At 39.2% G+C, this 57,671-nt stretch carries 53 protein-coding genes and 1 tRNA gene (1 of these 54 only partly in view); 35 read left to right on the top strand and 19 right to left on the bottom strand.

The window, feature by feature from the left end:
- From fdxA to F887_RS05625, 4 genes are all read right to left on the bottom strand, one after another.
- Positions 1 to 103, bottom strand: partial view of a ferredoxin FdxA gene (gene fdxA, locus F887_RS05610; protein WP_005145598.1) — the start only. The gene continues 227 nt to the left of window position 1, outside the view; the window shows 103 of its 330 coding nt (coding positions 1-103); the start codon lies at positions 101 to 103; the stop codon falls past the left edge of the window.
- A 159-nt stretch (positions 104 to 262) separates the two neighbouring features.
- Positions 263 to 439 (bottom strand): hypothetical protein, encoded by a 177-nt coding sequence (locus F887_RS18675; protein WP_005295661.1) that lies wholly within the window; start codon positions 437 to 439, stop codon positions 263 to 265.
- A 133-nt stretch (positions 440 to 572) separates the two neighbouring features.
- Positions 573 to 3,230, bottom strand: a complete 2,658-nt coding sequence (gene mutS, locus F887_RS05620; RefSeq protein ID WP_005295659.1) for a DNA mismatch repair protein MutS — start codon at positions 3,228 to 3,230, stop codon at positions 573 to 575.
- Between the two features lie 477 nt (positions 3,231 to 3,707).
- The gene (locus F887_RS05625; RefSeq protein WP_005295658.1) at positions 3,708 to 4,853 is read right to left on the bottom strand and encodes an acetyltransferase domain-containing protein; all 1,146 of its coding nucleotides are present in this window, start codon (positions 4,851 to 4,853) and stop codon (positions 3,708 to 3,710) included.
- 354 nt (positions 4,854 to 5,207) lie between these two features.
- Here F887_RS05625 and F887_RS05630 point away from each other — a divergent pair, with 354 nt between their 5' ends.
- From F887_RS05630 to F887_RS05675, 10 genes are all read left to right on the top strand, one after another.
- Entirely contained in the window at positions 5,208 to 5,435 is a 228-nt protein-coding gene (locus F887_RS05630; protein ID WP_005295657.1) for a hypothetical protein, read from the top strand.
- A 19-nt stretch (positions 5,436 to 5,454) separates the two neighbouring features.
- The gene (locus F887_RS05635; protein ID WP_005295655.1) at positions 5,455 to 7,332 is read left to right on the top strand and encodes a potassium transporter Kup; all 1,878 of its coding nucleotides are present in this window, start codon (positions 5,455 to 5,457) and stop codon (positions 7,330 to 7,332) included.
- 415 nt (positions 7,333 to 7,747) lie between these two features.
- Entirely contained in the window at positions 7,748 to 9,274 is a 1,527-nt protein-coding gene (locus tag F887_RS05640; RefSeq protein ID WP_005295653.1) for a TerC family protein, read from the top strand.
- Positions 9,275 to 9,480: 206 nt separating this feature from the next.
- On the top strand, positions 9,481 to 10,425 hold the full coding sequence (locus F887_RS05645; protein ID WP_005295652.1) for a DUF4424 family protein: 945 nt from the start codon (positions 9,481 to 9,483) through the stop codon (positions 10,423 to 10,425).
- Between the two features lie 108 nt (positions 10,426 to 10,533).
- Complete coding sequence (mumR, locus tag F887_RS05650) at positions 10,534 to 11,445, top strand: LysR family transcriptional regulator MumR (protein ID WP_005295650.1); 912 nt, start codon at positions 10,534 to 10,536, stop codon at positions 11,443 to 11,445.
- A 338-nt stretch (positions 11,446 to 11,783) separates the two neighbouring features.
- Positions 11,784 to 13,037, top strand: a complete 1,254-nt coding sequence (locus F887_RS05655) for an NRAMP family divalent metal transporter (protein ID WP_155757585.1) — start codon at positions 11,784 to 11,786, stop codon at positions 13,035 to 13,037.
- 34 nt (positions 13,038 to 13,071) lie between these two features.
- On the top strand, positions 13,072 to 13,836 hold the full coding sequence (locus F887_RS05660; RefSeq protein ID WP_005295647.1) for a LamB/YcsF family protein: 765 nt from the start codon (positions 13,072 to 13,074) through the stop codon (positions 13,834 to 13,836).
- Positions 13,837 to 13,838: 2 nt separating this feature from the next.
- The gene (locus F887_RS05665; protein ID WP_155757584.1) at positions 13,839 to 14,654 is read left to right on the top strand and encodes a putative hydro-lyase; all 816 of its coding nucleotides are present in this window, start codon (positions 13,839 to 13,841) and stop codon (positions 14,652 to 14,654) included.
- A gap of 32 nt (positions 14,655 to 14,686) precedes the next feature.
- Positions 14,687 to 16,270 carry a 5-oxoprolinase subunit B/C family protein gene (locus F887_RS05670; RefSeq protein ID WP_005295645.1) on the top strand — a complete coding sequence of 528 codons (1,584 nt, stop codon included), beginning with the start codon at positions 14,687 to 14,689 and terminating at the stop codon, positions 16,268 to 16,270.
- On the top strand, positions 16,270 to 17,991 hold the full coding sequence (locus F887_RS05675) for an acetyl/propionyl/methylcrotonyl-CoA carboxylase subunit alpha (protein WP_032863159.1): 1,722 nt from the start codon (positions 16,270 to 16,272) through the stop codon (positions 17,989 to 17,991). Before F887_RS05670 ends, F887_RS05675 begins: the two co-directional genes overlap by 1 nt.
- A gap of 97 nt (positions 17,992 to 18,088) precedes the next feature.
- On the opposite strand, the gene pgaD is transcribed toward F887_RS05675, so the two are convergent.
- Genes pgaD through pgaA form a run of 4 tightly spaced genes read right to left on the bottom strand, consistent with a single transcriptional unit; the run spans position 18,089 to position 24,079 of the window.
- Positions 18,089 to 18,562 (bottom strand): poly-beta-1,6-N-acetyl-D-glucosamine biosynthesis protein PgaD, encoded by a 474-nt coding sequence (gene pgaD, locus F887_RS05680; RefSeq protein ID WP_005295643.1) that lies wholly within the window; start codon positions 18,560 to 18,562, stop codon positions 18,089 to 18,091.
- Positions 18,559 to 19,803, bottom strand: coding sequence for a poly-beta-1,6-N-acetyl-D-glucosamine synthase (pgaC, locus tag F887_RS05685; RefSeq protein ID WP_005295641.1), 1,245 nt, complete (start codon positions 19,801 to 19,803; stop codon positions 18,559 to 18,561). The genes pgaD and pgaC overlap by 4 nt, the downstream gene beginning before the upstream one ends.
- Complete coding sequence (gene pgaB, locus F887_RS05690) at positions 19,800 to 21,614, bottom strand: poly-beta-1,6-N-acetyl-D-glucosamine N-deacetylase PgaB (protein ID WP_005295640.1); 1,815 nt, start codon at positions 21,612 to 21,614, stop codon at positions 19,800 to 19,802. Before pgaB ends, pgaC begins: the two co-directional genes overlap by 4 nt.
- Entirely contained in the window at positions 21,614 to 24,079 is a 2,466-nt protein-coding gene (pgaA, locus tag F887_RS05695; protein WP_005295637.1) for a poly-beta-1,6 N-acetyl-D-glucosamine export porin PgaA, read from the bottom strand. Before pgaA ends, pgaB begins: the two co-directional genes overlap by 1 nt.
- Before the next feature lie 1,549 nt (positions 24,080 to 25,628).
- Between pgaA and F887_RS05705 the strand changes: the two genes are divergently transcribed.
- The 3 genes from F887_RS05705 (at position 25,629) to F887_RS05715 (ending at position 30,106) form a co-directional block, all read left to right on the top strand.
- Positions 25,629 to 26,645 (top strand): AraC family transcriptional regulator, encoded by a 1,017-nt coding sequence (locus F887_RS05705; RefSeq protein ID WP_005295633.1) that lies wholly within the window; start codon positions 25,629 to 25,631, stop codon positions 26,643 to 26,645.
- Positions 26,646 to 27,157: 512 nt separating this feature from the next.
- Positions 27,158 to 29,500: a TonB-dependent hemoglobin/transferrin/lactoferrin family receptor gene (locus tag F887_RS05710; RefSeq protein WP_005295628.1), complete on the top strand. Its 2,343-nt coding sequence runs from the start codon at positions 27,158 to 27,160 to the stop codon at positions 29,498 to 29,500.
- 321 nt (positions 29,501 to 29,821) lie between these two features.
- Complete coding sequence (locus F887_RS05715; protein ID WP_005295625.1) at positions 29,822 to 30,106, top strand: hypothetical protein; 285 nt, start codon at positions 29,822 to 29,824, stop codon at positions 30,104 to 30,106.
- A 23-nt stretch (positions 30,107 to 30,129) separates the two neighbouring features.
- Here the strand turns inward: F887_RS05715 and F887_RS05720 are convergent, their stop codons facing one another.
- Positions 30,130 to 31,071 carry a LysR family transcriptional regulator gene (locus F887_RS05720; RefSeq protein WP_005295622.1) on the bottom strand — a complete coding sequence of 314 codons (942 nt, stop codon included), beginning with the start codon at positions 31,069 to 31,071 and terminating at the stop codon, positions 30,130 to 30,132.
- Between the two features lie 118 nt (positions 31,072 to 31,189).
- On the opposite strand from F887_RS05720, the gene F887_RS05725 reads away from it, so the two are divergent.
- From F887_RS05725 to F887_RS05740, 4 genes are all read left to right on the top strand, one after another.
- Positions 31,190 to 32,170 carry an MBL fold metallo-hydrolase gene (locus F887_RS05725; RefSeq protein WP_005295619.1) on the top strand — a complete coding sequence of 327 codons (981 nt, stop codon included), beginning with the start codon at positions 31,190 to 31,192 and terminating at the stop codon, positions 32,168 to 32,170.
- 137 nt (positions 32,171 to 32,307) lie between these two features.
- A complete protein-coding gene (locus F887_RS05730; protein WP_005295617.1) occupies positions 32,308 to 33,273 on the top strand; it encodes a LysR family transcriptional regulator in 966 nt (321 codons plus the stop codon).
- A 198-nt stretch (positions 33,274 to 33,471) separates the two neighbouring features.
- Positions 33,472 to 33,807 carry a hypothetical protein gene (locus F887_RS05735; RefSeq protein ID WP_005295613.1) on the top strand — a complete coding sequence of 112 codons (336 nt, stop codon included), beginning with the start codon at positions 33,472 to 33,474 and terminating at the stop codon, positions 33,805 to 33,807.
- A gap of 252 nt (positions 33,808 to 34,059) precedes the next feature.
- Positions 34,060 to 34,287, top strand: coding sequence for a hypothetical protein (locus tag F887_RS05740; protein WP_005145697.1), 228 nt, complete (start codon positions 34,060 to 34,062; stop codon positions 34,285 to 34,287).
- A 188-nt stretch (positions 34,288 to 34,475) separates the two neighbouring features.
- Here F887_RS05740 and F887_RS05745 read toward each other — a convergent pair whose 3' ends face one another.
- Positions 34,476 to 34,706 (bottom strand): hypothetical protein, encoded by a 231-nt coding sequence (locus F887_RS05745; protein WP_005295610.1) that lies wholly within the window; start codon positions 34,704 to 34,706, stop codon positions 34,476 to 34,478.
- Between the two features lie 279 nt (positions 34,707 to 34,985).
- Here F887_RS05745 and F887_RS05750 point away from each other — a divergent pair, with 279 nt between their 5' ends.
- The 4 genes from F887_RS05750 to F887_RS05765 all read left to right on the top strand — a co-directional run bounded on the left by F887_RS05750 (position 34,986) and on the right by F887_RS05765 (position 39,060).
- Positions 34,986 to 35,597 (top strand): LexA family protein, encoded by a 612-nt coding sequence (locus F887_RS05750; RefSeq protein ID WP_005295607.1) that lies wholly within the window; start codon positions 34,986 to 34,988, stop codon positions 35,595 to 35,597.
- 4 nt (positions 35,598 to 35,601) lie between these two features.
- The gene (locus F887_RS05755; RefSeq protein WP_005295605.1) at positions 35,602 to 36,900 is read left to right on the top strand and encodes a Y-family DNA polymerase; all 1,299 of its coding nucleotides are present in this window, start codon (positions 35,602 to 35,604) and stop codon (positions 36,898 to 36,900) included.
- Positions 36,901 to 37,077: 177 nt separating this feature from the next.
- On the top strand, positions 37,078 to 37,986 hold the full coding sequence (locus F887_RS05760; RefSeq protein WP_005295603.1) for an AraC family transcriptional regulator: 909 nt from the start codon (positions 37,078 to 37,080) through the stop codon (positions 37,984 to 37,986).
- A 153-nt stretch (positions 37,987 to 38,139) separates the two neighbouring features.
- Complete coding sequence (locus F887_RS05765; RefSeq protein ID WP_005295600.1) at positions 38,140 to 39,060, top strand: alpha/beta hydrolase; 921 nt, start codon at positions 38,140 to 38,142, stop codon at positions 39,058 to 39,060.
- A 68-nt stretch (positions 39,061 to 39,128) separates the two neighbouring features.
- Here the strand turns inward: F887_RS05765 and F887_RS05770 are convergent, their stop codons facing one another.
- Positions 39,129 to 40,034, bottom strand: a complete 906-nt coding sequence (locus F887_RS05770) for a LysR family transcriptional regulator (RefSeq protein WP_005295597.1) — start codon at positions 40,032 to 40,034, stop codon at positions 39,129 to 39,131.
- A gap of 99 nt (positions 40,035 to 40,133) precedes the next feature.
- On the opposite strand from F887_RS05770, the gene F887_RS05775 reads away from it, so the two are divergent.
- Positions 40,134 to 40,730: an NAD(P)H-dependent oxidoreductase gene (locus tag F887_RS05775; protein WP_005295595.1), complete on the top strand. Its 597-nt coding sequence runs from the start codon at positions 40,134 to 40,136 to the stop codon at positions 40,728 to 40,730.
- A gap of 118 nt (positions 40,731 to 40,848) precedes the next feature.
- Here the strand turns inward: F887_RS05775 and F887_RS05780 are convergent, their stop codons facing one another.
- Positions 40,849 to 41,949, bottom strand: a complete 1,101-nt coding sequence (locus F887_RS05780; RefSeq protein WP_005295592.1) for an MBL fold metallo-hydrolase — start codon at positions 41,947 to 41,949, stop codon at positions 40,849 to 40,851.
- A gap of 282 nt (positions 41,950 to 42,231) precedes the next feature.
- On the opposite strand from F887_RS05780, the gene F887_RS05785 reads away from it, so the two are divergent.
- From F887_RS05785 to F887_RS05810, 6 genes are all read left to right on the top strand, one after another.
- Positions 42,232 to 42,879 (top strand): hypothetical protein, encoded by a 648-nt coding sequence (locus F887_RS05785; RefSeq protein WP_005295590.1) that lies wholly within the window; start codon positions 42,232 to 42,234, stop codon positions 42,877 to 42,879.
- A 16-nt stretch (positions 42,880 to 42,895) separates the two neighbouring features.
- Positions 42,896 to 43,861, top strand: coding sequence for a 2-hydroxyacid dehydrogenase (locus F887_RS05790; protein ID WP_005295587.1), 966 nt, complete (start codon positions 42,896 to 42,898; stop codon positions 43,859 to 43,861).
- 110 nt (positions 43,862 to 43,971) lie between these two features.
- The gene (locus F887_RS05795; protein WP_171067405.1) at positions 43,972 to 44,559 is read left to right on the top strand and encodes a 1-acyl-sn-glycerol-3-phosphate acyltransferase; all 588 of its coding nucleotides are present in this window, start codon (positions 43,972 to 43,974) and stop codon (positions 44,557 to 44,559) included.
- A gap of 156 nt (positions 44,560 to 44,715) precedes the next feature.
- On the top strand, positions 44,716 to 46,128 hold the full coding sequence (locus F887_RS05800) for a M48 family metalloprotease (protein ID WP_416201967.1): 1,413 nt from the start codon (positions 44,716 to 44,718) through the stop codon (positions 46,126 to 46,128).
- 30 nt (positions 46,129 to 46,158) lie between these two features.
- Positions 46,159 to 46,524, top strand: coding sequence for a GFA family protein (locus tag F887_RS05805; RefSeq protein ID WP_005295576.1), 366 nt, complete (start codon positions 46,159 to 46,161; stop codon positions 46,522 to 46,524).
- A gap of 40 nt (positions 46,525 to 46,564) precedes the next feature.
- Positions 46,565 to 46,924: a hypothetical protein gene (locus F887_RS05810; RefSeq protein WP_005295574.1), complete on the top strand. Its 360-nt coding sequence runs from the start codon at positions 46,565 to 46,567 to the stop codon at positions 46,922 to 46,924.
- Positions 46,925 to 47,001: 77 nt separating this feature from the next.
- Here the strand turns inward: F887_RS05810 and F887_RS05815 are convergent, their stop codons facing one another.
- Together F887_RS05815 and rpsU are read right to left on the bottom strand one after the other, a co-directional pair.
- Complete coding sequence (locus tag F887_RS05815) at positions 47,002 to 47,448, bottom strand: GatB/YqeY domain-containing protein (protein WP_005295570.1); 447 nt, start codon at positions 47,446 to 47,448, stop codon at positions 47,002 to 47,004.
- Between the two features lie 29 nt (positions 47,449 to 47,477).
- Positions 47,478 to 47,693, bottom strand: coding sequence for a 30S ribosomal protein S21 (gene rpsU / locus F887_RS05820; RefSeq protein WP_004652785.1), 216 nt, complete (start codon positions 47,691 to 47,693; stop codon positions 47,478 to 47,480).
- Between the two features lie 145 nt (positions 47,694 to 47,838).
- Here rpsU and tsaD point away from each other — a divergent pair, with 145 nt between their 5' ends.
- From tsaD to F887_RS05835, 3 genes are all read left to right on the top strand, one after another.
- Positions 47,839 to 48,846: a tRNA (adenosine(37)-N6)-threonylcarbamoyltransferase complex transferase subunit TsaD gene (tsaD, locus tag F887_RS05825; protein ID WP_005295568.1), complete on the top strand. Its 1,008-nt coding sequence runs from the start codon at positions 47,839 to 47,841 to the stop codon at positions 48,844 to 48,846.
- Positions 48,847 to 49,037: 191 nt separating this feature from the next.
- Positions 49,038 to 49,538 (top strand): hypothetical protein, encoded by a 501-nt coding sequence (locus F887_RS05830; RefSeq protein WP_005295565.1) that lies wholly within the window; start codon positions 49,038 to 49,040, stop codon positions 49,536 to 49,538.
- A 124-nt stretch (positions 49,539 to 49,662) separates the two neighbouring features.
- Positions 49,663 to 49,986, top strand: coding sequence for a hypothetical protein (locus F887_RS05835; RefSeq protein WP_005295563.1), 324 nt, complete (start codon positions 49,663 to 49,665; stop codon positions 49,984 to 49,986).
- 8 nt (positions 49,987 to 49,994) lie between these two features.
- Here the strand turns inward: F887_RS05835 and F887_RS05840 are convergent, their stop codons facing one another.
- From F887_RS05840 to F887_RS05850, 3 genes are all read right to left on the bottom strand, one after another.
- A complete protein-coding gene (locus tag F887_RS05840; protein WP_005295560.1) occupies positions 49,995 to 50,921 on the bottom strand; it encodes a DMT family transporter in 927 nt (308 codons plus the stop codon).
- Positions 50,918 to 51,496, bottom strand: coding sequence for a TetR/AcrR family transcriptional regulator (locus F887_RS05845; RefSeq protein WP_005295558.1), 579 nt, complete (start codon positions 51,494 to 51,496; stop codon positions 50,918 to 50,920). The genes F887_RS05840 and F887_RS05845 overlap by 4 nt, the downstream gene beginning before the upstream one ends.
- 146 nt (positions 51,497 to 51,642) lie before the next feature.
- Entirely contained in the window at positions 51,643 to 52,185 is a 543-nt protein-coding gene (locus F887_RS05850; RefSeq protein ID WP_005295555.1) for an HPP family protein, read from the bottom strand.
- 91 nt (positions 52,186 to 52,276) lie between these two features.
- Between F887_RS05850 and F887_RS05855 the strand changes: the two genes are divergently transcribed.
- Positions 52,277 to 52,837, top strand: coding sequence for a TetR/AcrR family transcriptional regulator (locus F887_RS05855; protein WP_005295553.1), 561 nt, complete (start codon positions 52,277 to 52,279; stop codon positions 52,835 to 52,837).
- Positions 52,838 to 52,903: 66 nt separating this feature from the next.
- Here the strand turns inward: F887_RS05855 and F887_RS05860 are convergent, their stop codons facing one another.
- Complete coding sequence (locus tag F887_RS05860; RefSeq protein ID WP_005295550.1) at positions 52,904 to 54,004, bottom strand: DUF6670 family protein; 1,101 nt, start codon at positions 54,002 to 54,004, stop codon at positions 52,904 to 52,906.
- Between the two features lie 99 nt (positions 54,005 to 54,103).
- The gene (locus F887_RS05865) at positions 54,104 to 54,994 is read right to left on the bottom strand and encodes an ATP-binding protein (RefSeq protein ID WP_005295547.1); all 891 of its coding nucleotides are present in this window, start codon (positions 54,992 to 54,994) and stop codon (positions 54,104 to 54,106) included.
- Positions 54,995 to 55,168: 174 nt separating this feature from the next.
- On the opposite strand from F887_RS05865, the gene F887_RS05870 reads away from it, so the two are divergent.
- The 3 genes from F887_RS05870 to F887_RS05880 all read left to right on the top strand — a co-directional run bounded on the left by F887_RS05870 (position 55,169) and on the right by F887_RS05880 (position 57,666).
- Complete coding sequence (locus F887_RS05870; RefSeq protein ID WP_005295545.1) at positions 55,169 to 56,677, top strand: DUF3336 domain-containing protein; 1,509 nt, start codon at positions 55,169 to 55,171, stop codon at positions 56,675 to 56,677.
- Positions 56,652 to 57,491, top strand: a complete 840-nt coding sequence (locus F887_RS05875; RefSeq protein ID WP_005295543.1) for a protein kinase domain-containing protein — start codon at positions 56,652 to 56,654, stop codon at positions 57,489 to 57,491. The genes F887_RS05870 and F887_RS05875 overlap by 26 nt, the downstream gene beginning before the upstream one ends.
- A 90-nt stretch (positions 57,492 to 57,581) precedes the next feature.
- Positions 57,582 to 57,666, top strand: a tRNA-Leu gene (locus tag F887_RS05880).
- Positions 57,667 to 57,671 lie beyond the last annotated feature (5 nt).

Below are 57,671 nucleotides of genomic sequence, written 5' to 3'. Positions count from 1 at the left end.
TTACAAGGAAGTTAGGACCTTCGTAGAAGCAGTCAACAGGACAAACTTCAACACAATCTTGATATTTACATTTAATACAATTTTCAGTGACAACGAAGGTCATGGCGGCAGCTACCTAAAAAATATGGTTTTCATCTTCAATGGTGTATTTTAGGCAAAAAAGACCGACATAAACAATTCCTTTTATTGATATTTATTATTCGTATCAATGAAATGGACTTATTTATATGACTTTTGTTGATAATAACTCTCAAAAACAGACTTAATGATTCGATTTATGTCTCTTTTTTAACCCGCCACCATCTTGCTTATTGACCGTTGCCCAAGCAATCCGCTCAGCTTCATCTTGAGAGTGACCTTGCTCTAATTCACTTTCTTCAATATGTTTTGCTTGTCTTTTCTGTTTTGCTGTATAAGCAGATTTATCGCCACGTGACATGATTATGTCCTCTATATATGCTTTTAATACAGGATTAGCATGCTCGGTAGGGGCAGTTAGTGAGTAATTGTTCGTTTTAAGACTGGCTATGTAAATAAGCTCTATCATGAGTGATAGAGCTTATTGAAGGATATCAGCTTTCAAGCGTTTGACTTGTCTTGAATAAAGCCTTTAATTGATAGAGTTGCTCCAGGGCTTGACGTGGTGTCAGGTCATCGACATCAATATTTTGTAACAACTCTAATGCTGGAGATTTTGCTTCAACCTCAATCACTTTCTCAATGATTTGTGTTTCGATCTCGTGCTCAACAGCACTAAACAAATCATTTTGCACGCTACTTTGCAAATGTTGATGCTGTTGCTTTTCCAGAATCTTCAGACGTTTTTGCGCTTCTTTAATCACATTGGCTGGAATACCCGCCAACTTCGCCACTTGTAAGCCATGACTTTGACTCGCGGGACCATGTTGAACTTTATGTAGCAAAATTAGATTGCCATTCAGTTCTTGCGCGGTGACATGATAGTTATCAATACCTGCTTCGCTACCCAGTTCTGTCAATTCAAAATAATGTGTTGCAAATAGACACAGACATTTTACGCGTTTGGTTAAATCAACCACACAAGCCCAAGCCAAAGAAAGACCATCATAAGTACTGGTGCCACGACCAACCTCATCCATCAACACTAATGACTGACTGGTTGCATGATGCAAAATTTGTGAAGTTTCAGTCATCTCGACCATAAAGGTTGATTTACCAGTCGATAAATCATCGGCAGAACCAATTCGGGTAAAGATACGGTCAATCGAACCCAGTTTTGCCGATTTAGCAGGTACGAAACTACCGCAATAGGCAAGTAGGCTAATCAACGCGGTTTGACGCATAAAGGTCGATTTACCACCCATGTTTGGCCCTGTGATGATTGCCATACGATGTTGTGTATCTAAAAAGGTATCATTTGGTGTAAATGGAGCTTTGTTTAAAGCTTCAACCACAGGATGTCGACCTGCCTGAATTTTGATACTGGTTTCAGGCGTATACTCAGGTCTAGCCCAATTATTCAGACGAGCTTGATGTGCGAAGTTTGCGAGCACATCAATATATGCAATTGCAGCGCTCATCATTTGCAAATGTGCGATGTTTTGACGTAATTCATCTAACAACGATTCAAACAACAGCTTTTCGCGGGCGAGGGCACGGGATTCACTGGAAAGAACTTTATCTTCAAAGCCTTTGAGTTCTGGCGTGATATATCGCTCAGCATTTTTGAGGGTTTGACGACGAATATAGTCAGCCGGTGCTTGTTCTGCCTGCGCACGAGTGAGTTCGATATAATAACCACTGACACGGTTGTAGCCGATTTTTAGGGTATTGATACCAGTACGTTCACGTTCTTTAATTTCTAAATCTATTAAGAATTGTCCTGCATGATCACGGATTTTCCGTAGCTCATCCAGTTCATCATCATAACCTTCTGCAATTACATTGCCATCACGTAATAATACAGGTGGACTTTCAACAATTGCTGCTATCAAATGCTGGTGCAAGCTTTTAAAGTCACCCAGTTCTTCATCTAATTGGGTTAACAGCTTGGATTGCTGTGTTTTTAAAACAGGTTCGAGTGCGTGACGCAAGAATGGAATCTGTGCACAGGCTTGACGCAGTTGGACCAAATCACGTGGCCGCGCACTACCTAAAGCAACCCGACTCAGCACACGTTCAATATCACCAATTTCTTTGAGTACTAGGCGTAATGGTGACTCATGATAGCCTTTTAATAATTGCTCAGTTGCATCGAGACGCGCATCTAAAACAGCAGTATCACGAATTGGCTGCATTAATGTACGGCTCAGTAAGCGTCCGCCCATTGCTGTTTGGCAATCATTAATCAATTGGAATAACGAGGTACCATGATCAAACAAGGGTTCAATAATCTCTAAATTGCGACGTGTGATTGGATCCAGTGCAATAAAATCGGTACTTTGTTCAATCTGAATGGAACGAATATGGGGTAATGCTGTTTTTTGGGTTTCTTTGGCATAGTGAATCAACGCTGCCGCCGCTGCTTTGGCGAGCGGGACAGGGTCTAATCCAAATCCTGATAAGGTTGATACAGCAAATTGATCACATAAAGTTTTTTGCGCATTGTTTAAATTAAAATCAACATTTGGACGCTTGGTAATTGGACAATCTAAATTTTTCTTAATTTGTTCAATAATATTCTTATCAATAAGATCTTCGTCAATCAGGATTTCGCTTGGCATTAAACGTGCCAACTCAATAGCAAGTTGTTCTGGTTTATAGTCTTGCTGTTGAACTTTAAAAATACCTGCACTCAAGTCGAGTAAAGCAAAACCAATTTGATTTTGTTGAATACAAAGTGCAACTAGATTTGACGATTGATAGCTACCGAGCAGTGCATCATCGGTTAACGTTCCTGGGGTTAGGATACGGACAACTTTACGCTCAACAGGACCTTTGCCTGTGACTTCACCCACTTGCTCACAGATCGCAACAGTACGTCCAGCTTTGACTAAACGTGCGAGATATCCTTCAGCTGCATGATAAGGTACACCAGCCATTGGAATCGGTTGGCCGCTGGCTTTGCCACGATGCGTGAGCGTAATGCCTAAAAGTTTGGCTGCTAAGTGAGCATCTTCAAAGAAAAGTTCATAAAAATCGCCCATACGATAGAACAGCAATGCATGTTGATAGTCTGTTTTGACTTTGAGATATTGCTGCATCATCGGCGTATGAGATGAAAGATCAGCCATGATTTCAGCGCTATTCATGTATGTTAAATCCTTAAATTTAAATAATAAATAAGTTTAATTCTAAAGTTCGGCTGTCTCACTAATGTAAACAGCCAATGCACAACTTCGACTTGAATGAAGTATACCTTTCTGTGTGCTTCTTTTCTGTCAAAATTGAGTCAACAGTGTATGAGAAATTGAATGATTTACTCAGTATGATCATCTTAACAAATTGAGAAAGATTCACAAAAAGGAATCCATGACGTATGAAGAAATAAACAACAAAAAGAAATTTGCTCAGTCAGCTTTTATAATAGAAAAGTTTTAGCGGATGAAAAATGGCTATGGATAGTCAGTGATGTAACACATGAATCTGAGGCTCTTAAGGTGGAGGAGTTCCAAACAGGACATATTCATTAATGTAAAAATTGCATTTTATTTTTTAATATTTCAGAAGCTTGGAAGTGCTTAGTTGTTCTAACCACTTCCAATCACATATTTTAAAAAGAGCGAAAATTAGAAATACTTAAGCAGAGTGATATGCTTATTTCTATGTTTAAATTCAGAAAATTTAACAATAACAGGATACAGTAATACACTGAGGACAATAGCAATCGCCCAAAGCGTTGAAACGCTTTCTACACCGTAATATTCGCCGTAATTTTTACCAAAAATATTGACAGCAATAAGGTATAAAACTTTTAAAACATATAAGTGGACGATATAAAAAAACATCGGCACAGAACCAAATACAATTAAAGGTTTAACCCAATGCTTACTTTCAACTTTTTGCAACAAAACTAATAGAATCAGTCCAACACCTACATTGAAAAGCGTGAATAGAAGTGAGGGTGGGTATTTAGTAAGATTCATAAAACTCATTGCAGTCTCAGTAAATGAAGGCATCACAATCCAAGCTTGATCGCCATAAAAATTCAAATACCGTAAAAGAACAAAGGTTGCGATGCTCGCTAGACCAAAGCTGAGTAAGATCTGGTTCTTCTGACGCATTGTTTTGGATTGATGAAATACTGTAGTACCAATGCAGTATCCTAATGTAATGATACCGATCCAGGGCAAAACAGGATAAGAAGTCCTAAAACGAATGACATCTCCAAATACAATCCAGCCTCTTTCATGGAGAATTAACCACAAGTTATGCAGAATTGGAACATTTTCAAATGAAAGATGATCGAGTAAGTTGTGCCCAAAAATGATCAGCAAGCTAATGAACCAAAGCAATTTTTTTGGTAACCCAATGAGAGCTGCTAGAGCGAGCATGCTAATACCAATTGCCCAGATGACTTGTAAATAAACAACGTCAGGTGGGAAGGTCCCGGTCCATGCAAAGTTAATGACAATTAGCTCGAGGAAAATTAAGAATAATCCCCGCTTTAAAAGGAATTCTCTTGTCATCGCTAGATTATTCTTTGCTTGATAAAGATAAGCGGATAGCCCTGTTAAAAGTACAAAAACAGGTGCACATAAGTGTGCCAATATTCGACTGAAGAAAAGAGATTCTTCAGTATCTGGGACAAGCATTGGATCAGGAACTTGATGATGAAGGTAAAAAGTTTCTCTAACGTGATCGACCATCATGATTAAGATAACCAAACCTCTAAGAGCATCAATTGCTTGTAAGCGTTGAGAAGATATAGACATAAATTAAATAAGAAATTAATGATATGTTATAATGTATCATATTGGGGTTTAAAATAATTTAACAAACAATAATTAGTTACGAGGGAGAAGAGGAGGTCGATATCGTTGAGGCGTTTTATATGGATGAGTTATAGCAAAAGTCATAGACTCATGTTTACGAGATTCCAAAGTGCTTATAGCGGCTAGCTTGGACTTTAAATTTTTTGTTTAACGTTGAGTAAGACCTAGCAATAAAAATAAGAATGTTAAACCCTATGGTTAGGTTCACTAGCATAAAAATTTACGCAAATTTTACGCGGCCAATTTTTTAAGTTTATTAAAATACACTATGCAATCGTTCTTGTGGGTAGGTTAATGGGTTTCTTTAATACGTCTAATCAAAGTAATCATTTTCATAACATGCTTCTTAATAAAAAAGACATATTGAATGGTTATAGCGTAGAAATGCTGGCTGAAAAGTACGTAGATGCGCCGAAAGAAATACAGCAGATTATTGTTCAGATTCTTAAAGAGAGAGGGTATTCTTCACAAGAAATAGAGCATATGCTTAAACAAGCGAATGAAAAAAGTTTTGTCCTATAAACGCTAAAGAAAACTAAATATGCAGAGTACTACAAAAAAAGCAGCATTGCCTGCCACAGCTTTGGCAGCCCTCGGGGTAGTGTTTGGAGATATTGGAACAAGCCCTCTATATGCATTAAAAGAATCCTTCCATGCCGCCCATGGTTTAGGCATTCAACCTGGGAATGTCTTAGGTATTTTGTCTATTATTTTTTGGTGTTTAATGCTGATTATAAGTATTAAATACATCGCTATCGTTATGCGTGCTGATAACAATGGCGAAGGCGGGATCATGGCATTATTAGCATTGAACCTACGTAAAGCGAAATTATCAGACACAAAAAAGATCTATCTCATCGCGATTGGTTTTATCGGGGCATCTTTATTTTTTGGAGATGGGATCATCACCCCGGCAATATCCGTTCTTTCTGCGGTTGAAGGCTTATCCATTGCGACCAATGTGCTTGACCCCTTTATTGTGCCGATCGCGATTGTGATCGTAACCACGCTATTCATCATGCAAAAACATGGTACAGCCTTTGTGGGTAAATTCTTTGGACCCATCACCTTAGTCTGGTTTTTGTCACTTGGGATTTTAGGCATTGCCAGTGTAATACAGACTCCTGTTGTCCTAGGCATGGTAAGTCCACATTGGGCAATACAGTTTATTTTGACTCATCCTGTACAGTCTTTCTTTATTATGGGTGCGGTGGTGTTAACGGTCACTGGTGGAGAAGCCCTCTATGCGGATATGGGACACTTTGGTCCACGTCCAATTCGTTTTGGATGGTTCAGTGTCGTGTTGCCTTGCTTGGTTTTAAACTATGCAGGCCAAGGTGCATTATTACTGCGTAACCCAACAGCGATTGAAAACCCATTCTATTTATTGGTGCCAAGTTGGGCGTTATACCCGATGATTATCTTGGCGACGATGGCGGCGGTGATTGCTTCACAAGCGGTTATTTCTGGAGTGTTCTCATTGGCACGCCAAGCCATTCAATTGGGTTATTTACCACGATTAGGGATTAAGCATACTTCTGATTCCGAAGAAGGGCAGATTTATGTGCCTTTTTTAAACTGGTTATTGTTGATTGCAATTTTAATTCTGATTTTAATTTTTCAAACCAGCTCAAACCTTGCCAGTGCCTATGGTCTAGCTGTGACATTGACCATGCTGTGCGATACGATTTTGGTCGCCGTCTTTATTTATTATGCTTGGAAATGGAGCCTACCAAAGGTATTTCTCCTTATTATTCCATTCTTCATTCTCGAGTCAGTTTTAGTTGCTGCTGCATCTTTGAAAATATTCGCAGGCGGTTGGGTGCCATTATTAATTGGTGCTGTTGCAATGATCATTCTAATGACTTGGAAGCGAGGTCGTGAACTTACTTTTGCCAAGCTTGAACATGACACCTTATCGCTCGATTTATTTTTAAGAAGTATTGGTGATAATGTGCATCGTGTACCCGGTGATGCAGTATTCCTCACAGGTACGCCGAATGTGGTCCCACATGCCATGTTGCACAATATCAAGCATAATAAAGTGCTACATGAGCGAAATATTCTGGTGACTGTGGTGATTGAGGATGTCCCGTTCGTTGCACAAGAGGAACGCATTGGTGTTGAAACTTTAGATAATCATTTTTATCGGATCAAAATTTTCTATGGCTTTAAAGACGAGCCGAATGTACCACGAGCATTGGCTCAAGCTTATGAGCAGCTAGAGTTTGAATATGATTTGATGCAGATTAGTTTCTTTATCTCGCGCGAACGTATCATGCATAGCGTGGGGGATGGGATGGCGCCTTGGCGAGAGCATCTATTTATTTCAATGCAACGTAATACCAGCCCTGTCAGCGATTTCTACCAAATTCCTACCAATCGAGTGGTGGAGTTGGGTAGTCAGATTGAAATTTAAAAAAATTACATGCTAAGTTTTATCTGAAGTGGCGGTAAAAGCCTCCACTTCAGATTTGTTGTAGAAACATTGGATCATAAGTCCTGTATCGAGGCTGTTTAATTTTTTAATAAATGACCTGAACTGGTTTGTTAAAGACCCATTATTGTTTTTTTAGTTGCGTTTAATGTGTAACAAATTATTCAAAAATTAATTAAATTACAAACTTAAAATCTATATATCATATTGATATTTAATTTATTTTTATTATTTTGTTCAACTTGTATATGATTCTTAAAAAATTAAACCCAAATCTTAAAGATTAGGCATAATCGGAGCAACTATTGTAAAAAAGGTCTATATACATGGATCCCTCGTCGGGTAAAAAACTAAAGTACAATTTCATAACTCCTTGTTTTTGTAAAAGGAGTAAATAATGGAATTTTTATTAGATCCAGGGATTTGGGTAGGTTTGCTTACTCTGATCGTTTTAGAGATTGTTTTAGGAATTGATAATCTCGTCTTTATTGCCATTTTGGCAGACAAACTTCCTCCTTCACAACGTGATAAAGCCAGAGTCATTGGTTTATCTCTCGCATTGATTATGCGCTTGGGCTTGTTGTTCGCTATTTCTTGGTTAGTGACATTAACGAAGCCGCTTATTTTCATCTTTGACTGGTCTTTTTCTGGTCGTGATCTCATTCTTTTATTTGGTGGTTTATTTTTACTGTATAAAGCCGTCAGTGAATTGCATGAGCGGATGGAAGGCAAAGCTGAAGTCAAAATTACCACCAATGTTGTGTATGCAAGCTTTACTGCAGTCGTAGCACAAATTGTGGTGCTGGATGCAGTCTTCTCATTAGACTCGGTGATTACTGCCATTGGTATGGTGGATAATATCTACGTCATGATGGTGGCGATGGTGGTGGCCATGCTGGTGATGCTGCTTGCTTCTAAACCATTAACTGAGTTTGTCAATCGCCATCCAACCGTCATTATTCTTTGCTTAAGCTTCTTACTGTTAATTGGTATTAGTTTGATCGCAGAAGGTTTTGGTTTCCATATTCCTAAAGGTTATATCTATTCGGGTATTGGTGTCGCGATTGTGATTGAAGCGTTCAATCAATTCACGCAGCGAAATAGATCCAAACATGAGTCGAAAATCCCGTTACGTAATCGAACTGCGGATACGATTTTAAAACTGATGGGGGGTAAGACAGAAACCACTGCGACCAATCCGCTGCAACATTTGGAAGCGCAAGATACCTTTGATGATCAAGAACGTTACATGATTGGTGGCGTATTAATGCTGGCAGAACGATCTGTGGCATCAATTATGACACCACGCAGTCAAATTTCTTGGATTAACATTGATGAAACGCCAGAGAAAATACGAGAGCAGGTTTTATCCGTACCCCATAGTTTATTTCCCGTATGTCGAGGTAGCTTAGATAAGGTTCTAAGTGTCGTTCGTGCCAAGGAAATTTTGGATGTACTGGATGATGAAACGCAATTAAAATCTTTGATCAAAGCACAGCGCCCGATTTTTATTTTCGAAAAAATGAAAGTGATTGATGTGATCAATACACTGCGCACATCGAAAGGCTCATTGGTGTTAGTCAATGATGAGTTTGGAAATGTACAGGGTGTAATTTCGCCTTTAGATGTTTTTGAAGCGATTGCTGGTGAATTCCCAGATGCAGATGAACAGCTCGAATTGATTCAAGTGGATGAAAGCACTTGGAAAGCTTCAGGTACTTTAGATTTGTATCAACTTGAGTTACAGCTGGGCGTTGATTTAGTCGATGAAGAGACGGGTTATATTACGGTGTCTGGACTTATTCTGGATAAGAGTAATGGTTTAGTGCAGGTTGGCTCAATGCTGGATTATCAAGACTTACAGTTTGAAGTGGTCGAGATGGAGAGCAATCGCATTAAAACCGTCATGATTCGCTTAAAGTAAATCATCTTGCTCAAAGCAGAGTTCATAATTTGATAAAGTTGTGGACTTGAATGCCAAGAAGCTGAGCCAAAGGAGTAGTTTGTAATCGACAAGCTGCTCCTTTTTAAATGCGGAATAAATAAAAAAAAGTGAACATCTGAGGCCTTGAACAGCTATGATTGCTGATAAATCCTGATAATCACAGTTATAAATTGGACGCTTAAAAAATGAAGAATATCCTCTTGGCATTTTCTTTTTTGATTCAAATACCGAGCTATAGTCTAGCCAATGATTCAACGGGTTATGTCGGCACAGGTGGGGTGGCATATCTCAAAAATTCGCAGATCGCGATGCAAAGTGAAGACTTATTTATTAGCAAAAAGCTGATTAAAGTGGATTACCTCTATAAAAACTTAAGCACTAAAGATGTGACTGAAACCATTTTATTTCCATTACCACGTATTGATAACTTCTTTGAGGCTGATTTTGCCCATACGGAACAGCTTTTAAACAGTTTTAAGATCAACGTCGACGGTAAAAATATAAAACCCGAAATGCATGTCCGCACCTTTATCCAGAAAGATGAAAAGTCTCCGCTGATTGATGCAACAGATGTGTTCAAACAATGTGGTTTTACTGAAACAGAAATGCTCAATCCTTGGGTTCGTAACAATGATAACTCTGCTTATTATGTCAATAAATTAAGGCAATGTAAGCAGCCAAAAATGCAGAAAATCTTGGCGGATTTTAAACAAGATGATGAGATTCCTTGGTCAGCTCAAGTCGTCTACAGTTGGAAGCAAACCTTTAAGGCCAATGGTCTAACCAAAATTCAGCATCAATACCGACCTTTGGTGGGTGGCTCTGTTGCGCTATATCCTGATGAATACAATCAGAACTTTTGTATGGACACTCAATTTAAACAGGGCTTAAAAAAAGCCAGAGCTGAACATTCGCCTTTTAATGCCTTGAGCTATATCCTGACCACAGGTGCGAATTGGGCTAAACCGATTGAGAACTTTAAGTTGACCATTGAGCGTGATAAAAATGAGCTGGTTTCATTTTGTTGGAATGGCAAAGTCGAAAAAATTAGCCCAACTCAATTTCAAATGACCAAGCGTAACTTTGTTCCCAAACAGGATCTAGACATCATCTTTGTAAGGGTGAAATAAACCACTCTGAAAATAAGCCTCAAGAAAAATCAATAAAAAGATAGCTTAATCAGGCTTGTCCCTTTCATACTATATGCGTTGAGAGGGACGTGTAACTCAGGATTGAACGTGAATTTAAAGAATCTGGAAGCATTTTATTGGGTTGTGACGCTAAATAGTTTTAACAAGGCTGCAGCAAAATTACAAACCACCCAGCCTGCGGTATCGCAAAAAATCACTGCTCTTGAAAATGACTTAGGATTTAAAGTCTTAGATCGAAGCTTTCGTCAGCTCAAACCGACGCATAAGGGCATGACTTTATTTAAATATGCTGAAAAGTTGATGCGCTTGGAAACTGAACTCATTGCGGAATTAACAGACAATCAGCATCTTACAGGCACAATTCGCTTGGGTGTTTCAGAAACGATTGTCTATACATGGCTAGTGGAATATATCGAAAAGGTACAGCAAGAATATCCAAAAGTTTCAGTCGAAATTGTGGTCGATCTAACACCTAACTTACAGGAAGGTGTCCGAACAGGCGATCTGGACATGGCTTTTTTACTTGGACCCACACTGGCTTTTGAGTGTATTGAACAGGCACTCTGTGATTTTGAACTCAGCTTCTTGGCTTCGCCTTCATTCAAAGGTGGTGTTGGGCAAATGTCATTTAAAACGTTGATGTCACACACGATTTTAACCTATCCAAAAATTACCTACCCCTATAAAGAGCTCAAGGCAAAAATGAAGGAACAGGGGTTAGATGAGCCGCTTTCCATAACCAGTTATTCTTTAGCCACACTGTTACGTTTGGCTGAGCAAGGTTTAGGTATTGCTGTGGTACCGACCTTAACCGCTTTAAAAGAAATCACCGATGGTAGACTGGAAATATTAAACACCCCCATTCAGTTAAAGACTTTTCATTTTACTTCGATTTACATTCAAGGCAACGATTCAGCTTTAAAAGAAAAATTAACTGATGTTGCCGTGATGGTGTCCGAAAGTGCGATGCAACGACTGAATGGACAAATCAAAAAATAGAGGCTTATTTGCTTACTTCCCAGTATATTTCTCTGCTGCAGAAAAGGTTGTTTATTGGAGAAGCAATAAAAGCAGCTTATGGAACGTGATAAGTAAAATTTATATTGAAAAGTTTTAAAAATAAAAATTAAATAAATTCATGGTCTTAATTTTATTTGTTTCTATAGGAAGTCGTATTGTTCAGCAGGCTCGCTTATGTTTTCATTTTAAATAGAAGATTTGATGACCCTGCACTTTGTGGGAGAACAGGGAATCTTTGTTATTTAAAGGGATTGAAAAAGATCATTTGTAGAAATGGTGTTTCTGGATCAAGTTAAAAATAGCGTTATGAAGCTCAAATGGATGAGGAACGCATTAATATGTCTTTACTGAAATCTTCTTTTCTATCAGATCGCCAATGGGCCATTGTTGCTTCGATCTTTATGATGGCAACCTCGGCAATGGGACCAGGATTTTTAACCCAAACGGCTGTATTTACGGTGAAGTTAGGTGCTGCATTTGGCTTTGCCATTTTAGTTTCCATTTTGATTGATTATGTGGTGCAGCAAAATATTTGGCGTGTGGTGACCCTCACGCAAATGCGTGCATCTGATATTGCCAATAAGGCTTTACCAGGCAGTGGTTATTTACTGGCATTTCTGGTAATTTTAGGCGGCTTTTTCTTTAGCATTGGGAATATTGCAGGCGCGGCTTTAGGTCTTAATGCACTATTTGGTCTGGATACCAAATGGGGGGGAATTCTGAGTGGTGCCTTGGCGATTTTGATTTTCGCTTCAAGAAAGGCAACGCTTGCGATGGATAAAAGCATGATCGTGTTGGGATTGCTGAAAATCATCCTGATTATCATCGTGGCGGTGATTGTGATGCCTCCTGTTGGGCAAGCAGTACAACAAACCTTTGCACCAGACCAAATTGATTTTGCCATTATTACCACGATTGTCGGTGGTACGGTGGGTGGTTATATCTGCTATGCGGGTGCGCACCGCCTACTCGATAAAGGTGCCGTTGGCCCCGAAAATATTGATGAAGTCGCGAAAGCTGCGACCAAGGGCATTGTCGTGGTTGGCATCATGCGTTATGTGCTGTTTCTAGCATTCCTAGGCGTGGTGGTCAGTGGTGCAAGCATTGATCTCGCCAGTCATAATGCTAATCCAGCAGCTCAAGCATTCCAATATGCAGCAGGTACATTTGGTTATAAATTATTTGGTTTAATTTTCTGGGCAGCGGGGATCAGTAGCACCATTGGTGCAGCCTATACGTCGGTTTCATTCTTTACTGCATTTAAAAAGAATTTAACGCCAAAGCAAAGTAATTACATCACCATCACCTTCATTGCATTAGCCTTATTACTCTATGTGGTATTGGGTGCGACTCCAGCAGGTTTGTTAATTTTCGTGGGTGGCTTTAATGGTTTGGTGCTCCCGATCGGACTTACCATTTTTGTCTATGTTGCAGCTTGCCGTAGAGACTTGATGGGCAATTATAACTATCCAAAATGGTTAATTCTTCTAGGTGGATTAACCTGTTTGTTGACGTGGTGGATGGGCTATATGTCGTTTACAACCGTGTTTAACTATTTGACCAAGCTGTAAGCCAGACGACGTGAAGAGATAAAGGAATAATGCCATGTTTGTAGATTTAAATAGTGATTTGGGTGAAAGCTTTGGTTCATGGAAAATGGGTAATGATGACCAGATTTTACCTGTGGTGAGCAGTGCCAATATTGCTTGTGGCTTCCATGCTGGCGACCCGCTCGGCATTTTAAAAACGGTCCGTAAAGCAGTTGAGCTGGGTGTGACCATTGGTGCGCATGTATCTTATCCTGACCTTGTTGGTTTTGGTCGCCGTAATATGGATGTGTCACGTGACGAACTGATTGCCGATGTGCTTTACCAAATTTCGGCACTGGATGGTTTGGCGAAAGTGGCAGGCTCAAAAGTGCAATATGTTAAACCACATGGCGCGCTCTACAACACCATTGCCCATGATCAAGCTCAGGCAGCTGCTGTGATTGATGCGATTAAAATGTATAACCCTGAACTGGTTTTAGTGGCTTTGGCTGGTTCAAATTTAGTAGAGCAGGCTCGTGCAGCTGGTTTGAAGGTTGTATCAGAAGCATTTGCAGACCGTGCTTATAACAGCGATGGCTCACTGGTCTCTCGTCGTTTAGAAGGTGCGGTTTTACACGACTCGGCATTTGTGGCGAGCCGTGTGGTTTCAATGCTTAAAAATGGTGGGGTCGAGTCAATTGACGGTGTATTTACCCCAATTCAAGCCGACACCATTTGCTTACATGGCGACACCGATGGTGCGCTTGAGATGTCGGCAGCGATTAAAGCCGAACTGCTAAAAAATAATATTGAAATCCGCCCGTTTGTAAACAAAGCATAAGGATGAGCACAATGTATAAGGAGATTAAAGTCGATCCAGCTCAGCTTGAAGCTGCGTTAGATGCGCGCTTAAAAATCCGTGCAGGTTTTGATAAACCGACAGCAGGCATGGCGGCTGGTATGACGCAGGTCAACATGATTTCGGTGCCAAAAGAGTGGGCATATGACTTTTTACTCTATGCCCACCGCAACCCGCAAAGCTGTCCAGTACTTGATGTGCTTGAAGAAGGCATTTATGCAACTCAGCTTGCAGCAGACTCAGACATTCGAACTGACTTCCCACGCTATCGCATTTGGAAAGATGGCGAAATAGTCGATGAGGTGACTGATGCGAGCGAGATTTATAATGCCCATCCTGATTTGGTGACTTTCTTGATTGGTTGCAGTTTTTCATTTGAAACGGCTTTGCAAGAAGCGGGGATTGAAGTTCGCCATATTCATGATGACACCAATGTGCCGATGTATTTGAGCAACATAAAGTGTGAACCAGCAGGGCGTATTTCAGGAAACATGGTGGTTTCCATGCGACCCATTCCATCGCATCAAATTAGCGAAGCGGTAAAAATTACTTCACGTATGCCAAGCGTGCATGGCGCACCTGTACATATTGGTCACCCTGAAAGCTTAGGAATTTTGAATGTAAATAAGCCAGACTTTGGTGATGCTTCCCGCATTGAAGCGGGCGAAATTCCTGTGTTTTGGGCATGTGGGGTAACACCGCAAGCAGCTGTCATGAACTCGAAAATTCCTTTTGCGATTAGCCATGCGCCGGGTCACATGTTTATTACCGACATTCCTGACCGTGCTTGGATGGGCTAATTGGAATAAAGAGCAATTAAAAGGATAAGCAAATGCGTTTTTTATCGGTAAACGCCGATTGTTTCCTGATTGAGCTTGCGAGCCTCGAAGAAACTTTGGCGTTGTACAATAAATTGCAAAATACGCAATTGAATGGAATTAAAGACTTAGTCCCTGCTGCAAAAACAATTTTGGTTTTCTTTAACGAGATCGAAACCAATTTTAAAACGCTGGTTACTTCAATTCTGAGCCTCAAAATTGATTCAGGATTTGAGCGTAGTGGCCAAGAAGTGATTGTGCCGATTCGTTACGATGGTGAAGACCTTGCTCAGGTTGCCGAGCTACAAGGGTTGTCTGTTGCCGATGTGATTAGAAAACATTATGAAAGCGTGTGGAATGTGGCTTTTATTGGTTTTGCGCCGGGCTTTGCATATATGAGTAGTCCCGACAGACCTTTTACCGATATTCCACGCTTAACAGTTCCACGTAAAAAAATACCGTCAGGATCTTTGGGCTTGGCTGGAAAATACTCTGGTATTTACCCAAAAGAAAGTCCTGGTGGTTGGCAACTGATTGGGTCAACATCAGAAAAAATGTGGGATTTAGAGCGTAAAAATCCTGCATTGCTGTTACCGGGTATGACAGTACATTTTGAAGATGTCACGCATCGTCCGACAACTGTGAGTGTAGCGCAGCAAATCACGCGTACGGTTGAACCGAAACAATCTGTGCCATTGTTTACGATCACTGCGCCAAGTCTACAAATGCTGATTCAAGATGAAGGGCGCCTAAACCAGACCAATATTGGTGTTGGGGTTGCCGGTGCAATGGATTTATCTGCCATGCATAGTGCTAACCGTGTTGTAGGTAACCCAACTGATACCCCCGTCATAGAAGTTTTAAATGGTGGCTTAAAAGCTAAAATGCAGCATGCAGGTGTTATTGCGGTAGCTGGAGCGATCTCAAACATTCATGTGAAATTTGCCGATGGTCAAACCGCCGACTTTGCAAGCTATCAACCGATTGATCTAGATAATGGTGATGAGTTTCAAATTCAGCCGCCAACAGCAGGTTTAAGAAACTATCTGGCAGTTCGCGGTGGTATAGACGTTGAACCCGTATTGAATAGTGCTTCGTTTGACAGCTTGGCGATATTAGGGCCAGAACCTTTAAAGCTTGGTGATACCATTTATCAAGGACAAGTGAAGGCAGTTAACATTAGTGTAAATGAAGTGGGAAAAAGCGATTTGCCAAAAGCTGGCGAGTTGATCGAGTTAGATATTGTAATGGGGCCACGTACAGACTGGTTCGAACAAGACAGTGTTGAGCTGCTCTGTCAGCAAGAATGGCTGGTGACCAATGAAAGTAACCGAGTTGGGCTAAGACTTTCGGGTACACAGTCTTTGACTCACAAAATTACCCATGAACTGGAAAGTGAAGGCACATGCATTGGTGCTTTGCAGATTCCACCGAGTGGGCAGCCAGTTTTGTTTATGAATGATCACCCTTTAACGGGCGGATATCCAGTCATTGCTTCTGTTGCTAAGCACCATTGGGACTTGGTGGCACAGATTCCAGCAGGTTGCCGCATCAAATTTAAAAAAATTGCCGAATTTACAGATTTTGAGAATAAATGATGAATACAGAAAAATTACTGATTGCGAATCGTGGTGAAATTGCCGTTCGTATTATCCATGCTTGCCGTGATATGGGAATTGCATCGGTCGCGTTATATGCAGATGACGACATTGGCAGCATGCATGTCGAACTTGCAGATGAAGCATGGGGTTTGGCTGGTGCAACTGCCAGTGAAACCTATTTAAATATTACTGCCATTATTGAAATTGCAAAAAAATCCAAAGCAACGATGGTGCATCCGGGTTATGGCTTTTTATCTGAACGTGCCGAATTTGCCCAAGCAGTCATTGATGCCGGCTTAAAATGGGTGGGGCCATCCCCAAGCGCTATAGAAAAACTGGGTGATAAAATTGAAGCGCGTAAAATTGCCGCTTCGGTTGGGGCGCCATTGGTTCAGGGGACTCAAGACCCACTCAAGGATGCTGAGGAAGCTTTGGGTTTTGCCAAAAAATTTGGCTTGCCGATTGCCATTAAAGCTGCGTTTGGTGGTGGTGGCCGAGGTTTAAAAGTGGCTTGGAAACTCGAAGAAGTCAAGGAGCTTTATGATTCGGCGGTACGTGAGGCGAAAGCTGCTTTTGGTCGTGGTGAATGTTTTGTCGAGCAATACCTCGATCAACCTCGTCATGTCGAAGCGCAAGTGATTGCCGATCAACATGGCAATATTGTGGTACTGGGCACACGTGATTGTTCATTGCAACGCCGTAACCAGAAGTTAGTCGAAGAAGCACCAGCGCCATTTATTAGCGATGAGACTTACCAACACATCTTAAGCTCGGCAAAAAACATTTGTCAGGCCGCAAACTATGTGGGTGCAGGAACAGTTGAATATTTACTCAGTCGAGATGGCAAGCTGTCATTTCTAGAAGTAAATACCCGTTTGCAGGTTGAGCATCCCGTGACCGAAGAAACAACAAAAGTTGATTTGGTGGTAGAACAAATCCGTGTTGCACAGGGGCATGAGCTTTCGATTAAAGAGACACCTAGAGTTCAAGGTCATGCGATTGAGTTTCGTATTAATGCTGAAGACCCAGCCCGTGGTTTTATTCCTGCATTTGGTGTATTGAGTTTATTCGAAGCGCCGTTTGGTCATGGTGTACGAGTGGACACAGGTGTTCGCACTGGTTCATTGGTATCCAGTCATTTTGACTCGCTTATGGCAAAGCTGATCGTGACGGGTCCAACTCGTGAAGTTGCAATAGCCCGAGCTAAACGTGCTTTGCAGCAATTTAAAATTGAAGGTGTGGCATCAGTTCTAGACTTTCACCGTGCGGTTTTAAATGAGCCTGATTTTAGCAATGAGTTTAAAGTACATACTCGTTGGATCGAAAATGACTTTAAACAAGAGTTAAAGCCGACCAAACGTGGTATTCCAAGCCATCAACAGCCGATGTTGCTGAGCTACATTGAAATTGATGGGAAATTACATCGTTTAGGTTTACCAGCAGGTATGTTTGCACAAGGTTCTGTAACAACGGTCACTCCAGCAGAATCTACCGAACCAGAAATAAGAACTGAGCATTTACTTGCACCCATTAATGGTGTGATGAGCGCTTGGAAAGTTGCACAGGGTGAACAGGTCACAGAAGGACAAGTGGTTGCCATTATGGAAGCCATGAAAATGGAGGTGCCTGTGTTGGCACATCGCAGTGGCATGATACAAATCGAGGCAGAACAGGGCGGTACTTATCAAGCGGAATCAATTATTGGGGTGATTGAGTGATACTTGAAATGTCTTTCTATTCCTGAAATTAAAAAGTAAAATGGATAATAAAAGAGTCAGGGATTTGCCTCTTTTATTATTTCTATCGAGTGAAGAGCTATTTAAGTTCGTAGTCAGCTAAAAGACCTTCATGGTTATAGTGCAGAACAATATTTTTGGAATGTTGAATTTTTGATAGCTCATCCATGGGAATCAAAAAGCCCTCAGCAAGAATCGAATGTGTCACATTACTGATGGTTGTTTTTTCCGCCTTACGATATCGCAACCAGTTATAGCTTGCCCATAACAGCAGAGAGGTACAACAGACTGCGACCATGAGTGCGAGCCAAAAGAAATTATGGAGCTGTACACTCATCTGCTCTGCAAAAATATAGTTTTTAATCAGTTTGCCTTGATATAACCATAAAAATATTGCCAATAAGGGTAAAAATAATAGGGTCCAAAGTGCCCAACCAATCCCTTGCAGCAAATAATGTGCGCCTTTATTTTTCACATAGCTGTGTTGATCAATATATTCAGGGATATCGAGTTGTGATACGTCTTCAATGATATTTAACTGTTGTTTGTTCATTCTGCCTCACCTTTAAAACCACGATCTGGACTGACCCATCTCGCTCTTTTTTTCCGTGTAAATAAAGCTTTTGGGACCGCAACAACAGTGGTCATCGCCCCCAGCATCCAAAAAAATAAGGGGTACCAAATGACCCAAAAATAATTTCTAAAGAAACGATTTCCGTCATATCGCTTGTCGATGAACAAGCTGACAAAAAATTGAATCAGACAGGTGATCGCTAAAATAACGCCATACCACTGCGGCAATAGAGATTTAATGTGCCATTCTGCTGATAGAGGGAAAAATAACCCGATGAAAAATAAAATGATGATCAGAAAAATGACATATGCCCAGATCATGCTGGTGATCGCTTCAAGGGCGACAGGCCACATTTTAAGTGCTGAAATTTTAAAGAGTTGGGGAAGATAAGTTTTGATGACTTCGACACCACCTTGAGCCCAGCGCAATCGTTGCTTCCACAAACCTTTAAATGTTTCAGGCATATAGATGTAACACAGGGCGTTAGGAACATAGTGAATATCCCATTCAGCAAGTTGCAGTTTCCAAGAGATATCAATGTCTTCAGTAATTTTATCGTCTGACCATAAACCGACTTGCATGAGTGCTGTTTTTCGAAAGCCAGCAATGACACCTGAAACTGTAAAAATACGTCCATAAGTACGTTGGGCACGTTTAATTAAGCCAATAATTGAGGAAAACTCACCCACCTGTAATTTCCCTAAAATACTTGAGCGATTCAAAATCCGAGGATTTCCAGTCACTGCGCCGACCTGATTAAATGCTGTCAGTTGATGCATCATCCAAATGGCCGCATGTGGATGCAACAAAGCATCTCCATCAATACAAATCAGATATTCATATTGGCTCACCATCATGCCAGACCGTAAGGCAAAGGCCTTACCCTGATTTTCTGCTAGATGCACGACCCGTAAACTTGGATGTTCAAGCATTAGTTCATCCAAAATCTTTGCAGTGTCATCAGCACTACCATCATTGACAGCGATGACTTCAAATTTTGGATATTGTGTCTGTAGCGCGAAACGTATGGTTTCTCGAACTTGGTCTTGTTCATTAAAACAAGGAATGATAATGCTGCATCCTTGCTCTGAAATTGCAGGTAATCTGTCTTGCTTATATTCACGTTTAAAGTAGAACCATAAACCACCAACCATCCATGTCCATGCCATGACCAATGGATAGAGAAAAGCAAATAAAAAAAGAGTTTCCATTAGGGTCATGGGTGTGCTCCATTTACGTGTTGATCGATAAATGGATTGCGATAACTGATCGGACTCTCATTTAAACTGAGCGGTGTAAATAATTGTTCATGCACTGCTTTTGCATTATCAAAGCGGTAATTGCTTAAAACCAATTTTTGGATTCCATGTCTTTGTAAGTTTAAAAACTGTTGTTGCAGGATCTGTAATTCCTTTGCAGAAGTCTGGTCTTGGTTCACCAAAGTGACCATCAGTCTGGCTTTTTCTGCGGCCGTTAAATAACCAACTTGCGCTATAAATTTTTGATAAGCATTTGGATTACTCAGACTGTCTATTTCAATATTTAGTAATGACACATAGGGCAGATAGGTTTTAACAATTTGCTCTAAGCCCTGATCCGTTAAATCAGAGAGTGAGAGCTGTAGTGTTAAATGAAAGGGATTACTTTGGTTGAGATAAGGCGTGACAGCCGCTTTGACCTGTTGGGTTAACTTTAAAATTTGAGCTTCTTTTTCCAGACACGCTGAGTTCACAACAGTGCTATAACGACAAGCAAGCTGTTGATCTGTTTTTAGAATAATGCCATCCAGATTGGGATTATTTCGAATCAGGTCTCTACTTAAATCAACTGCTAAATGAGTTCGATTTAGATCGGGGAAGATTGGCATCTGTACATAAACTCGATGGAAAACCCGCGTTCGTGTCTGCCAATGAGTACGACTTAAAATATCTTGAGCCAGTTTTAGATGGGTTGTTGGAAAGTAGGCTTGATCCTCGGTATTTTCCTTTTGATTGGTCAAGGCATTAACGATTAAGGTATTGGTTTTGAACGCACTTAAATTATTTAATAAACTCCCTAATTGCTGATTGTATAACGTACTGTCCTGTGAAAATTGAGCCAAGTCAAATTGTAAACCTCGCATCGGTTCATAATCTTGACGTTGGCCGTATTCCATAAAGCCTGTGAGTTGCTCACGTAAATTTTCCGCCGTCGGATTATTCGAAACAATGCCGCGTTGAAAGGTCGCATCATTAGCGTCATTTAATTTTTCAGTTCCCAGACTAAAAGACAGCGGGAAGCCAGCCTGATTGGCAATTTGAGTGACTTGTTGGTTGACCGCACCATAGGGCCAGATGATTGCCAACGAATCTATTCCTAATTTTTGTTGTAAAACCTGCTTGGACTTCAGCAAGTCGTTGTAGATACGCTGGCTATATTCTTGTTCAGATTCATAGCGATGTTTGCTTGGATTATATTGTCGAGTCAAAGCCGCAGGTTTTTCATTTTTCTGTATATTGGCCAGTACACCTTTATGCAAATCGTGGCTATGGCTGGCAAATTCAACTAAACCTGATTTTTGAATATCTTGCAGTTGTTTCCAGCTCATCAAATTATTTTGACCATAGGCTTCATAAGCGGCTTGCGTATTACCTTCGGTCCAACTGGTGACCAAAGCAAAAACAACGGGGATTTGATATTGCTTGACTAAAGGATAGACATGGCTATATCCACTCAGTGCTCCATCATCAAAACTAATCAGAACTGCATTTTTAGGCAATGGAATCCCATGTTCCCGAGATGCCATAATTTGTTTTAAGGTAATTGGAGTCCATTCGGAACGTTTCAGCCATTCAAAAAATTGCACTAAATTTTGAGTATTAATGGCATAAATATCTCTGTCACCACTCTTGCGTACATCGTCACGGACATCATGAAAGGTCAGGCTAACAAAATGCTGAGCGTCAAATTTTGCTTGCTCTGATGCAAAACTGTGAGCGGGAAGGAGAAATGCACATACCGAGAGCATTTTAACAATATTGAAAAACGTCATTAGAATCGCCCCCCAAAACCGAACAGGGCATAAGTTTGTTTTTCATTAATGCCATCATAAGGATGTTGTTTCCAACCAATCCCATAATGCAGTGCCCAGATCCGCGACAATTGCCATTCATGTCGATATTGCGCATCAAAAATAGGTTTGGAGCCGTAATCTTGTTGGTGAAACATCCCCGCATTGATCGAGAAATTTTGATTGAAGTGACGTTCGTAATTTCGCCAAGTCAACCAGTCATGGTTCAAATTGATCGCAAGGCTATAACTTTGTTTAGGACTAAAATAAGCCACGTTATCTAAATGATTTTTCCCTAAAAATGTTGAAAAACCAGCTTGTGTCGTGTGATGAGCAGTTTGGAAAACACGTTGATTATAGTTTGCAAAAAAATCATGGCGTTTATTGCCATCACTGATATCTGTGTAGCTGTATCCTGCATAGGCTTGACGGGATTCATTTTGTTGCCAACGAATCGTAGCAGCATAAGATTTGCCATTTTCATCTTGATCAATGGCTTGTAAGGGAATATTGGCTTGGGTGTTGATGGATAACGCGTATTGCCAGTAATCATTGAGTTGATGTGACCAGTCCGCTCTTAAGCCTTGACGCTGCCCGTCGATATTTTCAGAGGCAACCAGTGCCAAAGCTTTGCCTTGGTCTTGCCATTCTAATCCCAAACCAAAGCGTTGCTCTTGTAAGTTTCCATCTGCATATTTCCCCCAAATATCTTGATGTTCAACAAATACTCGATAATTGTCTGCAAGCCATGGCGAATATAGCGAGGTATTGGATTCACGGTCACGTGTTCCTTTGAGTGAGTGTAATAACTGGTTTTGTTCAGCATGGCTACGTGAAAAGCGGCTTTCATGGATGATACTGGCATGATTGCGATCCTCTAATTCTTTATTACTTTTGATGACACTACTATCACTTGGGTAGTCTTGGATCAGTGCTTGGGTTTGCTTGCGCCAAGACTGGATATCACCAATGGCCTGAGTATTTTGCATGTTATTGATACGTGTGTATTTTGAGTGAGGTTCTAAACCATTTAAACGGTCAATGCTTTGTTGAGCTTGGCGAGGATTTTCTCGCCAACGTTGGATTTTGGCTAAATCATTTAAATATTGAGCATTATTCGGAGTTTTGCTAACTGTATCTTTGAGATATTGTTCCGATAAATCCAAGCGATTCCGATAAGCCATATCCAATGCTACTAACGATAGATATTCATTTCGATCTGGGTGGACATTCTTATCGACGCCTTTGGCTTCGCTGTATTCATATGTGGGAATCAGTTCATCAATCACGATAACCAGTGCATGCGCCTCCTTATATTTTTCTTGTTCAATCAATGAATAATAAAGTGATGTATAGAGGCTAATATCCGGATAGTTCTTTTCAGGCAGTAAGTTGCGATAGATCATCTCAGCTTCGGTTGGTTGTTTATTTGCGAGGTATGCATCTGCAATGGCATGGCGCGTATACGCAGGCATTTGTTCTATTGGAGGCAAGGAGACTTGTTTTAAGATGCTAAAAAGTTGTTGTTTTTGGCCTCGATAATTTAGAGCGTAGAGATAGTCGTAATAGAAACGATTGAACATGGCCTGATGGGTTGGAATTTGTTGGGAAATTTGTTCAGCTTCTTCCAAAACTTGATCAAGTTGCTCAAAAGTTCTGGCTTCACTTTCAGCACGTGAAGATAAATATTTTTGTTGTTTGATTGCCTCATTTACATTCTGTGAAAATTTTCCAATTCTATTTTGCCAAGCTAAATTCTCAGCATTCTCTTTGAGTTGATGTTTTTTGGAAAAATCGGTTGCCATTTCATAACTGCCAAGAGCAACTAAAACATTGAAATACTCGTTTTGAATGGCAGCATTGGTGGGGTATTGGTGATAAGCCAGCTGAATCGTTTTTAATGCATAAGTGTATTGTCCCAATAGACGATAAACGTATGCGACTATGCTCAAGTGTTCTGCATTCATTTCTGCTGTATCAAGATTTTGTAATATCTTTGCTGCTTCAGCCAGTCGCTTATTTTCTGCCAATAATGCGGATTTTAGAATTGCAACTTGCATGCGATTATGCATCTGATAAGGCTCAAATTTTTCGAGTAGAACTAATGCCGAATTAAATTGTTTCTGGTCCCGTAAAAGTTTAACCGTCGCGAGTTGAGCATATTCAGGGAAGCGCTTTGGCTGAATTCGTTGAGTTAAATCGATTAGGGTAGCTTGAGGGATAGTTTGAATCTGGGAGGCTGACAATAGGTAATCAGCTAGAATATTCTGTTGATCAGGATACTGCTGTAACAGCGATTCAAGGCTCGTCAAACCTTGAGCTGCTTGCCCATTTTTAATTTGATAAATTGCTTTTTCTCTTAAAAAATCAGATGTATGGGCATGTGACATATTAGAAATTAACAGAAACAATAGACTGGTTGGGACAAGTGGATGAGTTTTTTGCATAAAGTGTTTGGTTTGTTGGTTCTCTTTTTTATTTTAATATGTGATTTAAATCACATATTGTCTTGCTTGTGTACAGCCATAATGATTTTCTTTAACTTAATAAGTTTTTATTTATCAATCTCTTATTTTATATTCTAATTTTCATATGCTGATAGCTACATGTTTTTTTGTTTTTTCTGTCTATGTGTTTGTGTATTTAATGTTTTGTATTCTGAGGGCATGAATTGAGGAAGAAATTAATATTCAGATAAAGAAATTTTCATTAAAGTAAACATCTAAGATATTAAGTTAAATTTATTTAAAAATATTTTTAAGTAAAATCATATAATTGTATAGAGTGATCTTTGTTTATATATCAGATATCAATGAATGAATAATGAAAATAGAGTGGAAATATAAAATAAATGAATCTATAGATTATAATTACAAAAAATACACCTATTTAGTTTAGAAAATTAATTTCTGTAACCTTTTTTGATTTATTTAAGCTTTTGTATTTTATTGATTTTTTTATTAAAATTTTAATATTTGCCTTGTATGGTGCTATTATTTTAAGAGCAAAATTGAAGGCGGTTGTGGTATTTTCTTTCTATATGTATATGAAATTTTTAATAAATATTTTTAGATTTCTGATTATTTTCATGACTCTTTGTATGTAATGCTAGTTTTTATGTATTAAATGCTAATAAATTTAGGGTTAAAGGAGGTAAGGTCTATTTTTATAATAGATCTAAGGGGCGGGTGTGATCTATAAGAAAACGTTATTACTAGATATTGATAAAATGAATGAGAAGAATCAAGAAAATGATGATGGGTTATTTTTAAGAAATGAACAGGTTTGTGTCCTTACTATGTGCTTGTGGAATACAAATATTAGTTATATTTTTTTAATCTTTTATCTGTTTATTTTATTTCTTGAAAAAATAAATGATTTCTACTTTGTTGTAAGTTTTTCTTTAATATTTAGTCTTGTTGTTATTGTCTTACTCTTTCTTTTGCTCATTTTTGTTGAGTTAGCTTTCTCCTATCGTTAATTAAAATAAGATCAATATCATCTATAGAAAAATAATAAAAGTAGACGTCTACACTGTAATTGAAAATAGTGAATTATCTAAAGTCAATCAATTATAAAAATATTTTTAAATTCGTCAGTTTTTATTGAATTGGGTAAATTTGTTTTGCTGGTAAAACAAAAAATTAGAATAACTATTAGTTTCTGTTTCGTTATCACCCGTTTAAAGATTTGAATACTGAATAAAAATAAATTTTTGCCACCTCTTATGTTAAAGACAGCTTCACAATCTCCAAACTTTCCTTGAAATGATAATTTTTTTTATTGAAATGATAATTTTTTTATTCAGTTTTCCAGTAGATTTTTAACACTATATGTGACTAATATCACAAAAAAAAGTTTTTCTGCCGTATTTGTAAGGGGTTGAAAGCATGGACGATGATGGTTTTTTTAATTTGATTAAATAATGTACTTGCATGAGTGGTTTTTGATTCCTTCTTGGAGGTGTGGTTCTTGATATGAGATAGAGTGGGTGAAATGGTTTTGAGTAAGTCTAATCAAGTTAAATTAGTTTCTAGTGCGATGCAAAACCTATTGATTTATTTTTGTGTAAAAAATAATCTTAAAAATGCAAAATATTTGAGTGACTATAAAACCAATGAGTTAATTCCACTTTGGGATTGGATTGAATTATTGGAGGATATTAATCAAAAATATCCAAAGCCTACACTTGGACTGGATATTTCAAAATATGCACAACCTAAACATCTTGGTATTTTAGGTTATATTGCTCTGTCTAGTGAAAATATATTGGAAGTTCTCAATTCTTTTATAAAATATCAAAGATTATTCTGTGAAACTAAACCAGCAAAGATGTCCGTTTCAGATGATTTTATTATTATAAGCTGGAGTGAAGATCCGTACATAAAAAATAATCATCTTGTGGATGAGTTGTTGATGGGAGTTTTTTATATTTTTTTGAATCAATTGGTCCATCCTAATATTATTCATGTGCATAAAATAAATTTTAGTACGCAAAAAAATAAATTTTTTTATAATTATGAAAATTTTTTTGGTTGTTCTGTTGAGTTTGAAAGTGATCATGTTGAAATTTACATTTCTATGAATAGCCTTGAACTCGCGGTGCCAAATGCGGACCCTGTACTGAATGATATTTTAATCAAGCAAGCGAATGTATTACTCTCAAAGCGTCCTCATCTGGATGTTTTCGATGAGTTAGTACAGAAGGCAATCATCCAGGCTGTGAATAAAGGTAATATTAGCGTGGAATACGTAGCAAATCAGATTGGCTTGCCATCGCGTATTTTTCAAATGAAATTAAAACAGCACGGATACACTTTTAAAGAGAAATTAAATCAAGTCCGTAGAGATTTAGCCTTTGATTATCTTGCAGATTTAAATTTGAGTATTCTGGACATTTCAATGCTATTGGCTTACCAAGAACAGACCTCATTTATTCGAGCATTTAAAACGTGGACGGGAATGAGTCCATTGCAATATCGAAAGAAAAAAATTTTAAATCATCGTTCATAGTTTTATTATTTGCGTTTTAGTTATCATCCTTACCCAAAACGAAGTCACAATGAGAGTTAAGGCTTGTATTTGCGCTATAACTTTTGATCATATTTCACCCTGTCTTTTACTCCATCATTATTTTTCCATGTTGAGTGCCGTATTCCTAATGCATGTGGTGACTTTCACGATTAACTTGGAAATTTGCTTGGTTATGCCAAAAAATTGGAGAAGTTATTTACAACCTTCTAAATGTAAATGATAATTAATATTATTTGTAGGGTTTGCATAATTCAATGATCCATCCTCTTCCAATGTATGATAGACAGCCGTTGATCCAAAATCGTGATCCCGATTACCATAGTGCATATGAGTCCATGTTTAAATCTTTTCAAAATTTACTTGAAACCTGAACAAATAGCATTTTCCTGAATATTATTTTTTTGATTTTATTATTTTTATCTCATTTAATCCTTGATTATTTTATCGCCTTTTTAGGCGGATGATGAATTTTTATCTTTCGGTGAAGACGTATGTTCCAAGTTCTCCCTCAAAAAACAGTGATGAAGCCACTTGCGTTAGCTATTGCTTTATCTATGAATTTCTTAACAGTCCAAGTTTATGCGGAGAGTAATACGACAGTTTTAGTGAATTCAGACAAAACTGTAGCATTGCCAAAAAACTCATCTACAGCCAGTGATCAGAATCAAATTTATCAGATGACGCCCATCGAGGTGCAGGCAGATAAAGAAGATACCATTCGGTTTGGTCAGAGTGTGTTAAACCAAAAAGCCATTGATCGTTATCAAGCAAATAATGTTGCGCAATTGCTGGATCATATGCCGAGTGTGGGTTCTGCGGGTTCACCACGTCCCGGTGGGCAAACGATTAATATCTTGGGAATGGGTGGGGTTGAAGATGTCCCGATTACCTTGGATGACTCGGTTAAAAGCTTTGATAAATACCGCCAAGGTTCAGTCTTTATTGAGCCTGAAATTTTAAAGAAAATTACGGTAGATAAAGGACCACATAACGTTGAAGTTGGAAATGGTGGTTTTGGTGGAAAAGTCACATTGGAAACTAAAGACGCAACTGATCTGCTTCGAGAAGATCAAAATATGGGGGCTTTTTTAAAGTATTCGCGTTTTTCCAATAATGCACAAAACACTTATACCGGTGCAGTGTATGGTAAAAGTGAAAATGGGTTTGCGGATGGAATGTTCTACTATACCAAGCGAGACAGTGGCGATGTTAAGCGTCCAGATGGCAGTAAGTTTTTATATTCTGTACAAGAGCAAAATACCTATTTGGCCAAGCTGAATTTTCATCCGACTGACAGCCAAAAAATTACTTTAAATGCGATGCAGGGGGGACATAAAGGTTGGGAACCATTTGCAGCGATGCGTGACCAAGATGCTGTGCCTACAGAAGCGGATATTAAAAAATATGGTTACGATGAGGCTTGGAAACGTCGTTTGGTTTATCGTGATCAGAACGATACCAGCTATTCGATGGGATATGAGTTCAATCCAGAATCCAATCCATACCTCAATTTAAAAGCGACGGCATCTTATTCAAAGACGGATCAACATGATCAAAGACTCCCCAGTGTTAATGGTTCAGCGGCAACCTTGGGCAATGAAAGCTGGGTAACGTATACCAATACGGCTTTTAAACTCAGTAATATTAGTGATATTACGACTGAATACGGTACGCATAAATTAAAACTGGGGGCGCAATATCAAAAGATGGAGCAGAACTCTCTAATTTACGATAAAAACAATGCCACTAAGCCTGATTATAACTTTGGTTATTATGAACCATATTATATGCCTTCTGGGGATCAGCAAATGCTGAGTGCCTTTGTGGAAGATCAATATCAGATTAATAATTTTACCATTACACCATCGCTGCGTTACGATCACATCAAAAACACAGGTAACCCGAACCGTGCACCACGTTATAACGATCCAAGTGCAGGACATGATTATTCAAGTAAAACTTATACAGGCTGGTCACCACGCTTAGCCTTGGCTTGGAAGCAGGCGGATTATCTGACTTGGTTTGCCAATATCAGTAAAACATGGCGTGCGCCACGTGTAGATGAACAATATTATGTGCAATCAGCAGGTACTTCGTTGTCTGCAACCAGTCGCTACCTATTGCCTGAAAAAATGCTGGCGATTCGTGTTGGGAATGAAATGAATTTTGATGATGTTTTTGCTACAGAAGATCATTTACAGGTACGTCTTACTTATCACCGCAATCGTGGTAGTGATGAAATCTTCCGTAATCGTTCAACCTTCTGTAAGGCACAGGCGGAAATCAATGCCAATGGTGGAAATGGCAGTATGAGCGATTGTAATGGCAATTACGATCCTGGTTTTTATCGCAATGTGAATGATTATACGATCAAAGCTTATGAAGCTGAGCTTTTCTATAATCAACCGACTTGGTTCACAGGATTGACCTATTCATATATTCGAGGACGTCGTGACAATTCTCCAGTTAATCCTTGGTTCGACCAAAAAACTTGGATGACCGATATTCCGCCAAGAAAAGCCACAGCAACATTAGGGGTCAATGTACCTGAGCATCATTTGACCATGGGCTGGAGAGGTATATTTGTAGCAGCACAGGATCGGAGTTTATCTGACAATGATAAGTCGATTGCCGCGACTTCTTTTTCTTTGCCAAAAACCAAAGGCTATTCACTGCATGGTGTTTACGCCGACTGGCAGCCTGTCGGTGAGAAGGGACCAAAGTTAAATCTCTCAATTGATAATCTGTTTAACCGAGATTACAAAATGTATTTAGGTGAGTATATGACAGGTACAGGTCGTGATTATAAGTTGAGCATTTCTCAGTCGTTTTAGTTTAGGGAGAGTATTGAAACTGCTCTGGATTCCAGATCGGTTTTAAAATAAAAATGCAGATGTTCTTTTTAATCCAACATCTGCATTGATCTGAAATATAAAACTTAGATGGGGAATTAAAAGTAAAGTGATATTTATTTTATAGATAAAATGAGAAAATTTAATGGTGGATAGATCAGATAAGATTTTATTTTAAGTGTTTGTAATTACTTTAATTTATGTTAAATGAATATTTTGTTGGATTTATTGATAATTTTTATTGTTAAAGTTTTATATAATAATAATTAATCATTATTAAAAATTATAAGTAAGGATTTTTAAGTGAAGGAGTGGATCTGTATAAAGTGTAAAAGATATAAGCGCTTTAATTCCAATAATCTAAGATTAGGGCAAATGGTTTTTTTTCCAATCTTTGAAATAGAAGGAATAGAAATTAAAAAAATAATAAGAAAAGGTGTTGTACTAAAAAGAAAAGACAACATTTTAAAGATACTTGAGGATGGGAAAATTTTTTATTTAGAAGAAACGGATGTCTATCCAGTAGATGCACCTGTTGAATTTATATACAACATGTTTGGTGAATGCTTTTGTTGTTTAAGTTATTGATATTAAATATATTTTTTATTAATCTAGAACTGGTTGCTTTTCTCATCTAATTTTCTAGTCAGCTCTTGGCGTAACAGTGGAATTGAAAAATCTAAAAAAAGTTTTGTTGCTAACAATACATTCTGTCGGGTTGGTATGAGTGCATTGACAAGCGAGTCTCGCAGGAACCATTGCGTATCAGATTCAAATACTTCCACCAATTGACCTGATTTTAATTCTTCAATGCATAAATATGTTGGCATGATTGCTACGCCTAAATCTTGCAGAACAATTGATTTTAAAATTGACATATTTCCACAGCTTACATACGGCTCGAGCTGCAAGTTAACTAGCTCATTGGTTTGATGCAGAAATTCTCTATGGACAATTTTTTTATGAAACTCTAGAGCAATAAAGTTCATAGTTGTAAGTTCTTCCGGATGCTTAATCTTTTGTTTGTCTCGCATGTAATGAGGACTCGCGACCATGATCATGGATAACTCACAGACTGGACGAATGATTAAGCTAGAATCTTGTAGTGGCTTTGATGAAATTCTAAAAACCAGATCCACTTGTGCACTGATTAAATCGATATTGTGATCTGCGGTATTCAGAATAATTTTTATTTTGGGGTACTGACGCATAAATGAATGAAGGATAGGAACCAAAGCTGCTTGTGCAAAGGTTGGAGAGCAGCCGATTCTTAAAATTCCTTTAGGATCACCTGCAAGGTCTGTTGCAACTGCAAATGCATTATGTGCTGCTTGTTTTAACGCTTTTGCATGGATATAGACTTCTTCGCCAGCAGGTGTCAGCACCACATTCCTGGTATTTCTATGAAATAAACGGACACCAATCCGATTTTCTAGCGCCACAATATGTCGACTGAGTTTTGAACGTTGCAAACCTAGATGACGTGCTGCTGCGGAGAAACCTGCTTGCTCCACGACTTCAGCAAATAATAATAGGTCATCCAGTTTTTCCATCGTATTTTATGCATCCATTGTTGCCAATTTTAGGACAGTATATTGTGAATTTTGTGGATTTTATCGTGGTGTTTAACTTGTTAGATTGATCTTCGGAATAGTAGTGAAGGTTTGAAGTATGCGTACAATTAAAAATCAAAGGATTAGAACATTTATAGCCCATAAAATTTTTGTAGCATTATTGATGTCATTACCATTCAGCTCCATTTTTGCAAAAGATAATGGTCAATCTGTTGACCTGTCGGCTTATCAAAATCGTGAAGTTTTAAATGATTTTACGGCTGCATCGTGTCCCGAAAATCCGAAAAGTTTAACTCAAGTGAGAGGCAATCTTTATCGGCATACCACCGGCGCAGGGTTAGCAGTACACAGTGGTCTCGTCCTCATTACAAACGAAGGTGCTTTAATCATTGATCCTGCAATGACATGTACATCTACATGGTTAAAAGATGAGATCAAAAGACGTTTCAGTGTGTCTGTAAAATATGTGGTTTATACCCATGCGCATGCAGACCATATCAGTGGTGGGCAAGTCTTTAAGGCAGATGGCGCAACAATTGTTGCCAATCAACGCAGTATTGAACCGATTGTTGGAGAAAAATTAGCAACGGCTTTGCCTGATCGAGTGTTTGATCAGGATATGAAAATTAGCTTGGGCGGTGAAGAGGTCTTGTTACATTACGTGGCACCTAGTCATTCAGACAGTATGGTGATGGTGCTTTTCCCTAAATATAAGGCACTGCAATGTACTGATGTTTGTGAAAGTAAAAGTATGCCCTATAACGATTTTCTCGACTTCTACTACACAGGCTGGATTGATACTTTAAATTGGGTTATCCGTCAGGATGTCGACATTATTGATGTTGGACACTATACGCCTGCAACACGTGAAGATCAGGTTGCTCTAAGAAATTATCTCGTAGACTTGCATCAGCAAGTATTGGACTTGGTTCGCGCAGGTCAGTCCTGGGATCAGCTCTACCGTAACGTAAAATTCAACTCTGAAGTTCAGACTTGGATAGCTTTTAGCACGATGAAAATACCGAATATCCAAGGCATGTATCGCTGGGTGAGTAACCATCGTCGAGGCAACTGGTAATAGCCATAAGCCGAAAAAGCCAAGATTTTATTTTTAGGGTATGACTTGATACAGCCCATGTTGCATGACCCAGCTAGAAGCTTCTTCTAAATACTCAAAGCGTAAATAGATTTGGTATGCATTTAAATAAGATATGAATGAGTGTGAATGTGTTAGATATTAGAGATTTAAAGATTTTTATATATGCTGTTGAAAATTCATCTTTAACAGTGACGTCAGAAAAGCTTGGTATTGATCAGTCTACTGTCACGAAGCGGATTAATAGTATTGAACAGAAATTGAAAGGTAAATTATTCAACCGTAAAAGCCGACCTCTGCAATTAACGCATTTTGGTGAAAAAGTATATTTCAAAGGGCGCCATATTCTTGAACAGATGGAGCAGCTAGAAAATTTTCATCAACAAAAAACCGAATCATTTCTGGAAAAGGTAAAAATAGGTCTTCCAATTACCTTGGTTGATGACTTATATGAATATATCGATGATCGATATAAGTACGACCATTATTCGACTGAAGTAGAAATGCAAAGTGGATGGGGACGGAGTCTTATTCAACAAGTAGATGAGCGGGAACTTGCTCTTGCTATAGTGATGATTCCTTCCAATCTTCAACTATCCGAGCATTTATTTTTCAAAAATATTGGAACCTTACCTTTAGTTATAGTTGCACTCAAGAATGGTATTAAAGAGTACAAAACTTTGGAGCGGTGTAGTAAAAAGGGGTGGGTTGTACATCCAGAGGGCTGCTGTTTTAGAGAAAGCCTAAATAAAAAACTCAATGAAAAAGGATCAACTTTCTATGCCAATAAAGAGGTTTTTGGGATAGAGGCCCAATTAACGAGTATTGTAAATGGTGAAGGCTTAGGGATATTTCCGAAACCTTTTTTTGATAAATATTCAGCAACTAACTCAGATTTAGAAGCGGTGCTTGTCAATGATTTTGATATTCATCTCAAAGTGGGAATTGTATATGCCGATCAAAAAAATTCAGATCAAGTAAACTATTTTGCAAAAATTGTAAAAGAACGCTATTTCTTACAGATCGTTATAATTCTGAATCTAGGTTTTTATTTTTTAGAGAAACAGTTCATCTCTTTCATTTAAATTCGGGCTGAGAGATAAGAAACCTTTGACTCTTAGGCGTAGAGATGGGTGGCTTATCTTCTAAGATAGATGTTAAAGGTTTACTTAAGATTTAAGTGAGTTGAATTTTTAGCAAAATATTTAAATTATGATTGCATAGTGGATATGATAAAATTAGGCATTAAAATTAAAAAATCAATTAGGACTTAGGGCTTGATAATGAAAAAGATACAATGGTTAATACTTGCTTTGATGACGTCTACGACTGTTTTTGCAGTTGAAACATCTGGGGTAGATGTCGATGCAGCAGCACAAGTGAATCTTGGCAATGTATCATCAGAAAAAAATAAAAATTCTCTTATTAAGCAATCTACAAAAAGAGCCGATATTGATGCCGAAGTTGATACGCAAGCATTAAAATTAGGGGGTATTCATAAGCGAGAAGACGCCCGAGAATATCTTGAGTTAAAAAGTGAAGTAGAGGGAAATATGACAAAGCCTGATGAGAAAACTAAAAATAAGAATGAAATATCCAATGATCTAACGTCCAAATAAATTATTCTTTTGTGCGAGATCTAAGTCTATCTGGCGTTTATGTAGTGACGCATTCTGAAACGTTTTCCACATAACTGTAACTGATCAGTTAAACAAATATTAATGGAATTTATTTATTTGGCGATAATTTCAAGCACTTAACTGATGAATTAATAAAAGTCTAATACTTATAACTCTTGTTACAACCATTTGGTCGACAAGCTTAAAAAAATTTCCCATAGTCCTATGAACGATATTATTGGGAGAACTGTTATGGATAAAATTACAGTGATTGTGAAAGACCAAGAAGAAAATGAGTCTATTGTCGTAGCCCAGTTAAATGATTTAGAAGACCACGATATTCCTTTTTTTAAACGGGTTGAACATATTGAAGTAGAAGGAAATATCATTTTTCCAAATATTGACTTGCTGTTCGAGAGTGATGTCGATGGAAAAATCTATAAGTTGGTTGCACCTGTGAACGATAAAAGATTTATTTGAATTTAGCCCTGTCTTAAAACTGTGTAAAAACCCACTTATGCTCAATCCAATAAGTGGGTTTTTATTTGAGAAGGATTAGCATTCTGTAAAACCTGATTTAATCTAGGAGAAAAAGTAAAGAGCTTATGGTCTAACTGTTACCTAAGCTCTTTATATATGAAAGTCATCTCTTTTTTGTCTCGGTTAGATCAATGAATTGGGTTAAGCCCTTTCACAATATCACTAAATTCAGAACCATTGAGCCAAAAAGATTTCTTTAAAAACAGAGTAGTCATGATACTTTCTGCGGCTTCACTATTTGGGCTTTCACAGAATAATCCGTAGCAATTGCCAAGGACTGTATCATTTTCAATAAGACGAATAAAATAAGCATGTTGTTCGTCAGCATAACCAAGAATAGCATCACGTTGATTGTTCATTTTTCATGTCTCCACATCAAAAATATTTGAATAGAATCTAACTGCCAAGAGATCAAATAGATTAATGAGTTAGATCAATAACTTAATATTTTGTATTTGCATAAGCTATTCATTTAAAACATTAATTTTGGTTTGTCTTACATCCTTGTCAAAGTTAAACAAGCCAAAATCTGATCTATGGATTTATTGTTATGCAAAATTAATTGTACGTCAACTTGAATTTGTAACTTTTTCAAGTTAAATTAATTGAAAGTATTTAAGCTTGGGTAGGGGGAAGTTATGTCTAAAAAAACTGAATTTGAGCATGGGGGTGCAAGAACCAATGCAGGGCGGAAGGCACAATTCAGTGAGCCGACCAAAGTCATCCGTGTTCCCGAGTCCCAAGTTGATTTCATCAAAAATTGGTTACTGAATAATGTCAAAACAGATCAGCACACTGATTTGACCACTTCAATGAAAATACAAAATGTTCAAGCGAAGAATGATCGACTTTATCATATTCCATTGGCAACGGAACGTGTCGCAGCAGGTTTTCCGTCGCCTGCACAAGACCATGTTGAACAAGCTTTGGATTTAAATGAATTTTTAATTCGTAACGAAAACTCAACTTTTATTGTGAAAGCAAACTCACTCTCGATGTTAGATGCTGGCATTGATATTGACGATCCTTTGGTGGTGGATCGTAGTCTTTCAGCGAAGTCTGGGGATATCGTGATTGCCTTGATTGATAATGATTTTACCGTTAAACGCTTGATGATTGACCATCATTTCAGCCCACCTAAAGTGTGGTTAAAAGCGGAAAATCCTGACTATCAAAATATTTATATTACAGAAGGGCAAGAACTGTTGATCTGGGGTGTGGTGACGTATAACTTGAAGCCGATGAGGTAAGTCAATGAGTTTGCCACAACGTATTTTTGCTTTGATTGATGTCAATAATTGCTACGTCAGTTGTGAGCGTGTGTTCAATCCAAAGTTAGAAAACCGTCCTGTGGTGGTGCTCTCAAATAACGATGGTTGTGTCGTTTCCCGTTCTTATGAAGCAAAAAGGCTTGGCATTCGAATGGCCGTGCCATTATTTCAGATTGAAGAGATTATTCGTCAACATCAAGTAGAAGTCTTTTCCAGTAATTATGCCTTATATGCAGAAATGTCACGCCGTTTTATGAACATATTAGGCAGCTTTGTGGATCCATGTGAACAGGAAGTTTATTCGATAGATGAATGCTTTTTAGAGTTGACTGCCTATCAGAACAGTTACAATTTAACCGAATATGCGCATCAGATTCTGGATACGGTGAAAAACTGGTTGGGCCTGCCCTGTTGCATTGGTATTGGTTATTCCAAGACCCAAGCTAAACTTGCCAATAATCTAGCCAAGACACATGCTTGTTTTAATAGTGTGTGTAATCTTGTGGATGAAGATCCATGTGTGATTGAAGACTTGTTAGGGCATATGCCTGTAGGTGAGGTTTGGGGTGTCGGACGAAAGATTCGACAACGTTTAGAAAAAATGAATATCTATTCGGTGATGGATTTAGTTCAAGCTGATCCGAAAATGATGGGTAAGTACTTTTCAGTGCTGATGGAGAACACGGTCAAAGAATTACAGGGTATGACTTGCTTAGAGATCGAAGACGTTGTGACAGATCGTCAGCAGGTATTAAGCAGCCGTTCCTTTGGTCAGCCGATTGAAGACAAAACCAGTCTGAGTGGCGCTTTAACCGAATTTAGCTTACGTGCCGTTGAACGTTTGCGAAAGCAAAACTTACTATGCAAAGCTGTTGGGGTGAGTATCCGTACCAATCGTTTTAATAAGGAAGCATATTATCGGCCTTTTACCGTGGTGTATCTATCTGACTATAGTGATGATCGTTTAGAGATTATCAAAGCAGTACAACAAGGGCTTGATCGTATTTATCAGATAGGTCATCGCTATAAAAAGGCAGAAGTGATTCTGCTCGATATTATTCCTCAACGTAGCCATGCAGTCGATTTATTCCATGATACGGATGAACTCATTGCCCGAAGAAATCTTTCAGTCGCTTTTGATGATATTAATAAAAGATTTGGTCGGGATTGTATGACGCTAGGGCGATTAATTACACCGCATGGGCGAACGTGGCGTATGATCCAGAATCACAAATCTCCCAGTTATTTAACCAAGTGGGATGAGGTGTTAAAAGTGGTATAAGTTGGTCCTTTGCGGCCACTCATTACGAATCCCTTATTTACTCATAATTTTTGTCGTGATAAATCTCGAATCAAAGCATTTTATTGAATTGAAAAGCCTATTTGATGTGATGGATTCATCTTTTATGATCAATACATGGGTTATATTTTTAACCCTTATCTGGAAAATTAATTTGCTATGGCGACTTCTGTTGAAAGAAATGTGCATATGGAGCAGTTGATTCATGCTGTTTCAGGTTTTGCTGAGCAATCAGGTGATCACATTTCAGTGATTCCTCAACTTTCTTTTCATCGTCGAATGCGTCCTACAGATAGCACCCATTGTATTTATAACTTGGGAATTGGCATTATTTTGCAGGGACAAAAAGAGGTTGTGATTGGTGATCAAGTCCATCAATGTTTTGAAGGGCAAAGTATGTTGACCACCATTGATTTGCCTGTGACATCGCATATCGTGCAAGCTTCGCCGCAAAAACCATTTTTGGCTGTTTTACTTTTACTTGACCTACAGATGGTGAATCAAGTGGTTGCAGAAATGCCAACAGGGGCCTTAAGTGCTTCAGATGAGATTCAGCATTCTTTTTCTGTTGAGACTGTTGATACACCTCTGATTGATGCTTTCTTCAGGCTAATCAAAGTACTGGATGAACCGCAGATGTTGCCGCATTTGGTGCCTTTGATTCAAAAAGAAATTATTGTGCGTGTGTTGAATGGCCCACATGGGACATATTTACGTCAATTGCTGAAATCTGGTTCAGCGAATCAAAAAATTCATCAAGTGGTGAACTGGTTAAAACATCATTATATTCAGCCAATGCGTATGGATGATCTGGCCAATCAGGCTTTTATGAGCCCATCCACATTTAGACAGCATTTTCGTGCGGTAACAGGGATGAGCCCATTGCAATACCAAAAGCAGTTACGTTTACAGGAAGCACGGCATTTGATGTTTAACCAAAATATCGAGGCAGGACGAGCTGCAGGACTGGTAGGTTATGAAAGTGCTTCTCAGTTTAGCCGTGAATATAGCCGTTTATTTGGAGAGTCTCCACAGCGTGATATTCAACGCAGGCGACAAGATTTATAAGTAGCCGACATATTGAATAAGCAGAATAGGCAAACAAAGGCTTAATTTAGGCAACTCGATCACATAACAGCTACTTATACTAAAGATATGAACAGCATGGTTCAGTCAAAAATTGACTGTGTTTAAAGACAGTGATCGAGTGAGGTATTCAACATGCAAGCCGTAAAATATAATAACTTAGCGTGGAAATCTGCAGCAACTCTTTTATTCCCAACTGATTTTGATCCAAGTAAAAAATATCCTGCAATTATTAGTGTCCATCCGATTGGCAGTTGTAAGGAGCAGACGTCGGGCAATATTTATGGACAGGCTTTGGCTGAAGCTGGTTTTGTCGTATTGGTGATTGATGCATCCTTTCAGGGAGAAAGTGGCGGTGAACCGCGTTTTACTGAAAACCCATATCACCGTGTCGAAGATATTCGTTATGCGGTGGATTACTTGATAACTCAAGATTTTGTTGATGAAACTCGTATTGGTGTTTTGGGGATCTGTGGCGGTGGAGGTTATGCACTCAATGTGGCGATGACTGAGCGCCGCATCAAAGCAGTGGTTTCAATTACTGGGGTAAATTTTGGTCGAATGCTGCGTGATAATTTTGGTGGGCAATCACCAATTGAAGTCTTAGAAGCCGTTGCACAGCAAAGAACTGCTGAAGCTCGTGGTGCAGAAAAAATGATTATGTCATTTTTACCCCCTTCTGTAGAGGCGGCTCAACAGGCCGGTATTCAGGATATTGATATTTTAGAAGCAACTGACTATTACAAAACATCTCGAGGTCAGCAACCGAATGGGGCGACCAGTGCTTTATATTCAGGTTTAAGCGCTGCTTTGGGTTGGGATGCATTTGCGTTATCAGAGACCTTACTAACTCAACCTATCTTAGTGGTGATTGGTGATCAACCTGGTGGTTTTGGTGCTTACCGAGATGGCTATGAAATTGTCCGTCGCGCAGCTTCGAAACAAAAAGAGTTGTTGGTATTGGAGAATACCTCGCATTATGAACTGTACGATCAACCAGAGCCTGTTGCTCAAGCACTGGCAAAAGTAATCCCATTTTTTAAAGAACAGCTGTAATTAGAACTGAGATGAAAAAGGTTGGTCTAAACTAGTCTTTTTCATTGTGTTTTGTATTCCCCTAAATGCTATAGCTTTAATTGCGAGGGCAGTATCGTTATCAGTTGATCAATAGCCAAACGGGTTTTGAGTGGCATATACGCTAAGCGAGGCCATACCACATGAATTGGGAAATACACACTGGAAAAACGTGCCAAAACTTGAACTAAGCTTCCATCATGCAGTTCGTTATGAATGAGCCAATCGGGTAACCATGCAATGCCATGATGGGCCAAAACAGTATGTTTAATTGCTTGCATATCATTTAACATGAATTTGGCATTGGGTTTGACGGCATAGTCTTGCTTGTTTTCATCTTGCAGGTGCCACTTTTGCAAATGACCTGAATAGGGGTAAGCAATGGTTGTATGGGATTGGAGATCGTCAAGCGTATGTACGGGTCCAGATTTTTGCAGATATGTTGGTGTGGCACAGAGTAACATTCGGTGATCACCCAGTTTTCTCGCAATTAAATGGCTGGTGTCAGCTAAAGTTCCAATACGGATGGCCAAATCAAATCCATCTTCGACTAAATCTATGGTTCGGTCATTCAAGGAAAGTTCAACCTGTAAATCTGGATGCTGTTGCCCAAGTTCGACCATCAGCGGGGCAATATAAAGCTGCCCAAATAGGACCGGCGCTGAAATTCTTAATAGACCTGTTGCGCTAATCTTGCCTTGATCCAATAAGCTTTCTGCCGTGTTGATTTCAGTGAGCGCGCGACGACTGTGCTCATAAAACAAAGTCCCTTCATCGGTTAAGCTCAGTGTTCGAGTCGTGCGTTTAAAGAGCGAAACACCTAAGCGCTCTTCTAGACGGGCAATACTTTTACTCACTGCCGAACGGGTGAGATGTAGTTGCTCTGCGGCATGACTAAAGTTGCCAGCCTCAACCACCGTTACAAAAATTGAAATCGTGCTGAGTTCAGTTTGCATTATTGTAGAGTTTTAGGAATCAATTAATCGAAATTTTATCACTACTGGTGATTTAATTGTAGTAGTAACATGTCTCCATTCAAGATTTGGAGAACAAACATGGCTAAAGTGTTGGTATTGAAATCAAGCATTATGGGTGATAATTCTCAGACCAGTCGTTTGATTGATGCATTTCTACAACAACGTGCTGAACGTGGTTTACAAGATGACATTATTATTCGTGACTTGGCAAAATTAAAGCTGCCTGTACTAGATGCCGAGATTTTCCAAGCTTTACGTGGCGCAGAAAATGTCGCCGAACCTATTCAAAAAATTATCCAATTATCTGATGAATTAATCGCAGAGTTAAAAGCCACAGATCTGTTGTTGATCGGCGCACCGATGTACAACCTGAATGTTCCGACACAACTAAAAAACTGGTTTGACTTGGTTGCACGTGCTCGTCATACCTTTAGATATACGGAAACCTATCCGCAAGGCTTGGTTGAAGGTGTAAAAGCAATTGTGATGAGTAGTCGAGGTGGTGTGCATTTAGGACAAGTAACGGATGCAGTAACACCTTACCTGAATGCTGTTTTAGGTTTGATGGGAATTGATGAGGTTGAGTTTGTATATGCAGAAGGTCTAGACATGTCTGCTTTAAGAGAGGATGCACTCAAAGGCGCATATCAAAAAGCCCAACAAGTCGCTGTTTAAATTTTAGTACCCCTTACTGCTGATTTTGGCAGAGTCGGACAATCAGGTGCCTGATTGTCCGATTTTTTCATTTTTGAATCAGCTTTTATCGAAGGCAGTTAAGAGAGATATTATTTAATTAGCGGATGTTCTTCCACCATTGCTTAAATGCTTGTTGATCATTATCCAGTTCAACCAATTCACCAATCATTGGTGTAGCAAGACGATATTTCCTGCTTTGTGAATATTCGACAATACGGGTAATTGGCTCATACCATGCATGTTTAGCCAAACTGAATTTTGAATGATGCACAGGAATCATATTGCGTGCATTCAGTTCTTCTGTGGCTTGGGCCACTTCATCTGGATGGCAATGTACCGAACGCCAAGCAGCATCATATTGGCCATTTTCCATCAAGGCCCAATCAAAAGGCCCATATTTTTGACCAATCTCAAGAAAGTGTTTGTCATAGCCGCCATCACCTGTGTAGAAAATCTTTTTATGAGGGGACTGAATGACAAATGAGACCCAAAGATTTTTTCCGCCATCAAAAGCACGTCGAGAATCGTGGTGTGTTGTTTCGGTGATGATGGTAATGCCATCATCAAATTCAATGCGATCACCCCAATCTCTTTCGATCAGCTTATCTTTTGGATAACCCCAATATTCAAAGTGTTCACCTACACCTAAACCTGTAATGACGTATTTGACTTTGTCTTTCAGTTTGAGCGTGGTTTCATAATCCAGATGGTCATAGTGATCATGTGAGATCAGCAAATAATCTATCTCTGGTAAGTCCTCAACCGTATAGATATCAGTTCCTTTATAAGCGCGCGTGCCCCAAGGGAAAGGCGATGCTTTACCACTCATGACCGGATCAATCAGAAACCGCTTGCCATGGAGCTGCATAAATACAGAAGAATGGCCAAACCAGATGATGACGTCTTGTTGTGGATTTAGTGCTTTTAGATTGGTTTTAACCGAAGGGATTGGATCGATCGGATTACGATGCGGAATGGTTTTGATAAAGGTCTTGTAGAGTTCTACAGCGATACTTGAGCCTTCGCTCATCCCCGATTTTTCGATGAGATTACGGAATTGGCCTTGTCGATAATTAGGAGAACTCTCGATTAATTGTAGGCGTTTACCAGAAGGAATTTTACCAAAGAGGGGTTGTTGGGTATACATGGCACTGCCAGCAATGAGCAGAACAACAGCGATAGCAAAAAGAATAAGCATAGATAGCGTCAACCTTTTCATTTGAGCATTCGATACAACATTAATAAAAAGTAAAAGCGACAAAATGATGAAATATTGTCTAAAAGTCGACGAATGAAAACTTGCCTATAGCTACTGAATATTTGCCTAAACTAACGAGAAGTACATTTTTGATCATGCATTTGGATTTGTATTGATGTGATTGAGCAAAAGGAAGTCATTTAGGCAGACATGGTTTATGCTAGACTATGAGGACATTACAGTCGTGCCAATGGCTGCAAGTTGACAGAACGAGTAGGTAAGATGATTGGGCAGCAGAGAAACATACTAGCCACTTTGGGTATCGATGTTTGGATTCCTCGGGAAGTGGTATGTCAAAAAAATACTGCACCCAGCCTATGGCGAGATCAAGTGGTTGATGCGGTTTCACAATCGACAGCGCTTGCGTTTGATCCTGCACCGATTGTTCAAGATATTCCAGTTGCACCTGTACACACGCCATCGATCACCGAAATTGAAAGTCCTCAACAAGCGAAGGTTGTTGTAGAACCAACTGCTAAAGAAGCTGTGGTTGAAAAAGAACAGATTGTTATTACGGCTCAGATTCAGACGCTTGAATTGCAAATGTACGTTTTGGAAAACTGTGCCATTTTATTGGAAAGCAGTCAGTTGAATAATGCACAACAACAGCTGTGGCAAAATATTCAAAAGGCAAAGCTGGGTCAATACGCAGAGTTAAAATGGCCATTTCCATTGGCTGCTTTTCAGGATAGTCGAGGACTCTCTTCCTATATTCAAGGTTTCATTGATGCCACCGCAACCAATAAAAAGATATTATGCTTAGGTCAACTGGACTTTATCCAGCATTCTAATATATTACATTTAGCGAGTTTAGAAGAAATGATTGCTCAACCGCTATTGAAAAGACGGTTGTGGCAACTTATGCAATAAAGATCGGAATTTAATAATGAAGAAAGTCGTTGTATTCAGTCAAATAGATCAGGATGTTTTAGCGAAGTTAAAGCAAGATTATCAGGTGGTGGTACTTAACCCCAAACTTGGTGACATCAACGAGCAGATTCGAACGGAAGTTGTTGATGCTGATGCCATGATTGGCGCAGGGCGTTTATTGAATGAAAGTAATTTAGCCCCAGCACAAAAACTAAAAGTCATTTCTACCGTTTCCGTTGGCTATGATAACTACGATGTCGACTATCTCAATCAAAAGAAAATTTGGCTTGCCAATACCCCACACGTACTGACAGAAACGACTGCTGATCTTGCCTTTACATTATTGCTCAGTGCCGCACGTAAAATTCCGTCTTTAGATGCATGGACCAAGCAAGGTCAATGGAAACGCACGGTATCGACTGAACAATTCGGTGTAGATGTGTTTGGGAAAACCTTAGGCATCATTGGTTTGGGAAATATTGGTGCTGCGATTGCCCGTCGTGGTTTCTATGGTTTCAATATGAATATTTTGTACCATAATCGCCGTGAAAAAATTGAAGTCGCACAAGCCTTCAATGCGCAATATCGCGAGCTAGATCAGTTATTGCAACAGTCTGATTTTATTGTGGTTGCAGTTGATTTAAATACTGAATCTAAGGCACTGATTGGTGCAGAACAATTTGATTTGATGCAGAAGCATGCAGTATTTGTGAATATTGCGCGTGGTTCGGTCGTCGATGAAAATGCATTGATTGAGGCATTGCAACAAAACAAAATCTTTGCCGCTGGGTTGGATGTATATACCAAAGAACCTTTGCAAAGCTCGCCTTTATTCGAACTAGCAAACGCAGTCACAGTACCACATTTGGGCTCTGCTACAGCAGAAACACGCAAAAAGATGGTTGATCTTGCTTATCAAAACTTGATGGATGCATTAGAAGAACGAACCCCGCGTTATCTGGTCAATCCAAAGTTTGAATAATTGCTTACAATGCTGACAACTTGATTGCTGCATTATTGTGCGAGTCCATCTTTTTAAGCTGATTAATATTGGTACACTTGCGCCCTTTGTGATTTCGTGTCGGGGTGTCTGTGTTCGAGAAATTAGCTGAGCAAAGTTTGGGCTTGATGGGGTGGGAAATTGACAATCATTGGGATTTAGATATCGATCAATGTGTCATGATTGCCGCACCACATACCAGCAATTGGGATGCTTTATATGCGCGCTTGGCCTTAAAAGCATTGGGTGTCAATGTTCGCCTAACCATTAAAGACAGCTATATGAAACTTCCATTTGGCCCATTTGTGCGTGCTATGGGAGGTATCGGGATCGATCGCAGTATTAAACAAGAAGGGCAAGCGCGACCAAGTATGGTTCAGCTGATGAGTGACTTGTTTAAGACTCATCCAAAATTAGTGATGTTGGTTACGCCAGAGGGAACACGCGCTAAACAAGAACAATGGAAAACTGGTTTTTATCATGTGGCGGTTGCTGCAGGTGTGCCGATTGCTTTGGCTTATATGGACTATGCCAAGAAAAAAACTGGGGTTGGGAAAATTGTTTATCCTACAGGCGACTATGAAAAAGATATGACTGAAATCATGTCTTTCTATGCTGAAATTAATGCCAAATTCCCTGAGAAATTCAGTGTAGATCAGCGTTACATCGCGAACAAATAATTTAAGTCACTTGCAAAAAACATAAATTAAGGCAGGATTTTCCTGCCTTTTATAACACTTTGTTGCAAATTTCTCCTTTTTTCAATGCTATAGTGAATTTCTTTATTAAAATCATAGAGAAACCACTTGAGATCGTTGCTGCTCGCATGTGGCTTATTGGCCACAACTCAATTGAGTCACACTGAAGTTTTTTTGCCTTCCCATACAGCTGGGCAAGCAGAAGTGCCTGAAATTGGAAGCGGTATAGGTTTGCTCGATCAACAAAAAGAAAAATTTATCGGTGAAAAAGTTTATCGAGAAGTACATCGTCAAATGCCAACGGTACAAGATGCATGGTTGGAAGATCAATTTTTACAGGTTTTTTCAGGGATTCTCAGCCAAACCCAACTTGGACGACCAATTGGTTTAGTGATTATCAAAGATCCTCAAATTAATGCCTTTGCTGTTCCTGGTGGTCTGTTTGCATTGAATACAGGTTTGATTACTTCAGCTAAGAATCTGGATGAGATCGTTGGTGTGATGGCGCATGAGATTGCACACGTATCACAGCGTCATTATAGCCGTTCGCAAGAAGCATTTAAGGGACAGGGTTTGCTCGCATTGGCAGGGATTCTTGTCGGGGCTGCTATTGCATCTCAGGCCGATGGCAATGCGGGTGCAGCTGTAATGATGGGTACTCAAGCGGCACTGATGGATAATCAGTTGAGTTATAGCCGTAATCAGGAGCGAGAAGCCGATCGTATTGGCATGCAGTTTATGTCTGCGGCAGGCTATAACCCACAAAGTATGGCGGATTATTTTGAAACCATGCATCGAGCGACCAGTCGAGTCAGTTTTTTACCTGATTTTTGGTTTACTCATCCATTAACGACAGAGCGTATGAGTGAAGCACGTTTACGTGCCAATCAATTGCCTAAAGTGAAATCTAAAATTTACGATCTCGATTTTGAAATTCTAAAGCTTTACACTTTAGTGGTATCGAATCAGGCGACCGAAATTCAATTACAGACATTGGCGAATCAGAAAAATACTGCTGGTTTATTGGCTTTGAGTAAGTTCTATTTGGACCAAGGTGATTACGCACAAGCTCAGGCCAATTTAGACTTGGTGAAGGCTAAACTTCAGAATCATGTGCTTGTACCTTTGATTCAGACTGATATCTACCTAGGGCAAAATAAATTGGATCAGGCTTTTAATAGTATTAATCCAATCCAGAAAACCATGCCAGAGAATCGGGCTTTATCTTATAAATTGGCAGAGGTACTGATTCGACAAAAGCAAGTTGCACAGGCACAAACTTTGGTACAACGTTTTATTCATAAAAACCAACGTGATATTGAAGGTTGGCAATTACTGCAACAGGCAACCAATTTAGATAAAAGTTCACCTTTACAAGCCGTCAATGTATTGGGTTATCGCGCCGAGGCTGAGTATTGGTCTGGCTATGAAGAAAATGCGATTAAGTCAATGTTGCACGCGCAGCGTTTGGCAAAAGGTAATGTCGCAATGTCGGCCAAGATTGACGCACGGTTAAAACAGATGCAAGATGAGCGCCGTATGAAACTCTAAATGAATATTAAAACAATTAAAGGCATGCATATGATCAAAGGACAATGTTTGTGTGGGGCAGTGCAGTATCAATATCATGGGAAAATTGAAAACAGCATTTTATGTTACTGTACCGATTGCCAACAGGCACAGGGTTCTATCGCGGGCTGGAATAGTGCTGTTGATCAAACTCAATTTGAGCTCACCTCTGGGCGAGAACAACTGAAAGAATATTTTCATACCCCAAATAAGGCGCGTGTTTTTTGTCAAAACTGTGCCAGTCCACTTTATTCTTATCGTACGGATTTGCCTGATATCATTCGTTTACGTCTGGGGAGTGTGACTGAGGGCGATATACCCGCCCCGAAAGAAGAATTTTTTCTGGAGCATAAACCAAATTTTATTGAATTAAGATAAGATGGCGTGCGTAAGCAATCGCTGAGAAGTTAAAAGATTTATGAACAAAATTTTAGTTTTTATTTTTGCGATAAGCAGTGTGGGAATCAGCTCGGCAGCATCTGTTGAGCAGTATGCAAATTCGGTTGAGAAAATTCGTGGTGCGTATGCGCAGGATATTCGTGGTTTTTTGCGCAGTTTAAATCCTCAAACTTCGCAATTTACGCCTGAGCAGCAAGCAAAATATTGTCAGATTAATCAGCGCTATATTCAGGATATGTCAGATGCGATTGAGCAAAACCGCTCATCATTACCGCAACAGTATGCAAGTATGACCAAGCAAGATTTGATTAAACAGGTGGCAGAATCGAAAGAGATGCAAATGCTTGCGAAATATAATGTTCAGTGTGATTTTAAATAACACAATACTTTGGGTTCATTGTTGAAATGAATCCAATTCTTTAATAAAGAGAAATATAGAAAGGAGAGTTAAGCGGATTAGCTTAATTTTGCTTTGATTTTAGCAGATACTTGTGCAGGATCGGCACGCCCGGCTATGATCGGACGTAGAGAATTCATCACCTTACCCATATCTTTCATGCTAGTAGCTTCTTGAGCAGCAATCGTTTGCTCAATGATGGAATCAAGTTCTTCCTCAGTCATAGCGGCTGGTAGAAATTGAGAAATAACCTCAACTTCGGCTTGTTCCTTACTAGCTAAATCATCTCGACCAGCGCCAGAAAAGGCCTTGATCGATTCTTTACGTTGTTTAATTTGCTTTTCAATGACCGCAAGAACCTGAGCATCGTCAAGCTCAATGCGCTCATCGACTTCGATTTGCTTAATTGCTGCCTGTACACCACGAAGAACCGTTACTGTTGCCATATCTTTGGCACGCATTGAGTTTTTTAATACGTCAGTAATCTGGTTTTTTAAAGTATTCATAGTATTTTCAGCAGTCAATCACAAATTAATTAGTAAAGGCGAGTAGTACGTACAGATTCGCGAGTCAATTTCTTTTGATAACGCTTAACTGCAGCAGCTTTTTTACGCTTACGTTCTTGAGTTGGTTTCTCATAGAATTCGCGCTTACGAACGTCAGCTAAAACACCCGCTTTTTCGCATGAACGTTTGAAACGACGGATAGCTACGTCTACTGGTTCGCCTTCTTTCAACTTAACTTGTGGCATGTAAAATCCTCTAAGATGATGGATATGATCTAACGCACTATTACACTAGATCGCAAGTGAAGGTCAGTATTTTACTCATTTACAACTCAGATCACAAGTCTATAATAGCTCCGATATTATTTTTGATCGTTGTAAAGGCAGTTTAATGATTGTTTTGGGCTTAGAAACTTCGTGTGATGAAACTGGGTTAGCACTCTATGATAGCGAGCTCGGCTTACGTGGACAGGTTCTATACAGCCAAATCAAACTGCATGCTGAATATGGTGGTGTGGTACCAGAGCTGGCTTCACGTGACCATGTTCGAAAAATGATTCCCTTGATGAATCAACTACTTGAGCAAAGTGGTGTAACAAAACAAGAGATTGATGCAGTTGCTTATACCCGGGGTCCAGGCTTAATGGGGGCATTGATGACAGGTGCATTATTTGGTCGTACCTTGGCATTTGCATTGAATAAACCTGCAATTGGTGTGCATCATATGGAAGGTCATATGCTTGCACCATTACTTTCGGAAACTCCACCGGAATTTCCGTTTGTGGCTTTACTGGTTTCTGGGGGGCATAGCCAATTGATGGCAGCTTACGGTATTGGTCAATATGAATTACTGGGTGAATCGATTGATGATGCTGCGGGTGAGGCCTTTGATAAAGTCGCAAAAATGATGAAATTACCTTATCCAGGTGGTCCAAATATTGCGAAGTTGGCCTTACAGGGTGATGCACAAGCTTTTGAATTTCCACGTCCAATGTTGCATCAAGGTTTAAACTTTTCATTTAGTGGTTTAAAAACCGCAGTTTCAGTACAGTTGAAAAAGTTGGGTGAAGAAAATCGAGATGCAGATATAGCCGCGTCTTTCCAAGAAGCGATCGTGGATACCTTAGTTAAAAAATCCGTGAAAGCTTTAAAGCAAACAGGTTTAAAACGTTTAGTGATTGCCGGTGGGGTGAGTGCCAATTTGCGATTACGTGAACAATTAGAAACCTCATTGGCAAAGATTAAGGCGCAAGTTTATTACGCTGAACCTGCTTTATGTACTGATAATGGCGCCATGATTGCTTTTGCTGGATATCAGCGTTTAAAAGCAGGGCAACAGGATGGTTTGGCTGTGACGACTACACCGAGATGGCCGATGACAGAGTTAAAGCCAACCTAAGATGTACCCGTAATTTTGTTTGGATGCTGTGTGTAAACTTATCGCAAATCCTCATTATTATTTTATTTAAAAATCAGATTATTCATTTTTATGCAGGGTGGTGGCGACGGTTTTTAGTCAGCGCTATCTTGTTAAATTATCAGATAAATTATTTATTTTGATGAGCTAAAACTCATCGTGGAGTATAGACGTTGAAAATTTCTTATATTTTTACATGTGGCCGATTAGAGTCTTTATTTAAGATTCTCTGCCTCACTCAACAAGGTGAGAAAAAGGTCGAGTCAAAAGAAAAAGTAGTTGAACAATATAGAAAAGATATCGCTTTAGGGCGCCCATTTGAAGAAACTGAACTTTATCAAGTGATTGAACAAAGTGAAGAAAAAATAGTGGTTAATCGTTTGAGTAATATTCTTCGAGACAAACCAACTCAGCAGAATAAATTTGATTTAGACGAATATAAGACAGGTGCATGGTCTGAGTTTAATGATTATAAGCTGGCAGTTCGATTCTCAAATGCGAAAACCGAGTTAAGTGAAAAGCACTTTGCGAAAACTGGTGAATACATGACCAGTCGTGGTATCGCAAAATTGACTGGTTTTAATCCAAGCAATATTAAGAATATGTTGCAGCATAAAAGAAGTGTAGTGAAAAAAATGCTCGCGACATTAGAGAAGTTAGCAAAAGAGTATTGATATTTAAGCTCTAGAAGCGATGCAGAGAAAATTTTTCTGCGTCGCTAATTATCAATTGTTATTCATTACTAATAAAACTTTAATTTATATTTTCTGCAATAACTCAATATAAAAAGGAAAAATAATGTGGTCTGTTAAAGCTGCGACGATAGCTGCGTGGTTAAGTATCATTATTATTGCTGCGGCAGTGATTTTTTCAATTTATGTTTTAAGTATCCCATGCACCAATGATCGAATTTGTGAGATGCCACCCATCCATTTATTCTTTTTCTTGGCATTGATCATCTCGGTCATCTGTAATCTTATTGGGATCATTTTGTCGATCATTGGATTGAGAAAAGATGAACCCATTAAAAAATCAGCAAAATTGGCGTTGTTTTTTAATGGGAAAATTATCGCTTTTAGCGTTGTCTCTGCGATATTACTACTTTTGATTTTAATGACTTAGAAACTTTTCTAAGTCATTTGCTGTGAACGATCTGCTTTAGATAGCACCGCCAGACAAACAAAAATCAACCCCATACCAACCCAACCAATCGGGGCCAATTGTTCTCCAACCAACAAGACGGCAAACAATGCTGCAACCAGTGGTTCAAATAACGTGAGTGTCGTCGCGGTACTGGCTGAAATGGTCTTTAACGCATAACCAAATAATAGATAACCCAGAAACATCGGGATCAGCATCATATAGCCAACCACATACAAATTCACAGGTTCATCAAACAGATTCGCACCCGTAAAAAATAGGGTGGGCAATAAAATTAAAGCACCGAAGCCAAAAATTAAACCCATGGAGGCTTTTGAGTCGACCCCACGATCAATCATCTTTTTGGCAGCCCAAGAGTATAAAGAATAGGTGAGTGCAGCGATCAATCCGAGAATAATCCCTATGCTTTTCTGGTCAGTTGCAATGTTCTGGCTAGCGCTTTCAGAATGTGATTCACCAATCGATAACAGCAAGACCCCGGCTACGCCAAAAACGAAACTGATAAACCATTTTCCAGAGAGTGCTTTTTTATCAAAGAACTTTTCAAGTAATGCGGTAAATAAAGGGGCTGAACCAATTGAAACAACGGTGCCAATAGTGATTCCTGCCATACGCATCGACGAGTAAAAGGCCAGTGGATAAATAGCAACAGAGACCATCCCAATCAACAGTAAAGGATAGTAAGTGCGAATTTGAGGTAAATGACTGCGGATATTTTTATAGGCCAATAAGGCTTGTAATAATCCGCCACCACCCATGGCGATTGCGCCAATGGCTAAAGGGCTAAGATTGGGTGCATAAGAGGCGGCAGTACCTGTAGTTCCCCATAAAATAGAGGCGACTAAAACAGCGATAAAACCGGAATGTGAACTCAGGTTGAAGGACGTAGTGCTCACTTTGCAACCTCTTGTTCTAATAAGCTTTGAACCATGTGCTTTGCAGCAAAGACTTTGTCACTAGAGCTTTCTAAACCTGCACGGGCAATAGATCCTTCCAAAATAAAAGAAAGCAGCAGTGCCAGTTCTTTTGCTCGCTCGGGATCGTGAGTTAATTGAATCAAATGCTCAGCTAGAATGGCTTCAATTTCATCTTTATGTTTTTTGACAGCTAAACGCTCAGGACTGTGTGCAGGAAATTCTGCTGCGGCATTGAGTAGACCACAGCCACGGAAACCTTTTTCATAAGCGAATTCAGCATGATCTTGGTAGGCATCGAAAACAGCCAAAATACCGTCAATGGGTGTTTGGATTTGAGCTTTTCTCTTGTGATATAAATCCAGCCATTCTTGATGGCGTGCTTCGATATAACAGGTAATCAGATCTGATTTGGTAGCAAAGTTATTGTAGAGAGACATTTTTGCCACGTTGGCTTTCTCTGTAATCGTATTGATTCCTGTATTGCTGATGCCATCGTTATAAAACAAGGTTGATGCTGCATCTAGGATTTTTTGTTTTGCTGATTTAGTACTCATAGTAAAACTATATTATGTATACCGACCTACCTATTTTTATTGAAAAGTAAATTATTTGCAAGAGAAAGTTGGGAACTTTACTGAATTTTGATTAGAAAGATGGCATCGCTTAAAGTGCTGAAATTGCATTTTAAGCGATAGATGGATTATTCGATATTTTTCTTACTGTGGATAAAAGCCAATCCATACACAGGCCATTTCTTTTCTGATTTTAGATTATTGACCAACCATGCAACTAGCACCAAAGCAACTGAACCTAATAGCACAGGGAAGAATAAGAAACTCCAGTGGTATTGAATGGTATTGGCCGTCAATAAGATGACCAATGGGTTTGCACCAGCAGGTGGGTGGACACAACGCAAAAGTTGCATGGCTGCAATTGCGCAGCCGACAGAGAGTGCAATACTGAGTGCCGATGTACCAAAAAGTTTAAGAAACAATAAACCGATAAATGCCGAGACAAAATGCCCCAGAATTACATTGCGAGGTTGCGCTAGAGGCGATTGCGATACCGCATATAAGATGACACAGGTCGCACCGAAAGGAGCCATAATGAATAGATTGTTGGTGAGCTTACTGAGCAGGATTAAGATCAATATACTTAATGTACCGCCAATTAAACTTCTTATAATATCAATGGATTGAGGTAAGGGGGTAAGATGTTCTCTACCGTTGAATAAAGATAACATGGTGATCTCACTACAAGGTTGCTTTATCGCGATAATAGAACTAAAATTATAAATAGTACAGATCTGTACTATTTTAAATGAGTAAATTTTTATGTCAAAGTCAGCCAATAAAATTTTGCATACAGCAGAAAAATTATTTTATGAAAATAGTTTTGTTGGCGTGGGTGTTGATCTCATTCGGGATGAATCAGGTTGCTCAAAAACCACCATGTACACCTATTTTAAAAATAAAAATCAATTGGTGAAGTCAGTTTTGGAAGCGCGGGATGAAAAGTTTAGAAATAGCTTGCTGGATTATGTCGCTGATGAAACGGGAAGGGCTGCACTGAATCGGTTGATCGATTGGCATTTACTGTGGTTTCAAGAGGATAATTTTAAGGGATGTTTATTTGTCAGAGCAGTGGCAGAGTCACATTTAGGTGATCAAGAGATCATCGCGGTATCAAAAGAGCATAAAGTCTGGATTAGAAATTTGATCACAGAATATCTACAATCTTATCCCAATGCAGAGATGTTGGTTGAAGTGACTTATACGCTGATAGAAGGGCTGATCAGTCGCTTTCTGGTCGAAGGTTATGATGTAAAAGTGGCAGCCGAGATTAAAGATTCAATTAATCAAATCATTGATCATTTAAATCCTCTCAAGAAGTAGAGGGCATAAGTATTTTTAGATAGATTAGCCTTTGATATTTCAGCAAAGGCCAATCACGTTGCTGATTTAATCTTTAAAGGCGTTTTGATTTTCGACGTCTACATATTCGATATAGCCACGACCTTGGGTTGGCTGATTTAGATATTCACCTGTAAAGGTATAGGCACTGGCATAGCCAATTCCGTGTCCATAACGAAATGGACTGTCGATTTCCGCAGTGATATCTAAAATTTTCTGATCCGCATCATCTTTGACCGACCAAGAGAACAACTGGGGTAAGCGCATTTTCTTGCCGCTTGGTGAAACATAATCCTCAACTTGATGCGCAATCACTTTGAACTCAACATTGGTATAGACCTCTGCTGGTTTGTCAGTATGGCGAACATGTAAGGTATAAGCTGCTGCTTGACCCAAAATATCAGCTTTGGTGAGCAATAATTGGGTGCTCTCGGTCAAGTTGATAATTTGGTAAGTAAAGAAATCGAGCGGTAATTTATAAGGCTCAGGGAGTAGTTTTTTAACGACACCATGTGCACCAGTTGCTCGGGCATATTCGTAAGTACATAAACCTTCGGCTGGGGTAATTTGACCTTGATATTCAAGCTGACCTTTGAAGTTTGCCAATAAACTAAAATGATCATAAATCGGTGTTTTAATAAACCATGAAATTTGGTCTGTGACATCCAAATCAAACTCAAAGCTAAGTCCATGATAAGCACCTTTGAGGTGAATATTTGGTAGAGTTCCTTGAATTGAGACTTCTTCACCTAGCTCAATGATTGTTCCATTGTCTTGAATATTGGTCTGTTCTGGAATGAGATACGCTTTTAATAGATGCTCATCTACCGCCGCAGTACTGGAGAAAAAAGTTGCAGTCTTTCTTGGGTCGCCTAAGGTAATATCATCATGATCAAATGCAAGTGCTCCTGGGGTACCCAGTAAAATCATAATATTTAAATAGCGATGTGGCTCGGGAAGCAGCGGAAAGAAAATTCCATAATGCGTCCAGGTATAAAAATTCCCATCCGTGCGTGGGCGAATGATGTCTGGATCTGAAAATGGTGTTGTTGAATATTGTACTGCTTTATCGAGCGTACCTTGTGCCAATAACAGGCTTTTACCCAAGATTTTGCTGGTCAAGGAAGTAGGTGGCAATTGTTTCTTCATTTTGTTTCCTAAACTCAATCCATGTTGAAAAGTAGATTATGAGAAACAATTGCCTGTGCTAAGCGGAAATAAGGACAAAGCTACAGCTTTTCAGGACATTTATACGTGAGCTTTGTTCGACAATTTTTCTAAGGTCTGTGAGCCGATCCAGTGTTTTGAAAACTGGTAGGCAGCCCGTCCAGAACGTTGACCACGTGCTTGGCACCACTTTAAACTTTCACCACGAACCAGATCGTTATATTCCAAGTCCGCTTTTACAATGTAATGCTCTACGATTTGTAAATACAACTGTTGATCCATTGGATAGAAGGATAGCCACATCCCAAAACGGTCGGAAAGTGAAATTTTTTCCTCGATCGCTTCCTGTGGATGCAGTTCCGTATATTGCGGAACATCCACCTTTCGCACAGGTGTATTTTCGTGCATAAACTCAGGCAGTAAATGGCGACGGTTACTGGTGGCATAAATAATGAAATTACTTGAGCCAGATTGCAGTGAACCATCCAGCACACTTTTCAGACTACGATAATTTTCATCTTCAGCATTGAAGGCCAGATCATCACAATAAACAATGAATTTTTCAGGACGATTTTCAATCAGTTTTTGAATTTTAGGTAAATCAGATAGATCATCGCGCTCAATTTCAATCAAGCGTAAGCCTTGAGCTGAATATTCAGTGAGTAGGGCACGGACAATCGACGATTTTCCAGTACCGCGAGAGCCTGTGAGCAGAACGTCATTGGCTGGTAAGCCATTCAGAAATTGTAAAGTGTTTTGGATAATTTTGTCTTTTTGGCGTTCGATGCCTTTTAAATCTTCCAGATACATTTTCTTGGGTTGTTGTATCGCGACCAGTTGTTGGTTTTCCCAACGAAAGGCGATTGCTGAAAAATCAGTCGGTTGTTTCGGTGCAGGGAGAACTTGCTGGAGCTGTGTTAAAACACTGGATAACGATTGGATAATAGATTCGGGTAAATCAAGGATAGCCATAAATACAAACCAAACTCAATGATGAATAGGGATACTATCACTGCTATTACGGAAATAAAGAAAATATCATCAGAAATATCGAAATATATCGATTTACCCCTTGATTGTTGTGGCTGCTTTTTGCATTGTATAGGTGCAAGAATATAAAAAATATGCTGAAAATCGGGATTGCGAATGTTCACTAGAGTTCAAGAGAAAAAGAATACATATCAGACACATAGGGTTGATGTGTTACAAGAACACTTACGACATGCGAACTCTTATGATGAATGGAAAGAAATCGCACTAAAACTGGACGAAGAATCTGGTCATGAAGCATGGAAATATGACAATGAATCGTCTTATTATGATGCAGAAATTTTATCTAAACGTTATAACTTATTAAAAAAATATCGAATGCAGCATCGAACACTAGATCTGATCTATGTGTTAAGAGAAGGTCTGTCTTATGACTTTGCCAATATTGGGCATCCGATGTTATTTGCACAGACCTATATTGGAACTAAAAAAATTATCGAAAACTATGTTGAGGAAATGAGCGACTGTCTACGTTATTTAGCCTCAAGTGAATGTATTACATTTCAGCTTAAAGAAAAAATCCAATTTTTTGAAGAATGCCAAAAAGCTTATGGGCAACCCGCACTGATGTTTTCGGGTGGAGCGACTTTAGGCCTATTTCATACGGGAGTCTGCAAGGCACTGATAGAACAGGATTTAATGCCGCAAGTGTTATCAGGCTCCAGTGCAGGGGCAATTATGACAGGGATGCTCGGCGTTTCACCGCCAGAGAAAGTACCTGAATTGCTTAAAGGGGAATACTTTTTTAGTGATGCATTTAAATTTAGGAAGGTTACAGAACTGATTCGGGGACGTGGTGGTGTTGCTGATGTGATGTATTTGAAAAAATTCCTGATGCAGAATCTTGGAGACGTCACATTTGCAGAAGCCTATAAGCAATCCAAACGTCATATTAATATTGTTGTGGCACCTTATAACACTGCACAAAATCCAAGGATTATGAATGCACTAACTGCACCAAATGTTCTGGTGTGGAGTGCAGTATTAGCATCGTGTGCAGTACCTGTGTTATTTCCGCCTGTGCATTTGACCAGTAAGCGCTATGATGGTCAGCATACGCCATATCTCGCCAATACCAAATGGGTGGATGGCAGTATGCGTAGTGACTTTCCACAGGAGAAAATGGCGCGCTTATATAATATTAATTACACCATTGCCAGTCAGGTCAATCCGCATATCGTGCCGTTTATGCAGAGTGATAGTAATCGCTTCCGACGTGATGTACTGAGTTGGCCTGAACGTATTATTCGTCATCAAGGTAAAACTATTGCCATGGATGTGATGGATTTAACACGCAATTATATGGGCAGTTTTTTCCCGATTCGCCGTATGCTCGATCATGGTTATGGTATTTTGGGGCAACGCTACTACGGTGATGTGAATATCATTGCCAAATACGGTCTCCGACACTATAGTTACATGCTAAAAAATCCACGACCAAAACTGTTCAAAATTCTGCAACAAGAAGGCGAGCGGGCAACATGGCCTAAAATCGCCTCGATTGAAATCCATGCACGGATTGGTAAAACCATTGAGCATTGTTTAACATCATTGCGAAAGCAGGAAGAAAAGCAGCAGAATGAGTTTTACTACGTGGATCTTTGATCCCAAAATTCCATTTGAAAATTTAAGTCTCGCCACCAAAACGCAGAGTTATACATTTGGGCGACGTATATATACCTTCCAAGCCAATCAGCAAGCTTATTGGCTGAAATTCCATCAGGCAAACAGTCAGCATATTTTGGCGAAGGCTTTTCAGCGTGAGCTCAACTTTTACCAGTTGCATCAACATACACAGCAACCCTTTCTGTTGCCGTATCAAATTATTCAATTTAGTGATGTTGTGAATCAGTTGGATGCAATGGAGGGCGGTGGAGGGCTGTTAACCGCCAATTCAGATGCTTTTTTTACGGCTTTGACAGACGATAGCGAGATTGAAAGCATTCAGCAGAAAATTCTTGCTGCTTTAGACACACTTGATGCTTTACACCAACTGGGGTGGATTCACGGTGATTTGAAGACAGAACATTTCCGTTTCTATGAAAACTCATGTCGGCTGATTGATTTTGAGCAATGTTTTAGGATTGGGTTTCCTATTCAGACTTTGGATGCAACACCACATTACATGGCACCAGAGCTTTTTCAGGGGACAGGAAAAACGATTCAAAGTGATTTATATGCTTTAGGTATTATTTTGTATGAATGGTTGACTCAATTAACCTTAAAGGCAGGCAGTTATCATGATTGGGCTGTCTTGCATTGCCAACAATTGCAAATTCAGCTTCCATCGACACTGCAATGCTTTTTTCCTGTGCTTAAAGGCTTGTTGGAAAAGCATATTGAACAGCGTTTTAGCTCAGTTTCAGCTGCAAAAGCAGCTCTAAATGCCAAAGATTTGCTTGAAAATAAAAATAAATAGTTGATTTGAATATTATATGTTCATTTGATTGGTTTTTTTAGCAGAAACACTTGTCAGAATGAATGTTTCTCACTAATATGCATACCCATCGGGGGCGTGGCGAAATTGGTAGACGCACTGGATTTAGGTTCCAGCGCCGCAAGGTGTAAGAGTTCGAGTCTCTTCGCCCCCACCATATTT

The sequence above is a fragment of the Acinetobacter sp. NIPH 2100 genome (assembly GCF_000369805.1).
Lineage (GTDB): Bacteria > Pseudomonadota > Gammaproteobacteria > Pseudomonadales > Moraxellaceae > Acinetobacter.
This window is presented reverse-complemented; position numbering and strand designations above follow the sequence as displayed.

Bases quoted from the DNA above. Each gene is read 5' to 3' on its own strand.
- F887_RS05745 (WP_005295610.1), bottom strand. From the start codon at position 34,706: ATGAACAATCAACGTGATGCTATTCTTGGTTATGCTGACGAACAACAT.
- rpsU (WP_004652785.1), bottom strand. From the start codon at position 47,693: ATGCCACAAGTTAAGTTGAAAGAAGGCGAACCAGTAGACGTAGCTATC.
- F887_RS05805 (WP_005295576.1), top strand. From the start codon at position 46,159: ATGATCAAAGGACAATGTTTGTGTGGGGCAGTGCAGTATCAATATCAT.
- F887_RS05655 (WP_155757585.1), top strand. From the start codon at position 11,784: ATGGATGAGGAACGCATTAATATGTCTTTACTGAAATCTTCTTTTCTA.
- F887_RS05665 (WP_155757584.1), top strand. From the start codon at position 13,839: ATGAGCACAATGTATAAGGAGATTAAAGTCGATCCAGCTCAGCTTGAA.
- F887_RS05860 (WP_005295550.1), bottom strand. From the start codon at position 54,004: ATGAAGAAACAATTGCCACCTACTTCCTTGACCAGCAAAATCTTGGGT.
- F887_RS05815 (WP_005295570.1), bottom strand. From the start codon at position 47,448: ATGAATACTTTAAAAAACCAGATTACTGACGTATTAAAAAACTCAATG.
- F887_RS05645 (WP_005295652.1), top strand. From the start codon at position 9,481: ATGAAGAATATCCTCTTGGCATTTTCTTTTTTGATTCAAATACCGAGC.
- F887_RS05740 (WP_005145697.1), top strand. From the start codon at position 34,060: ATGGATAAAATTACAGTGATTGTGAAAGACCAAGAAGAAAATGAGTCT.
- F887_RS05660 (WP_005295647.1), top strand. From the start codon at position 13,072: ATGTTTGTAGATTTAAATAGTGATTTGGGTGAAAGCTTTGGTTCATGG.
- F887_RS05775 (WP_005295595.1), top strand. From the start codon at position 40,134: ATGGCTAAAGTGTTGGTATTGAAATCAAGCATTATGGGTGATAATTCT.
- F887_RS05790 (WP_005295587.1), top strand. From the start codon at position 42,896: ATGAAGAAAGTCGTTGTATTCAGTCAAATAGATCAGGATGTTTTAGCG.
- F887_RS05670 (WP_005295645.1), top strand. From the start codon at position 14,687: ATGCGTTTTTTATCGGTAAACGCCGATTGTTTCCTGATTGAGCTTGCG.
- F887_RS05630 (WP_005295657.1), top strand. From the start codon at position 5,208: ATGGGTTTCTTTAATACGTCTAATCAAAGTAATCATTTTCATAACATG.
- F887_RS05760 (WP_005295603.1), top strand. From the start codon at position 37,078: ATGGCGACTTCTGTTGAAAGAAATGTGCATATGGAGCAGTTGATTCAT.
- F887_RS05675 (WP_032863159.1), top strand. From the start codon at position 16,270: ATGAATACAGAAAAATTACTGATTGCGAATCGTGGTGAAATTGCCGTT.
- F887_RS05810 (WP_005295574.1), top strand. From the start codon at position 46,565: ATGAACAAAATTTTAGTTTTTATTTTTGCGATAAGCAGTGTGGGAATC.
- F887_RS05780 (WP_005295592.1), bottom strand. From the start codon at position 41,949: ATGCTTATTCTTTTTGCTATCGCTGTTGTTCTGCTCATTGCTGGCAGT.
- pgaC (WP_005295641.1), bottom strand. From the start codon at position 19,803: ATGACCCTAATGGAAACTCTTTTTTTATTTGCTTTTCTCTATCCATTG.
- tsaD (WP_005295568.1), top strand. From the start codon at position 47,839: ATGATTGTTTTGGGCTTAGAAACTTCGTGTGATGAAACTGGGTTAGCA.
- F887_RS05765 (WP_005295600.1), top strand. From the start codon at position 38,140: ATGCAAGCCGTAAAATATAATAACTTAGCGTGGAAATCTGCAGCAACT.
- F887_RS05710 (WP_005295628.1), top strand. From the start codon at position 27,158: ATGTTCCAAGTTCTCCCTCAAAAAACAGTGATGAAGCCACTTGCGTTA.
- F887_RS05635 (WP_005295655.1), top strand. From the start codon at position 5,455: ATGCAGAGTACTACAAAAAAAGCAGCATTGCCTGCCACAGCTTTGGCA.
- pgaD (WP_005295643.1), bottom strand. From the start codon at position 18,562: ATGAACAAACAACAGTTAAATATCATTGAAGACGTATCACAACTCGAT.
- F887_RS05865 (WP_005295547.1), bottom strand. From the start codon at position 54,994: ATGGCTATCCTTGATTTACCCGAATCTATTATCCAATCGTTATCCAGT.
- F887_RS05835 (WP_005295563.1), top strand. From the start codon at position 49,663: ATGTGGTCTGTTAAAGCTGCGACGATAGCTGCGTGGTTAAGTATCATT.
- F887_RS05785 (WP_005295590.1), top strand. From the start codon at position 42,232: ATGATTGGGCAGCAGAGAAACATACTAGCCACTTTGGGTATCGATGTT.
- F887_RS05720 (WP_005295622.1), bottom strand. From the start codon at position 31,071: ATGGAAAAACTGGATGACCTATTATTATTTGCTGAAGTCGTGGAGCAA.
- F887_RS05855 (WP_005295553.1), top strand. From the start codon at position 52,277: ATGTCAAAGTCAGCCAATAAAATTTTGCATACAGCAGAAAAATTATTT.
- F887_RS05730 (WP_005295617.1), top strand. From the start codon at position 32,308: ATGAGTGTGAATGTGTTAGATATTAGAGATTTAAAGATTTTTATATAT.
- F887_RS05625 (WP_005295658.1), bottom strand. From the start codon at position 4,853: ATGTCTATATCTTCTCAACGCTTACAAGCAATTGATGCTCTTAGAGGT.
- F887_RS05755 (WP_005295605.1), top strand. From the start codon at position 35,602: ATGAGTTTGCCACAACGTATTTTTGCTTTGATTGATGTCAATAATTGC.
- F887_RS05845 (WP_005295558.1), bottom strand. From the start codon at position 51,496: ATGAGTACTAAATCAGCAAAACAAAAAATCCTAGATGCAGCATCAACC.
- pgaA (WP_005295637.1), bottom strand. From the start codon at position 24,079: ATGCAAAAAACTCATCCACTTGTCCCAACCAGTCTATTGTTTCTGTTA.
- F887_RS05725 (WP_005295619.1), top strand. From the start codon at position 31,190: ATGCGTACAATTAAAAATCAAAGGATTAGAACATTTATAGCCCATAAA.
- pgaB (WP_005295640.1), bottom strand. From the start codon at position 21,614: ATGACGTTTTTCAATATTGTTAAAATGCTCTCGGTATGTGCATTTCTC.
- mutS (WP_005295659.1), bottom strand. From the start codon at position 3,230: ATGAATAGCGCTGAAATCATGGCTGATCTTTCATCTCATACGCCGATG.
- F887_RS05870 (WP_005295545.1), top strand. From the start codon at position 55,169: ATGTTCACTAGAGTTCAAGAGAAAAAGAATACATATCAGACACATAGG.
- F887_RS05850 (WP_005295555.1), bottom strand. From the start codon at position 52,185: ATGTTATCTTTATTCAACGGTAGAGAACATCTTACCCCCTTACCTCAA.
- F887_RS05875 (WP_005295543.1), top strand. From the start codon at position 56,652: ATGAGTTTTACTACGTGGATCTTTGATCCCAAAATTCCATTTGAAAAT.
- F887_RS05640 (WP_005295653.1), top strand. From the start codon at position 7,748: ATGGAATTTTTATTAGATCCAGGGATTTGGGTAGGTTTGCTTACTCTG.
- F887_RS18675 (WP_005295661.1), bottom strand. From the start codon at position 439: ATGTCACGTGGCGATAAATCTGCTTATACAGCAAAACAGAAAAGACAA.
- F887_RS05770 (WP_005295597.1), bottom strand. From the start codon at position 40,034: ATGCAAACTGAACTCAGCACGATTTCAATTTTTGTAACGGTGGTTGAG.
- F887_RS05705 (WP_005295633.1), top strand. From the start codon at position 25,629: ATGGTTTTGAGTAAGTCTAATCAAGTTAAATTAGTTTCTAGTGCGATG.
- F887_RS05735 (WP_005295613.1), top strand. From the start codon at position 33,472: ATGAAAAAGATACAATGGTTAATACTTGCTTTGATGACGTCTACGACT.
- F887_RS05750 (WP_005295607.1), top strand. From the start codon at position 34,986: ATGTCTAAAAAAACTGAATTTGAGCATGGGGGTGCAAGAACCAATGCA.